The 45840-nt window shown below is 73.6% G+C and carries 31 protein-coding genes; 16 read left to right on the top strand and 15 right to left on the bottom strand.

From position 1 onward, the window contains the following. From ACFWZ2_RS38005 to ACFWZ2_RS37990, 4 genes are all read left to right on the top strand, one after another. The coding region (locus tag ACFWZ2_RS38005; protein WP_384553775.1) for a GTPase-associated protein 1-related protein at positions 1-1518 on the top strand (1518 nt) is incomplete at its 5' end. 130 nt (positions 1519-1648) lie between these two features. Beyond that, positions 1649-2308 carry a tellurium resistance protein gene (locus ACFWZ2_RS38000; protein WP_384553779.1) on the top strand — a complete coding sequence of 220 codons (660 nt, stop codon included), beginning with the start codon at positions 1649-1651 and terminating at the stop codon, positions 2306-2308. A gap of 38 nt (positions 2309-2346) precedes the next feature. Then, complete coding sequence (locus tag ACFWZ2_RS37995) at positions 2347-3225, top strand: protein phosphatase 2C domain-containing protein (RefSeq protein WP_384553773.1); 879 nt, start codon at positions 2347-2349, stop codon at positions 3223-3225. 25 nt (positions 3226-3250) lie between these two features. After that, entirely contained in the window at positions 3251-4600 is a 1350-nt protein-coding gene (locus ACFWZ2_RS37990) for a protein kinase (RefSeq protein ID WP_384553771.1), read from the top strand. 22 nt (positions 4601-4622) lie between these two features. Here the strand turns inward: ACFWZ2_RS37990 and ACFWZ2_RS37985 are convergent, their stop codons facing one another. Genes ACFWZ2_RS37985 through ACFWZ2_RS37940 form a run of 10 tightly spaced genes read right to left on the bottom strand, consistent with a single transcriptional unit; the run spans position 4623 to position 21866 of the window. Further along, entirely contained in the window at positions 4623-6722 is a 2100-nt protein-coding gene (locus tag ACFWZ2_RS37985; RefSeq protein ID WP_384553770.1) for a hypothetical protein, read from the bottom strand. A 3-nt stretch (positions 6723-6725) separates the two neighbouring features. Beyond that, positions 6726-7217, bottom strand: coding sequence for a hypothetical protein (locus tag ACFWZ2_RS37980; RefSeq protein WP_384553768.1), 492 nt, complete (start codon positions 7215-7217; stop codon positions 6726-6728). Next, positions 7214-8485 (bottom strand): hypothetical protein, encoded by a 1272-nt coding sequence (locus ACFWZ2_RS37975; protein ID WP_384553767.1) that lies wholly within the window; start codon positions 8483-8485, stop codon positions 7214-7216. The genes ACFWZ2_RS37980 and ACFWZ2_RS37975 overlap by 4 nt, the downstream gene beginning before the upstream one ends. Before the next feature lie 42 nt (positions 8486-8527). Then, on the bottom strand, positions 8528-10426 hold the full coding sequence (locus tag ACFWZ2_RS37970; protein ID WP_384553766.1) for an Hsp70 family protein: 1899 nt from the start codon (positions 10424-10426) through the stop codon (positions 8528-8530). Next, on the bottom strand, positions 10423-12564 hold the full coding sequence (locus ACFWZ2_RS37965; protein ID WP_384553764.1) for an Hsp70 family protein: 2142 nt from the start codon (positions 12562-12564) through the stop codon (positions 10423-10425). The genes ACFWZ2_RS37970 and ACFWZ2_RS37965 overlap by 4 nt, the downstream gene beginning before the upstream one ends. Next, the gene (locus ACFWZ2_RS37960; RefSeq protein ID WP_384553762.1) at positions 12561-13001 is read right to left on the bottom strand and encodes a nucleotide exchange factor GrpE; all 441 of its coding nucleotides are present in this window, start codon (positions 12999-13001) and stop codon (positions 12561-12563) included. The genes ACFWZ2_RS37965 and ACFWZ2_RS37960 overlap by 4 nt, the downstream gene beginning before the upstream one ends. Beyond that, positions 12994-13353, bottom strand: coding sequence for a hypothetical protein (locus ACFWZ2_RS37955; RefSeq protein WP_384553760.1), 360 nt, complete (start codon positions 13351-13353; stop codon positions 12994-12996). Before ACFWZ2_RS37955 ends, ACFWZ2_RS37960 begins: the two co-directional genes overlap by 8 nt. After that, positions 13350-19154 carry a CHAT domain-containing protein gene (locus tag ACFWZ2_RS37950; protein ID WP_384553758.1) on the bottom strand — a complete coding sequence of 1935 codons (5805 nt, stop codon included), beginning with the start codon at positions 19152-19154 and terminating at the stop codon, positions 13350-13352. The genes ACFWZ2_RS37955 and ACFWZ2_RS37950 overlap by 4 nt, the downstream gene beginning before the upstream one ends. Then, positions 19151-21325, bottom strand: a complete 2175-nt coding sequence (locus tag ACFWZ2_RS37945) for a hypothetical protein (protein WP_384553756.1) — start codon at positions 21323-21325, stop codon at positions 19151-19153. The genes ACFWZ2_RS37950 and ACFWZ2_RS37945 overlap by 4 nt, the downstream gene beginning before the upstream one ends. 52 nt (positions 21326-21377) lie before the next feature. Next, on the bottom strand, positions 21378-21866 hold the full coding sequence (locus ACFWZ2_RS37940; RefSeq protein WP_384553754.1) for a hypothetical protein: 489 nt from the start codon (positions 21864-21866) through the stop codon (positions 21378-21380). A gap of 228 nt (positions 21867-22094) precedes the next feature. On the opposite strand from ACFWZ2_RS37940, the gene cyc2 reads away from it, so the two are divergent. The 4 genes from cyc2 to ACFWZ2_RS37920 all read left to right on the top strand — a co-directional run bounded on the left by cyc2 (position 22095) and on the right by ACFWZ2_RS37920 (position 28453). Continuing rightward, entirely contained in the window at positions 22095-24260 is a 2166-nt protein-coding gene (gene cyc2 / locus ACFWZ2_RS37935) for a germacradienol/geosmin synthase Cyc2 (RefSeq protein WP_384553752.1), read from the top strand. A gap of 211 nt (positions 24261-24471) precedes the next feature. Then, on the top strand, positions 24472-26367 hold the full coding sequence (gene phsA, locus ACFWZ2_RS37930; protein ID WP_384553750.1) for an O-aminophenol oxidase PhsA: 1896 nt from the start codon (positions 24472-24474) through the stop codon (positions 26365-26367). 116 nt (positions 26368-26483) lie between these two features. After that, the gene (locus tag ACFWZ2_RS37925; protein ID WP_384553748.1) at positions 26484-27239 is read left to right on the top strand and encodes a PDZ domain-containing protein; all 756 of its coding nucleotides are present in this window, start codon (positions 26484-26486) and stop codon (positions 27237-27239) included. A 65-nt stretch (positions 27240-27304) separates the two neighbouring features. Next, positions 27305-28453, top strand: a complete 1149-nt coding sequence (locus ACFWZ2_RS37920) for an aminopeptidase P family protein (RefSeq protein ID WP_384553746.1) — start codon at positions 27305-27307, stop codon at positions 28451-28453. A 39-nt stretch (positions 28454-28492) separates the two neighbouring features. On the opposite strand, the gene ACFWZ2_RS37915 is transcribed toward ACFWZ2_RS37920, so the two are convergent. Next, positions 28493-29506 carry an aldo/keto reductase gene (locus ACFWZ2_RS37915; protein WP_384553744.1) on the bottom strand — a complete coding sequence of 338 codons (1014 nt, stop codon included), beginning with the start codon at positions 29504-29506 and terminating at the stop codon, positions 28493-28495. 58 nt (positions 29507-29564) lie between these two features. Further along, the gene (gene treZ / locus ACFWZ2_RS37910; RefSeq protein ID WP_384553742.1) at positions 29565-31310 is read right to left on the bottom strand and encodes a malto-oligosyltrehalose trehalohydrolase; all 1746 of its coding nucleotides are present in this window, start codon (positions 31308-31310) and stop codon (positions 29565-29567) included. A 144-nt stretch (positions 31311-31454) separates the two neighbouring features. Between treZ and ACFWZ2_RS37905 the strand changes: the two genes are divergently transcribed. Then, entirely contained in the window at positions 31455-32006 is a 552-nt protein-coding gene (locus ACFWZ2_RS37905) for an FHA domain-containing protein (RefSeq protein WP_384553740.1), read from the top strand. A 105-nt stretch (positions 32007-32111) separates the two neighbouring features. Next, the gene (locus tag ACFWZ2_RS37900) at positions 32112-32531 is read left to right on the top strand and encodes an SSI family serine proteinase inhibitor (RefSeq protein ID WP_384553738.1); all 420 of its coding nucleotides are present in this window, start codon (positions 32112-32114) and stop codon (positions 32529-32531) included. Between the two features lie 55 nt (positions 32532-32586). Here the strand turns inward: ACFWZ2_RS37900 and ACFWZ2_RS37895 are convergent, their stop codons facing one another. Beyond that, a complete protein-coding gene (locus ACFWZ2_RS37895; RefSeq protein ID WP_384553777.1) occupies positions 32587-33831 on the bottom strand; it encodes a M14 family zinc carboxypeptidase in 1245 nt (414 codons plus the stop codon). A 364-nt stretch (positions 33832-34195) separates the two neighbouring features. On the opposite strand from ACFWZ2_RS37895, the gene ACFWZ2_RS37890 reads away from it, so the two are divergent. After that, positions 34196-35425 carry a cytochrome P450 gene (locus tag ACFWZ2_RS37890; protein ID WP_384553737.1) on the top strand — a complete coding sequence of 410 codons (1230 nt, stop codon included), beginning with the start codon at positions 34196-34198 and terminating at the stop codon, positions 35423-35425. A gap of 3 nt (positions 35426-35428) precedes the next feature. Here ACFWZ2_RS37890 and treY read toward each other — a convergent pair whose 3' ends face one another. Then, positions 35429-37870, bottom strand: a complete 2442-nt coding sequence (gene treY, locus ACFWZ2_RS37885; RefSeq protein ID WP_384553735.1) for a malto-oligosyltrehalose synthase — start codon at positions 37868-37870, stop codon at positions 35429-35431. An 81-nt stretch (positions 37871-37951) separates the two neighbouring features. Here treY and ACFWZ2_RS37880 point away from each other — a divergent pair, with 81 nt between their 5' ends. Beyond that, positions 37952-39235: an MFS transporter gene (locus ACFWZ2_RS37880; RefSeq protein ID WP_384553733.1), complete on the top strand. Its 1284-nt coding sequence runs from the start codon at positions 37952-37954 to the stop codon at positions 39233-39235. Here ACFWZ2_RS37880 and glgX read toward each other — a convergent pair. Then, entirely contained in the window at positions 39189-41297 is a 2109-nt protein-coding gene (glgX, locus tag ACFWZ2_RS37875) for a glycogen debranching protein GlgX (RefSeq protein ID WP_384553731.1), read from the bottom strand. The two genes, ACFWZ2_RS37880 and glgX, sit on opposite strands and share 47 nt — an antisense overlap. Before the next feature lie 158 nt (positions 41298-41455). Between glgX and ACFWZ2_RS37870 the strand changes: the two genes are divergently transcribed. The 4 genes from ACFWZ2_RS37870 to ACFWZ2_RS37855 all read left to right on the top strand — a co-directional run bounded on the left by ACFWZ2_RS37870 (position 41456) and on the right by ACFWZ2_RS37855 (position 45781). Next, complete coding sequence (locus ACFWZ2_RS37870) at positions 41456-42241, top strand: Tat pathway signal sequence domain protein (protein WP_384553729.1); 786 nt, start codon at positions 41456-41458, stop codon at positions 42239-42241. 64 nt (positions 42242-42305) lie between these two features. Further along, positions 42306-43625: a copper amine oxidase gene (locus ACFWZ2_RS37865; RefSeq protein ID WP_384553728.1), complete on the top strand. Its 1320-nt coding sequence runs from the start codon at positions 42306-42308 to the stop codon at positions 43623-43625. Between the two features lie 103 nt (positions 43626-43728). Beyond that, positions 43729-44970 (top strand): SAV2148 family HEPN domain-containing protein, encoded by a 1242-nt coding sequence (locus ACFWZ2_RS37860; protein WP_384553727.1) that lies wholly within the window; start codon positions 43729-43731, stop codon positions 44968-44970. Between the two features lie 100 nt (positions 44971-45070). Beyond that, positions 45071-45781: a 3'-5' exonuclease gene (locus ACFWZ2_RS37855; RefSeq protein ID WP_384553725.1), complete on the top strand. Its 711-nt coding sequence runs from the start codon at positions 45071-45073 to the stop codon at positions 45779-45781. The last annotated feature ends 59 nt before the right edge of the window (positions 45782-45840 follow it).

Genomic DNA, 45840 nt, shown 5'->3' with positions numbered 1-45840 from the left:
CGCGAAGGTGTCCCTGGCGATCTCCACCTGCTGGGTGAGCCGGGACACCGCGGCGACTCTCTGCGCGCGGTCGTCGAGGCCTTCACCAGGGCCGTGCGGCGGGGGGAGGCCGATCCGCGGACCCTCGACGAACTCGACCGGCTCTGCCGGGGGCTCGACGGCGAGCACGCCGTCGCTGCGCGGCCCCTCGCGCTCGCCCTGGTCCGGCACCGGCTCGACGGCGCGGGCCGGGACGAGCTGCCCGACCTGGCGGCCTTCGAAGGGCTGCCGTTGGGGCAGGAGGCCTGGCGGGAGCTGCGCGAGACGTACGGCGCCCGCGCCGACGACGCCCTGTGCCGCAGGCTGCGCGGCCCCATGACCGGCTGGACGGAGCCGCTGCGGCTCGCCCTCGCCGTGGGGGCGGACGGCGGCCCCGGCCTCGCGGAGGCGATGGACAGGATCGCCGCCGCCCTGCTGCACCCCGAGAAGCGCGACTGCGCGCACGCCGTGCGGGTCCTGGAGGACCTCGACAACACGGCGTTGACCCGGCGGGTGCTCCGGCTGCTCATCGTGGGTTTCACGGAGCACAAGCTGGACCGCCTGCGCGACCTCGCCCGCTCGCCGCAGGGCGACTGGCTGCGGCGGAACATCGAGGACGCGCCGCTCACGGTGCGGCTCGCCGCGGCCGCCGCGTACTGGAGCGGGCCACCCGACCATCTGCACGGCGCCGCACTTTTCGGGCGGCTCACCGAACTCCTCGCGGGACAGCGGGTCGAGGACGTCAAGACGCTGAAACTGCTGTGGCGCATGGTGTGGCGCAACGGCCTGCCGGACCACGCCGAACAGCCCTGGGTCGCCCGCACCTGCACGCCGCGCCTGCTGGTGGAGGCCGATCTCGGCCGCCGCGTCATGGGCTGGGTCAAGGAGCCGGACCACTGCGACCGGGAGCTGGTCGAGTTCGCCAGGGTCATGGTCGACGACCGCCAGCTCGGCGCCACCGAACGCGACACGGCGGAGCTGCTCGTCATCGCCCAGGACCTCGCCGACGGGCGGCTCGCCCTCAGCAAGATCGCCGTACGGCGGCTGCGCGAACTGGGCCGCAAGGTGTCACCGCTCGGCGCGGTCCTGCGGCAGGGCGTCGACGAGCGGGTGGGCAGCGCCCTCGCCCGGGCGAACCCCCTCGACCTGTGCGAGGCGCACGGACTGCAGATCCTCGTCGCCGCGGGCCCCGACCTGCTGCGCACCTACCGCGCCCAGCTCCTCGACGACACGGTCTGCGAACGCCTCGTCCACGAACTGCCGGGCAGACCCGCGGAGTTGGCCGCGTACTACCACATCTGGCGGCCCCGGCGACGGCACGGCGTCAGCGCGGAATGGCGCACGGTGGCGGCGGAACTGCTCGACCAGGTGCTCGCACCCGTCCTCGCCCACCTCGACCACCACCATCTCGGCCAGGTCGCCACCGTCCTGCAGCGCGAGGGCCAGGACGTACAGGAATGGACCGCATGGCGGCACCGGGTGGCCCAAGGGCCGCACTGACCTGCTTCTCCCTCTCCCCGGCGAGCCCGGGGCGCACCGGCCGCGGCTCCCCGCGCCGCACCACCCTCCCCACGAAAGGACCAGCGTGAGCGACACCGGCGAGGCAGCCGACAACTTCCCCGGCGGCAGCATGGCGAGCCGCCCCGTGCACTTCATCTGGATGCTCGACTGCTCGGGTTCCATGGGCGTGAACGGCAAGATCGGCGAACTGAACTTCGCCATCCGCGAGGCCATCCCCGAGATGCAGCAGGCCGCCCAGTCCAATCCCGCGGCGTCGCTGCTCGTGCGCGCCGTCACCTTCGCGAGCGGCGCGAGCTGGCATGTCAGCGAGCCGACCCCGGTGGACACGTTCGCCTGGGAGGACGTGCACATCTACGGCGCCACCGACATGGGCGCCGCCTTCAAGCTGGCGGCCGGCGCGCTGCAGACCCCGCCGATGCCGCAGCGGGCCCTGCCGCCCGTCCTCGCGCTCGCCTCCGACGGGCAGCCCACCGACGACTGGCGTGCCGGGCTCCGCGCCATCGACGCCACCCCGTGGGGCAAGCGCGCCGTGCGCGTCGCCGTGGCCATCGGGGACGACGCGGACAAGAGCATGCTCAAGGAGTTCCTCGGCAACCCCGAACTGGAGCCGCTCCAGGCGAAGAACCCGCGCCAGCTGGCCGCCGCCATCCGCTGGATGTCCACCGCGGTCGTCAAGGACGCGTCGACGCCCAAGGTCGACGACGGCGGCAAGCCCGCGACGCCGATCGACGTCCCGTCGATGACCAAGGGCGAAGACGACATCTGGTGAACGGCCCTGGGACAACGACCGGACCGCGGACCGCGCCGGTGCCGGAGCCGGTGGCCGGACCCTGGGCGCTGCTCGGCGGCGCCGTCAAGGGCGTGGCGAAGAAGTACAGCCAGGACAGGGCCGCCGCGCTGCCCGTCGCCGGGGGCCGCGCCGTGGTCCTCGCGGTCGCCGACGGGCACGGCAGCGGCGCGCACTTCCGCAGCGAGATGGGGGCGCGCTGGGCGGTCGAGGAGTTCACGGCGTGCGCGCGGGCCTTCGCCCTCGAGGTGGCGCGCGTCGGCGACGACGCGTCGACCTGGCCCGGCCTGCGCGCGGAGGCCCGCAGGCTGCCCCGGCAGGTGGGGCACCGCTGGCACGAGCGCGCCCTGTGGCACGACGCCAACTCGCCCGCGCACGGCTCCCGTTCGCCGGGCTTCGGCGCCGTGTCGGCCCGTTCCGGCGCGTCCGGGCGCAAGGAGCCGCCGGACCTCGCCGCCTACGGCAGCACCCTCATCGGCGCCGTACTGACCGAAGACATGGTGTTCTGCTGGCAGTTGGGCGACGGCGACATCGTCTTCGTCGACCGGGACGGCGCCCCGCACACCCCGCTCTCCACCGGACCGGACATGGGCGACGAGACGGACTCGCTCTGCGAGCCCGAACCCTGGCGCAAGATGCGCGCGCACTGGCAGCCCTTCACGGGCGGCGTCCCGCCGTGCCTGCTGATCTCCACCGACGGGCTCTCCAAGAGCTTCGCCGACCACCAGGGATTCCTGGACTTCGCCACGGGGCTGCACGACCGCGCCGCCGAACAGGGCGTGGCCGCGGTGCAGGCCCAGCTCCCCGACTGGCTGGCGCGGGCCGCCAGGTTCTCCGGGGACGACACCACCCTCGTGGGCGCCATAGCGGCGCCCCCGGAGCGCAGCGACGCACCGTAAGAGCAGAAAGGCAGAGAGGAACAGCATGGTGAACGGCATGCTCGCCGCCGGAAAGACCCTGGTGGCCGAGTCGGGGGAGAAGCTCAAGGTCGCCGAGCTCTTCGGGTCCGGCGGTCAGGGCGAGGTCTACCGCGTCCGGACGTCCACCGGCGACCGCGCGGTCAAGTGGTACTACCCCCAACTGGCCGACGCGCGCCAGCGGGAGATCCTCGAAGGGCTCATCGCCAAGGGGTGGGACGACGACCGCTTCCTGTGGCCGCGCTCCATCGTGATGGACCCCGAGGGCAAGCAGCCGGGCTTCGGCTACCTCATGGACGTACGGCCCGCCCGGTTCTGCGACCTGCCTGCGCTCTTCCGCCGCGACCCCTCGGTGTCCGCCGCGACGATGCGCACCCTGGTGACCGTGGCGCTGCACACCGTCGAGGCGTACCGCGCCCTGCACTCCCGGGGCATCGCCTACCGCGACATCAACTGGGGCAACATCTTCTTCGACCCGCGCACCGGCGACGTCCTCGTCTGCGACAACGACAACGCCGTCGTGGAGGGCGCCGAGGCGGCCGTCGCGGGCACCATGGACTTCATGGCGCCCGAGCTGGTGCGCGGCGACAAGGGCGTCCAGCCCGGCACCCAGAGCGACCTGCACTCCCTCGCGGTCCTCCTCTTCTACCTCCTGATGAACGATCACCCCCTCAACGGCGCCCTGGAGTTGAACATCCGCTGCCTCGACATGGCGGCCAAGCGCAAGCTGTACGGCACCGACCCGGTCTTCGTGTACGACCCGAACGACACCCGCAACCGTCCCGTGCCCGGCGAGCAGCCCACCGTCGTGGCCAGCTGGAACGCGCTGCCGCAGATCCTGCGCGACCTGTTCGTGCGCACCTTCACGGACGGTCTGAAGAGCCCCTCCCTCAGGGTGCGCGAATCGCAGTGGCGCGAGGCCCTCAGTCAGGTCCTCGACGCCATCACGCAGTGCGGCTCCTGCGGCAAGCAGAACCTCACCCAGCCGGACGGCGCGCCGCCCGAGTGCTGGAAGTGCCGCACCACCCTGACGCTGCCGCCCCGCCTCGAACTGGTCACCGGTACGGGCACGTTGCGCACCCGGCGCGGCATCCGGCTCGCCCCCAGCGCCCGCGTCTACGCCCACCATCTGCGCGACGACCCGGAGCGGCACGACTTCACCGCCGTGGTCGGCGAGGTCACCGAACACCCGCAGCAGCGCGGCAGGTTCGGGCTCACCAACCGCACCAGGTCGGTGTGGACGGCCCGCAAGGACGACGGGACGGTGCGGGACGTCGAGCCGGGCAAGACGATCGCGCTCCGGTCGGGTCTGCTGATCGAGTTCGGGGGCGGCACGGAGGCGGTCGTGAAGGAATAACTGCCCTGGACCGACCGGCAGTTCAGGGACGCGGGTGCCGCCATCGGTGCCACCACGACATCCACCACGGAGGCGCGGGCGGCACCGGAGGCGGTGGTGGCGAGGGCGGTGGCGCCGCGGGCAGGACCGCGCTGGCCGGTGCCGCCTCGATCGCCACGGCGTCGGGGCGGGCCAGCGGCGTCACGGTGACCACGCACTCGTCGGCCGACACCGGGAGCTCGACCGCGTTCCCGGACCGGTGCGCGCTGCGCGGCACCCGCCGCTGCCCGCCGAGCCGCCCGTCGCTCCAGGACGCGAGCACCAGGACCGCGGGCTCCGGCCAGTCGAAGAGCAGCTCGGCCCGGTCCCGCGCGACACGTCGTACGGACAACTCCGCTATGGCATCCGGGTGTTCGATGACGACGCTCGGGCCGGACACCGCCCGCTCGCCGAGCACGCTCACCGCTGTCATGCGGACCCACTGCCGGGGCGCGGGCGCCAGATCCAGGTGGGACGCGCCGTCAGGCCCTGCGGCAGGCAGCCGCCCCACGAGGTCCGAGACGTCCGTGCCCGGCGCGAGCGGGCCCTTCGGCCACGGCACGAGCACCCCTTCGCCCCGGTCGGGCGGCTGCCATGCGATGGTCACGCGCCCGCCGTCGCCGTCCCGCCGCACGGTGAGCTCCTGCACCGGCGAGGGCCACGCCTCGGCGCGGGCGGTGACGGTGACACCGGGGGACCACACCAGGTCGCCGTCCGGATCGCGGTAGCCGCAGCACACTTCGTACGTGTACGTCCCCGGGGCGAGCGGCACGTCGAGCAGCCCGTCGTGCCCGCACTCCACCCGCACCAGCGAGCCCGCCCCCCAGCCCGCCGCGTCGGCTGCCGTGCCCGAGCGCGTCACACGGACCTCGGCCGCCGCCTCGTCGGGCCGCCAGCGCAGCCGAAGCCCGTCCGGCACGGCGTCGGCGCGCAGGTCGCCCACGTCCGGGGTGAGCAGCACCGGCGCCGAGACGCGCGGCACCCCGGCGAGCCTGTCGCGGCGCAGCGGGAACACCGCGTACCGCAGCGGGCGGCCCACCGGAGCGTCGGCGTCGACGGCCCGCGGGCCGCTCTCCCGCGCCGACGTCTCCACCGCCAACTGCGGGGCGCCGTCCGGGAAGCGCAGCACGCGGTACGCCACCTTGGCGGTCACCCGTGGCGGCTCGCACCAGGACAGCCGTACGGTCCGGTCGTCGAGGCCGGCCGTCACCGCCGCGTCGGCCGGGGCGCACGGATCGTCGGCGAGCAGCGCGGCCACGCGCAGCAGGCCCGTCTGCGCGTGCGCGTCGTCCCTGGCCTGCCGCAGCGCGCCGAGCCAGGCGTCGGCCGCGGCCCGGAGCGCGCCGGCCGACTCCAGGGCCGCGGCGTCGGCGGTCAGCCGGTCGACGTCGGCGGACCGCGCGCGGACGGCGTCGACGAGCGCGGTCAGCCGGTGGTCCTCCGGTCCGTCGGGATGCGCGGAGCCGCGGGGCAGATGGGCCACGAGCCGCTCCGCCTCCCGCAGCCGTACCCCCGGCCATACGTCGTTGAGGGTCTCGGCGGCGTGCCGCGCGGGCCCCGCCGCGGGAAATCCCGTCGCCACCGCGGCGGCGAGCGGACCCGCCTCACTGCGGTGCACGCCGAGGGCGACGGCCTCCTCGGCGCCGGGCGTACCGCCGCCGTCGGCGAGCGTGCGGCACAGCTCCCACAGGACGAGCCTGCGCAGGCCCATCGGGTCGTCCCGCACCACGGTCTCCAGGACGTCGACCAGGGCGGCCGCCGTGTCGGAGCGCGGATCCGACGAGGACAGCCACCGGCCGCGCGCCCGCTGGACGTACCGCAGGTCGACGCGCTGCCAGCTGCCGCCGCGGCCGGGGAACCACAGGCCGTCGAGGACACGGAAGCCGTCGTCCGTCTCGGCCTTGGGGAGCGTGCCGAAGAGCGCGTTGGTCGCGGCCGCGGGGGCCGGGGCGCGCAGCGCGTCCGCCGCGTGCCGGAACCCCGCGTCGCGCAGGGCGTCCCGCAGCGGGAGATAGCCGCGCATCGCGGGGAAGCGCGGCAGCGCGGGCGGTGGAAGCCGGGCGCCGCTCGCCTTCGGGTGCTCGCCGGGGCGCAGGACCGCCATGCCTCAGCCGCCCGGCGCCGTGTAGAAGTACACGCGGACCTCGGCGGTTTCGGGGCGCTTGCCGAGGTTGTGGAAGTCGTCCGTCGCGGTCTTCTTGGTGAACATGTCCGGACGGCCCTTGCCGAGCACGGAGTTGACCCGGTGGGCGTAGTCCGTGCCGTTCGAGCCGCCGCCGAAGGTCAGCACCAGCGCCGCCGTGCGGCCCGACCATCTGCGGGTGCTCCGGGAGATCTGCGCGGCGAGGTCCCCCTTGTCGGTGCCCGACACCTGGAACTCCTGCGGCCTGCGGTCCACCGAGCGGGGGCCCGTGGGCGTGGGAGTGGGGGTGGCGCCCTTGGAGGGCCCGGACGCGGGCCGGTCGTCGGCCTGCGGGTCGGGCCGGTCGGCCATCGACACCAGCGCGAGCACGAGCAGCAGGTCCGCGAAGAGCCACCCCGCGAGCACGACGGTCCCGCTCCGCCTCCCGCGCCGCCCCCGCAGCCGCCCTCGGCTCACGCGCCGCCTCCGTCCGGCGGTGACGCGGGCCGCGGGGCGGAGGCGTCCGAACCGCCTTGGTACGGCGTTCCGTTGGCGGTGTGCGACGCACCTGCGTGCCGGACAGGGGGGAGCCCGGCATTCAGTGCGGGCAGCGCCCCCGCCAGGGTGTCCATCCGGGCGTCGAGGCGGGCCGCCGCGTCCTGCCAGTGGGCCGCCGCCGCGTCCCAGCGCTCCGTGGCCTCGCGCATGCCGTCCACCGCGTCGCCGGTGCGGCCGGTGCTCGACACCAGTGCCTGCGAGGCCCGTTCGGTCGCCTTCGCCACCGACTCGGACTTCATGACGAGCGACTGCTGCGCGGCGACCAGGGCCTTGAGGGACGCCTCGACGGTGTCGCCCGCCGTCTTGACGTGGTCGGCGATCCCGCGGGCCGCGCGCGCGTTGGCCTGTCCTGCCTGGGTGGTCGCGGCCGTGCCGTCGCGCAGGGTGGTCTCGATGCGGTGCGCCGCGTCGCCGAGCCTGGGCACTTCCTTCGTGAGGGCCTCGGCCGCCTGTTTCAGCGTGTCGGTGGCCTGCGCCACGGAGGCCGTCGCGCCGGTGAGGGCCCGGTGGCTGAGCCCCGCCTTCGTGGCCACCTCGTTCATCTCCGCGGCGGCCTTGGTCAGTTCCGCGGTGAACTGCTGCGGCGACGCGCTGCGGTGCGGCGCGAGCAGCATCTGCGTGCGGGTGAGCACCGAGGCGAGCTGGGCGAGGAGCTGGTCCCTGACCGCCTCCTGCGCGGCCTCGTCGCGCTCCGCGTGCTGCCGCACGCGCGCGTGCCACACCGAGAGCGCCACTAAGAGGGCGATCAGGATGACGGCCATCAGGGCCACGTTCTCGAAGCGGCCGTACGAGGAGAGGTGCCCGCCGAAGCCCGACTGCCACAGCTGCAGGAAGGGGCGCGTCGACTGCTTGGGGTCCTCCTTGCTGAGCTCCCCGTACGCGCGCACGGCCTCCCGCAGGCCGAACCAGGTGATCAGGAGCGGGATGAAGACGAGCACCCCGAGGGCGGCCTCCAGGATCCGGTCGCGCCGCCCCGCCGTCGGCTCGGGCGGCGTCCGTACGCTCTCCGGGCGCACGAAGGCGTGCACGAGGTCCAGCTCGGCCCACCGGTCAAGCCGGGTGTTCGAGCCCATGTCCCGGTGCAGCGCGGTCAGTTCGGCGCCGCGCGGCTCCAGCGCGGGCAGGGCCGCGAGACGCTTCAACTCCTTGATGATCAAGGCTTGGTCGAGCAGCTGTGCGGGCGTCAAGCGGTTCCCTCCCTGGGCTACCGTGGCCTCTCCAGGGGGCCTCTATCCGAGGACGTCACCCCTGCCGCGCCGGTTCCTTCCGTCACGGTTCAACCGCCGCAACAACGCCTCGGCGTCGGCGTGTTCAGGATCCCACGTCAGACACTTCCCGAGGGCCTCGATCGCCTCATCCCGTTCCTGGCGCCTGTCCAGTTCCACCGCGTGCCGGTAGGTGCGCTCGGCGAGCAGGCCCCGCACCCGTACGTTCGTCGGATCGTGGTTGTACGCGCACTGGAGCCACTGCTCGGCATCGGCGAAGTGCTCCGGCGCCATGTCGGCCATCGCGGCCGCGCAGTGCACGTCGATCATCGCGTCCAGCATGTCCGCCCCGGTGGGCCTGGTCGCCGCGTCCTGCCAGGCGATGTGCGCGGCCTGCACCGCGTGGTCGTACTGGCCGAGCGACAACAGAGCCTGGGCGCGGGCCAGTTGACGGCGCGACGTGTAGTCGAGGGCCACCGCGGCGACCGGCGGCGGCTGGCCGGGCCCGGTCGGGACGGCCGGGGGAGCGGCATCGGGTACGGCCTGCGGCCTGGTCAGGTCGTCGAGCAGCTCCTGGGCCTCCGCGATGATCTCCCTGAGCAGTCGGCCGGCCTCGTCCGCGCGCCCCTGCCGTACGAGCAGCCTGGCCCGCGCCACGTCGCGGACCTGCCGGGGATCGTGGCCCGCGCCCGCCGCCCGGACGACTTCCGTGCCGTGCCGGGACCCCGCATCGCGCACGTCACCGGGCACGCGCACGGCGCCGGACTCGCGCTCCGCGTCGGCGCCCACCAGCGTCGCCGTGAGCGGCGGGGCGTCGGAGAGGGTGTCCTGACCGGCGGCCGCAGGTTCCAGCGGGCCCTCCTCCAGGGCGGCGGGCCCGGCCGACGCCGCGCCGCCCGCGAGCCGCACCGCGTGCTTCAGGGCGCCGAGGGCGAGCAGTTCCTGCGACGCCTGCACGCTCTGCCTGCCGAGCCCCGCGACCCGTGAACGCACCTGCTCCATCTGGGTGTTGCCGCCCACCAGAAGCAGCGTGTCGACGTCCGACGCGGTCATCCCCGACTGGTCGAGCAGCGCCTGCGCCCGGTCCAGGGTGCGCCGCACATGCCGGTCCAGATACGTGTCCAGGTCGTGCCGGGCGATCCGCACCCACAGCGGGGGGCCTGCGCCCAGCTCCAGATCGAGCACCGCGGCCTGCGGGCCGCCCGGCCTGCCGAGCGCCTCCCGCGCCTGCTGCCCCCGCGCGCGCAGCCCCTGCCACACGGCGGCGTCCACGCCGAGGACCGAGCCCGCGCCGCGGTGCCTGCGAAGCAGCCGGACCGCCGACGCCAGCGTCTCCGCGTCGAACGCGCGGCCCCCCGACGTCGCACCGCCCTCGTAGCCGAGCGAGCGGAAGTGACCGCGCACGCTGCGGATCAGACCGAGTTCGAAGCCTTCGTAGCCCATGCCGTAGACCAGGCAGGTGCCGCTGTCCCGGTCCGTCATGTGGCCGATCACCGCGGCCATCGAGTCGCTGATGAGCCGCGCCGGTTCGAGCCCCGCCTCGCGCGCCGCGTCCCGCAGCGCCGCCCGCTGCGCCGAGCCGAACCGCGCGGGCACGCTGATCACGGTCTGCGCCACCCGCCCCTGCGCCGCCGCCTCCACGCGCTCGCGCAGCGACCGCAGGACGCGCACCACGAGGCCGTCCGCGTCGAACGGCCTGCCGTCCACCTGGACCGGACGCCCGCTGCCGATACGGCTCTTCAGGCTCGGGAAGGTGACGGGCAGCTCGCCCGTCTCGGCGGGCTCGCACAGCAGCCACGGCCCGTCGTCGGGCCCCGGTTCGACGCGCCGACCCGGCCGGTCCGGCAGCGCGAAGAGCGCCCGCAGGCCCGTGCCGCCGAAGTCGATGCCGAGACTGACGGGGGCCGCCGCGTCCTGTGTCATCCGCCCGCCGTCTCTTCCGCGAAGCGCAGGATGCCCTCGTAGTCCGGCTTGTCGGGAAGCGTCGGCACGGCCCGCTCGGACTGCGCCACCGCGACCAGGTTGACGAGGTTGCGGGCCGTCTGGGCGGTCTGCACGCGGTTGCCCTGCCGGTGCGCCTGCTTCACGTACTCGACCGCTTCGTTGATCTGCCGCACCGTGTCCGGCGGCGCGCCCTCGGAGGCGAGTTCGGCCTGCCGGAACTGGCTCGCGAGGCCGCACTGGCGGTACATGTCGTCGAGCAGCAGCTCGGTCAGGCGCTTGTACTCGCCGCTGTCGCCCATGGCCACCGCCCGCTGCGCCTGCTCGATGTCCCTGCGCACCTTCATCGCCTGCACCGGCTCGATGTAGGGCCCGTACCGCTTGAGGAAGTGCTCGGCCTCCCGCTCGGCGAAGCCCAGCTGCTCGCGCAGGACCGCGCTGTCCAGCTCGCCGACGGGCTCGGGCGGCGGGGTGCGCGGCTTCTCCCGGTTGGGCGTGGCCTCCAGGACCATGTCCGTGCCGCGCACCGCGATCTTCACCGTGATGATGCGGTCCGCCGAGTAGTTGAAGGAGACGTCCACCTGGCGGTTGATCTCGATCTCCTGCGGCAGCTCGAACTCGACCACGCCCTGCTCGTGGTTCTCGCTCGCCACCTTGCTGTCGCCCTCGTAGACCGGCACCCGGATGCGGCGGCTGTCCGTCGCGTGGAACGTGCGCTGGCGCGGCTCGGAGAGCGGATAGGGCGAGCCCGCCTCGATGATCTCCACGAACACGTCCCGCTGGCTGCCCTTGATCGCGGCGATGCCCATCGCCATCGGCGTCGACTCGTACAGGCCCGTGTCGCCCTTGGACCGCCCGTCGGCCAGGCTCCGGCCGCAGGCCGCGCAGGTCTCCGCGCCGTACTCGTTGACCTTCGCGCACCGCGCGTCCGAGCACTCGACGCCCCGCAGCGTCTCCGCGAGCACCCCCGCGCCGAACGCCACGCACTCCATCGGATTGATGTTCCTGCGCACCTTGTCCGCGCCGAAGAACGCCTCGACCGCCTCGTACACGGGCCTGGTGAGCGTGCCGCCGCCCACCAGGAGCACGTCCGAGATGTCGTCCGTGGACAGCTCGTAGCGCGCCAGGGTCTCCTGGACCAGGTCCATCGTCCGGGTCACGAGCGGCGCGATCATCTCCTGGAACTCGCCGCGGGTCAGCTTCATCTCGACGTCGATGACGCCGTTCTCGCTGCGGTACGCCGCCGGGATCACGATGTACGTCTCCGGCAGGTCGTTGAGCTCCCGCTTGGCGCGCTCCGCGGCCTTCTTCGCCTGGAACAGGAACGCCTTGTCCCCGGCCGGATCCACATGGTGCTCCGTCCGCATCCAGTGGATGATCCGCTCGACGACGGCCAGGTCGAAGTCGTCGCCGCCCAGCCAGATGTCGCCCGCGGACCGCAGGACCTGGAACTGGCTCCTGCCCTCCTGGTCCTTGACGGCGTTCAGGACCGAGATGTCGAACGTGCCGCCGCCCAGGTCGTACACGAGCACCCGGCTGCGTGCCCCGCCCGGCTTGTGCAGGCCGAACGCGACCGCCGCGGCCGTCGGCTCGTCGACGATCTTCTTCACCACCAGACCCGCCTTCTCCGCGGCCTCACGGGTGGCGGCGCGCTGCGCGTCGCGGAAGTAGGCGGGCACCGTGATCACGGCGTGCGTCACCGGCTCGCCCAGTGTCCGCGCGGCGTCCCTGACCAGCTTGTCCAGGATCACGCTGGAGATCTCCGCGGGCGTACGGGTGCGCCCGCCGAGCATCACGTGCGCCCGCGGATCCTCGTCGGGGCCCGCCACGATCTCGTAGCTCATCCGGTCGCGCGCGCGGGCCACCGAGTCGTCGGCGAAGTCCCGGCCCATCAGCCGCTTCACCGAGACGACGGTCTCCTTGGGCTGTCTGATCGCCCAGTTCAGCGCGTCCTCGCCGACGAGCAGCTGGTCCTTGCCCTCGCGGCGGACGACGCCGACCACGGACGGCGTGAGCCGCTCGCCCTTGCTGTTGGTGAGCACCGCGATGTCCGCGCGGTGCGGATCGTGGGCGGCCACCGCGCTGTTGGTGGTGCCGAGGTCGATGCCGATGGCCTTCATTCCCGCTCCGTCCCTTGCTCGGCGCCGCCGTCCACGGCGACGACCACCCGGGCGGCGCGCAGCACGTGCCCCCGGTATCGATACCCGCGCTGCACGATCTCAAGGACCTCGTCCGCACCGGCCCCCGCCGGCGCGGGCCTGGCCTCGGCCACGTGGTGCGTGGCCGGTTCCGCGCGCTCGCCGACCCGGCCGAGCCGCTCCATCCCCTCGTCGGCGAGCGCGGTCTCCAACTGCCCCGCGATCAGCCCCAGGCTGCGCCGGTACGCCGCCACGTCGTCCGCCGCGCCGTCGGCGAGCAGCCGGTCGAAGGAGTCGAGCACGTCGGCGCAGCGCAGCAACAGCCGTTCGGTGAGCGCCTGGTGGGCGGCGTCGCGGGCGGCCAGGTCGCGGGAGTACTCGAAGGCGAGGCGCGCGGCGGCCGCGGACGGCTCAGACATCGAAGCGCACCAGGTCGTCCAGGAGATGCACGGTGTCCTCGGGGAGCGGGTCGGGCGGCGGGTCCCCCGGGTCGGTCATGGCCGACGTGAGCCGCTCGATCTCCGCGGCGGCCAGCGGGAGTTCGGCCGCGAGGTCCACGTCGTACAGGAGCAGGTCGACGAGCAGCCTGCGGCGCACGGTGCGCAGCTCGTCCCACGCCTGCTGGGTGACCGGGGTCATCAGATGCCGGGCGAGCAGCTCGAAGGAGACGTCCTGCATGTCGGCGTGGCTGGTCCAGGGCGTCACTCCCGCCGGGGCGAGCGCGTCGTAGGGGAAGGGTCCGTCCCCGCTCGCGGAAGGGTCCTTGATCACGCGACTGTGTCTCCTTCGTGTGTTCCTGGCGCCACGGGGCGCCCTGCTGCTTCGTGGTCCGGGGCCAGTTCGCCGAGCCAGCGGTGCACGGCGTCGAGGAAGGCCCGCCTGATCCGTCGCTCGGTGGGCTCCGCGCGGGTGGCGCGGATCAGATGGTGCAGGGCCCACAGGATCTCGCCGCGGCCCAGCGCGTCCTCCGCCTTGTCCGTCAACTCCGCCGCCCAGGACGGCAGATCGTCGTCGTCGGGCGGGGTCTCCCGGGCGTCGCTGCGGATCAGCCGCCCCATGCCCGCGACGCCGAGATGCCGGGTGAGCAGCTTCTCCATCTCGTCGAGGGCCTCGCCGAGCGTCTCGCGGTAGCGGTGCGTCAGGGCCTGCCCGAGCCCGACGTCGAGCAGGCCGAGCGCCTCGTGGAGCAGCCGGAGCCGCGCCGGTACCTCGTGCGTCCGGTCGTCGAGGGTGAAGACGAGGGCCCGCGCGAGATTGTCCCTCGCGTGGTTCGACTCCGGGTTCAGGGCGAGTGCCCGGCGCAGATCGGCCTCCGCGCCGTACACGTCGGAGCGCATGCCGTGCTTGGTGCGGGTGTAGCCGCGCCACACGCCCCGCATGGAGAGCAACGTCGAGAGTTTCGCGTGCAGTTGGACGAGCAGGTCGCGGTCGAGGGGGTGCAGCACCCTGGTCGCCGACTCCACCAGCGTGACGGCCTCGTCCAGGCAGGGGCCGAGCTGGGCGCCGTCCTCGTCGGAGAGCGCCTCGACACGGCCGAGGACCGTACGGATCACGGCCTTCTTGGAGCGGGCCTGCATACCGGCGTTCCGTGACACCCGCACCAGCTCCGTCCACTGGTGCAGCGCCTCGTCGAGTCCGCCGTCGCCGCGCGTCAGGGCCGCCTTGGCGAGCGCGAGACGGATGTGCACGGCCAGTTCGACGCCGTCCTGGAGCAGCCGGGCGTAGCGGCGCGGCAGCCGTACGTACGCCGGGTTGCGCCGCAGGAAGTCCGCGCAGTGCGGGCACCCGTCCGGATGCCCGGGCCCGGCGGGTCCCGCGCAGTCCTCGGGCAGCGTGGTCAGCGTGCGGAACGCGGGCAGGGCACGCAGCGCGGGCTCGAACTTGCGGACCTCCGAGAGGACGAAGCCCTGCGCCAACTCCGAGAACGCCCAGCGCAGTTCACGCACCGCGTACTCGCCGGGGTCCCTGCCCTCCTGCGCCGCCGCGTCCAGGCCCGCGGCGAGCCTGCCGAGCGGCGCCTCGAGGCCCAGCAGCCGCAGATAGCGCGGCCCGCACGCCAGCGTGCCGCCCGCGCCCGGCACGTCCGGCAGGCCGCCCACGTCCTTCAGCACCCGGGCGCCGCCCAGCTCGGCCTCCAGGAGCCCCGCCAACACCTGGTAGGCGGCGGCCTGTTCGGGCCTGTCCTGCTCGGTGTGCCGCTGCTCGTACGCCGAGAGCTGGCCGAACAGATGCTGGCTGAGCTCCCAGCGCAGCGACGCCATGTCCTCGTGCGTCAGATCCCGCTCGTAACAGGCGGCCCGCTCGGCGCGCCAGCCGTCCCAGTAGCCGTCGTCGCTCAGCAGCGTCGCCCAGTACGCGAGCGCCGACTCCCAGGCGGCCACGGCGTGTTCCCACGCACCGCTCTGCTCCAGCTCCTGCGCCTGCCAGAGCCGGGCGGCGGCGAGCCCGTGCACCACGGCCATGTCGCCGGGCGCCGCCCGCAGCCGCCGCTCCCACTCCGCGGCGGCCGCCTCCCGGTCCCTGGCCAGGAGCAGCAGCAACGGCGCGTCCCTCGGGAACCGTTCGCACAGGGCGTCGAGCAGCCCGGGCCCCTCGTCGGGGGAGAGCCCCGCGAGGGCGTCGCGCAGCGCGTCGGGTGAGTGCCACCGGTACAGCAGCGCGTCCAGACGAAGACGGCGGCCCGGCAGCCGCAGCCGCTCCAGGGCGACCCGCTCGTCCCACGACATCGAGCCGCGCTCCAGGAGGGCGTACGAGGCGTTCTTCACGACGTCCATGGAGGCGCCCGGGTCGACACCGGCGTCCCGCAGGGCGAGATACGGGAACGTCGGATCCTTCACCGCGAAAGGATCGGCGACAAGGGGAGTGCCGGTAAGGCCGTCCGCCCAGGGCAGCAGCCCGATGAGCCGCCGCAGCCTCCGGCAGCGCACATCGGCCCGCTCCAGCGCGCCGCCCGCCCGCTCGTACGCGGCGACGGCGCCGCTCCACCGGCCCGCCGCCTCCAGCAACCGCCCCTCCGCGTACGCCAGATGGGCATCCGCGTCCCGGTGCCCCGGGCACTGCCGAAAGGCGTCGGCGGCGCGCCCCCACTCCTGGTGCGCGTCCGCGAGCCGCCCCCGCGCATACGCCACGGCATCCCGCCGCTCCCCGACCGCGTCGGCCTCGGCGACCACTCCGGCCCAGTCCCCGGCGGCCTCGGCGAGCCGCACGCGCGCGTACCGCCCCCGAGCCGCGACATCCACCCCGCCCACGCCCTCAAGCCCGTCATAGGCCCGGATCACCTCCCGCCACTCCTCGACGCCCACAGCCGCCTCTTCACGCACCCGCGCCTCGGCATAGCGCTGCCGTACGACGACGTCCGCCCAGTCGCGGTCCATGCACCGGTACACACCCAGGGCTTCGCCCCAGCGGGAGTCGCGTTCATGGGTGCGGGCCAGGGCGTAGTGGTAGAGGTGGACGGCTTCGGAGTCCTCGTCGTCCTCGTCGTCCTCGTCGGCATGGCTGGGCGACGCGCCGCCCGGGAGCGGCGGAACCCCCTCGGGAAACGCCCGCCCGTAGATGGCGCACGCCGCGTCCCAGTCGTCCGTCTCCTCCGCCCTGCGCCCCTCGGCCTTGCGGCGCAGGGCGGCCACCGCGCCCGCGCGGGCCCCGTCCGGTACGCCGGTGAGGAGACTGAGGACCGCCGCCCAGTCGGCGCGCAGATCGGCGGCCACGCGCGCGCGTGCGTACAGCCGCCGGACGCCGACCTCCCCGTCGGCATAGGCGTCGGGCAGCCGCCCGAACCCGTCGATGACACCGGCCCATTCACCCCGCGCGTCCGCGGCCCGCCCCCGCGAGTACAGCACCCTGTCGGGCACATCGAGCACATCAGAAGGCAGCCCCCCGAACCACCCCACCGCGTCCCCCCACCGCCCCTCCTCCTGACACACCCGCCCACGGGCATACAGACAGAGCCACCAGGCGTCATCGGGAACGCGATCGTCGCCGGCAACCTCACCCTGGGCGCTATCGGCGCAGGCGCCGCCCGAGCCCCCCGCGTCCGCAGACGCGGCCCGCCCGACCCCCGCCTCGGCAGGCCGGTGCTGCTTGCCCCGCACCGTGCCCGAGGCGGCGCCCTCGCCCCCGCAGTCCCCGAACGCCTCCGCCGCCTCGGCCCACTTGCCCGCGGCGGTGGCCAGTTGGCCCTCTGCGTAGCGGCGGCGGGCGCGGGTCGCGCGGTAGTCGGTGGGGAGGGTCGTGAGGTGGGTGAGGGCCGTGGGCCAGTCGGCCGTGTCGGAGGCCGTCACTGCCGCCTCGTACACGCGGTGGCGCAGGTCGCTCAGCCACGGTTCGGTCGGCCGGCCGTGCGCGGCCGCCGCGGTGAGGTCGGTCAGGGCGGCCGCCCAGTCGCCGTTGTCCGAGGCGTCGCGTCCCCGCGCGTACAGGAGGCGTACGTCGCTGTCCTGGAAGCCGTGCGCGGCCGCGTACCCCGCCGTGGCCGCGGCCCACGCCCCGGCCGCCTCGGCCGCGCGGCCGGTGCAGTAGGCGTGCCAGGAGGGGGAGTCGGGGCAGGAGGGTCCCGCACCGCCGAAGGCGTCACGGGCCTTGGCCCAGAGCCCGTGCGCCGCGGCGCCCCGCCCGCGCGCGTACGCCGCCCGGTCCGCGGCGTCGCCGAGCCCCCCGCACGCGCCGTACGCCGCCCCGGCCGTCCGCCAGTCCCCGGCCTCCTCCGCGGCCCGCCCGCCCACGTACGCGGCGCACGCCGCGGCCGCCGCGTGGCCGGGCCGCAGCGCGAGGACCGCGGCGTACGACCGGGCCGCCTCGGCCCAGTCGCCCGCGTCCCGCGCCCGCCCGGCGGTCTCGAAGGCGCGGGCGACGTCCAGTTCGTCGCGGGCGGCGGCAAGGCGCGCCACGGTGTCCCGCGGCCCGTCGGGGCGGACCGCGAGCACCTCCTCGTACCGGCTGATCGCAAGGACCCAGTCCGCCTCGGCCTCCGCGGCGACGGCCTCGTCGACGAGTGCGGCCACCCGCCCGAGCGCGTCGACCTCCGCCGCGAGGCAGCCGGGCAGCGGCCCGGGCAGCGCGTCGCGCACCACGGCGAGCTGCGCGGCCGCGCCCGCCGCGTCCCGTTCCGCGGCGAGCAGCGCGCACAGCTTCTCCAGTTCGGGCCAGGCCAGTTCGAAGGCGGCCTCCGCCCGCATCCGCCGCTGCTCGTCCTCGTAACTCCGGGTCGGCGTCCGCAGCGTCCGCTGCACCTGCGCCCACTGCCCGAGGTCCCGCTGGAAGCGCGCGGCGCCGATCAGGACGGTCGAGTCGACGTGCCCGACGGGGCTCTTGAAGGTGCGCAGCGCCTCCGCGCCCTCGCGCAGCGGATCGGCCGCGGCGCCGTCCTCGTCGCGCACCTCGCGGGCCTTGAAGAGCCAGCCCTGCCGGCACTCCTCGTGCAGGAACAGCGCGGGTGTCGCCCACTCCACGGCGGTGTGCTCGGGCTGGTGCGAGATGCGCAGCCGCGCCGCGGCCATGGACTCGTCGACGGTCCTGTTGGCGGCGATGCCCTTGAGCAGTTCGGGCCCGAACGCGCCCGCGGCCACGTCGCTGACCCGCCCCCGCATCGCCACCACGGCGGGCACACCCCCGCCGATCAGCGCCTGCGCGAGCCCGGAGAACGGCTCCATGCTCGAACTGTCCGCCCCGGAACAGAGGTTGAGCGCGACGAGCCGGAGCCGCTGCGCCTTGAGGAGCAGCCCGCTGAGCAGGTCGGCGGGCACCCGGTCGACGCCGCCGCCGTCCGTCTCCAGGGACACCACGCCCTTGCCGAGCTCGTGGTCGTACGCGCCGTGCGCGATCAGCAGGACGGCCGTGGGCAGTTCGGTGTGCGCGCCGAGCGCCGACTCCAGGCTCGCGCGGGTGGCGCGTTCGACGACCTTGGTCTGTACGGCCACTTCGGAAAGACCCTGCTGGAGCGCGGCCACCTCGGCGGCCGCGCGCAGCGGCGGAAGCCCGCCGGGCGATGCCCAGGCCACCACGAGCCGGATGACGCTCGGCTGGTCCGCGGGGTCGGGCAGCCGCTGCCCCAGGGGGCCGCCCGGCAGCGAACGCACAAGGGAATAGCCGTGGTTGAGCGCGAGGGACTGCTGCGGGCTGCCGGGCGGCGCGCACAGCGACTCCAGGGGGAGGTCGCGCAGTTCGGGCGGCAGGTCGAAGCGGAGCCGGAGCCCGCGCGGCGGCCGCATCCGCTGGGCGCGGTCGAGCGCGGTGTCGACACAGGCGCCGACGTGGCCCCCGACGCCCTCGCAGGACCCGTCCCCCGGGGCCTGGGGCCCGTCACCGGCGCTTCCCCCGCCGCCGAAGAGCAGCCGGAACACCCCGCGCCCGAGCACCCGCAGCTGCTCCACCGTGTGCTGCCCGCCCATCGGCGCGAGGCCGAGCTCCGCCGCGACGAGCCGGTCCCACTGCTCGCGGAACGCCGCGGGCTCGCCGCCCACGGCGATCACCTCGGCCGCGGCGGCGGGCCCGTTGGCCGTGACGAGATAGCGGCCCGCGCCGACGCGGCGGACCCGGATGCGCAGTTCCTCGTACGCGAACACGGCCGTCACGCCCCGCTCTCGTCGGGCTGCCACATGACGTGATCGAGGTCGGCGACCGCGGCCTCCCGCTGTTCTTCGAGGTCGGGGTCGTCAGGGAAGTGGACGAGCGCGGCGGTGAGTTGGTCGATCGCCTCGCGCAGCGTGTCGCGCGCCCCGGACAGGCTTCCCGAGCTCCAGCGGGCCGCGGCGAGCCCGCGCAGCACGATGCCGAGGCTCACCTGGGCGCGCAGGAGGTGCGGGTTGAAGGCCACGGAGCGCCGCAGGTCGGCGGCGGGCTCGTCGAGGAGCGCGGTCTCGTCGTTGGCGACGGAGATGCCCCGGTCGGCGAGCACCCGGGCCAACTGCCCCTCCAGGCGCCCGCGTTCATTGGCGCCGATCACGGAGCGGGTCGTCTCGAGGGTGGCCACCGCGAGGCTCAGACGCCCCGCGCGGTGCGCGTCCCTGGCGGCGCCGAGCGCCATGTCGACGATGGCGGTCTGCGTCTCGCGGTACCGCTCCAGCTCCCTGCTGTGCACCAGGGCGCGCCGCCAGCACGCCGCGGCCGCCCCGAAGTCGGGCCGCTGCGCGCCGAGTTCGGAGCGGCCCATGCTCAGCCGCGCCTCCAGGGCGAGCCCGCGCGCGTCGAGGGCGAGCCTGCGGTGCCGGTCGGGCAGCCCGGCGTACCCGGGGTTCAGCTCGTCGAACCGCGCACACCCTGGCTCGCACACGGCCGCGGTCCCCGGCCCGCCGCCGCGCGTGCGGCAGTCGGGGCAGCGCAGCTCGGTGAGCGCCGCGAGCGCGTCGGCGGCCTTGTCCTGCCCCAACAGGAGCTGGGCGAAGCCGAGTTCGGAGAAGGCGTAGGTCAGTGAGGTGTACGTCATGGAGGTGTACGTCGATGAGGTGGGCGCCGTCGCGGTGGCGGGAGTCCCTGCGTCGGCCACCGGGACGCCCTCCTGGAGCGCCCGGGCCTCCCGCGCGGCGGCGAACGCGCCGAACTCCGCGGTCCTGCCCAACTCGGCGACGCGCAGCGGCCCGCAGAACAGCGGCGCCCCGCCGCGACCGTCGGACGGCAGGCCCCCGGCGCCCGCGAGCAGCTTCGCGGCGTCCGCCTCGCGCCGCAGCAGCGGTCCCGGCGCGACCCGGGTGCCGGAGTCCTCCTCGGGCATGCGCCGCTCCAGGAGCTCGCGCAGTCCGGAGCGGACGCCGGGGAGCAGCGCGTGCTCCACGACCACGCCGTACCGCCGCGCGGCGGAGGCCCGTACCCGCTCCCAGAACCCGTCGTCGTACAACAGGGCGGCCCAGGCGGCGACGCACGACTCCCACGATGAACGACCATCACCGCCAAGGGAGTTCAGCAGAACCAAGGCGAGGGTGTGCGTCACCCGATGATCGGCGGGCTCGCGCCGCGCGGCATCCCGCAACAACGCGACGGCGTCCTCCCGCCGCCCGCCCAGCACGAGCAGCACGGCGTACAACGGACCGAACCCGCTCAGATCCGCCCCGAACCCCCGGGCGGCCCCGGCCAACGCCCCGACCCGCTCATCGACACCGTCCCGGCCCTCCGCCCTCGCCACGGCCGCCGCGAGCAACCGCAGGCCCACCTCGCGCGCGGGCCTGCCCGACAGCGCGGCAAGCACCCAGCGGGCCTCCTCGTCCAGGGGCCCGGTGCGGGCCGCGGCCCGCAGATCGGTGCGGGCGGCCGCGGGGCGTCCCGCGCGCACGTGCACATAGGCGCGCTGGACCAGGCTGCGGGGGTGCGGCACGGGGCAGGCGAGTGCCTCGGTCAGACAGCGCTCGGCGGCGTCGAGATCACCGCGATGCGCGGCGGCGCACCCCAGCCAGTGCAACGGCCCCGCAGCCCCCGGCCGCACCTCCCGAGCCCGCTCGAACTCCCCGACGGCCTCCGCGACTTCCCCACCCGCCAACCGGACCCGCCCCACCCCGGTCCGAGCCCGCGCCACGACACGCGCAACGGCTTCGTCGCTGCCTGGGTTCTCGCTGTCCGGTTTCGCGTTCTCCGGGTTCCCGTCGACCGGCGCCTCGCCCTCGCCCGCCAGGCCCTCGTCCACAGGACCCTCGCCCGCCAATGCGAGCGCCACGCGGAAGTGCCGCTCGGCCGTCTCCCGGTCGCCGCGCGTCAGCGCCGACTCGCCCTCGGCGCAGGCCTGTTCGGCGCGGATCCGGTCCGTGTGCGCAGTCACTGTCAGCCCCCGATCCGCGGCGGATGTGCCGCCGCGTCCTCAGGCCGGCGGGTCAGCCGGCGGCCTCGTCAAGGATCGAGCGCCAGCGGCCCTGGGCGCGGTCGTAGTGCAGGGGGCCGGCGCCGAAGGAGGCCAGGTCGAGCCCGACGAGGCGGTCGTACGCCTCGGCGGGCAGGTCCGGTTCGAGGACGACGTCGAGCCCGGTGGTCTGGTCGCGCAGCACCAGCGGCCGGGCGGGGCGGGCCTCGCCGAGGGCGCCGGGGGCGGGCGCGGAGGGGCGCGCGACCTTGCGTACGACACCCTTGAACGCCTCGTACGCGTCCTTGACCGCCTCCGCGCCGAGGCCGGTCAGGAACGCCTGCAGGGGCAGGGCCGCGAGGACGATCCAGGGAATGTCGGCCGCGCCGCGGTGGTCGAGGGTGCGGCGGACGCGGACCGGCGGTGCGCCCAGCGCACCGAGCGCGGCGACCAGCTCCTGGCGCAGGTCTTCGGGGACCTCTTGGTCCAGGAGCAGCTCCGCTCGCGGCGGCGCATCGGTCATGGAGGTGGTTCCTTCCGGGGACTTGAACGGCAGCCTAGAGGCGCCGGTCCTCCGCACGCCGGGAAACCGGTGATTCAGTGGGGCAAGGGAGAGAGGGGAGGGGGAGGGGGCGCCGCCCCGTGCCCGTGCGTGCCCCTCGCGCGCCCCCTCGCGCGCCCGATTCACGCGATGGTGCGATCATGTGCCGCCGCCCGGATGCCGATCGAGAGCCCCGGGTAGGGCCGGGCCATGACTCAGCCGTTCGAACTCCCGCACTTCTATCTGCCGCACCCCCCGCGGCTCAACCCGCACCTCGAAGAGGCACGCGCGCACTCCAAGCGGTGGGCGCGCGACATGGGCATGCTGGAGGGCTCCGGCGTCTGGGAGCAGAGCGACCTGGAGGCGCACGACTACGGCCTGTTGTGCGCGTACACGCATCCGGAATGCGACGGGCCGACCCTCTCGCTGATCACGGACTGGTACGTGTGGGTCTTCTTCTTCGACGACCACTTCCTGGACATGTTCAAACGCACCCAGGACCGCGCGGCGGGCAAGGCCCACCTGGACCGGCTGCCCCTCTTCATGCCGATGGACCTCGCCACCCCGATGCCGGAGCCGCGCAACCCGGTCGAGGCGGGCCTCGCCGACCTGTGGCGGCGCACGGTCCCCGCGATGTCCGTGGACTGGCGCCGCCGCTTCGCACGGTCCACGGAGAACCTCCTGAACGAGTCCCTGTGGGAGCTGTCCAACATCAACGAGGGGCGGATCGCCAACCCCGTCGAGTACATCGAGATGCGCCGCAAGGTGGGCGGCGCGCCCTGGTCGGCGGGCCTCATCGAGTTCGCGACCGCCGAAGTGCCCGCGTCGGTCGCGGATTCCAGGCCGCTGCGGGTGCTGATGGAGACGTTCTCCGACAGCGTCCATCTGCGCAACGACCTCTTCTCGTACCAGCGCGAGGTCCAGGACGAGGGCGAGCTCAGCAATGGAGTGCTCGTCCTGGAGACCTTCTTCGACTGCACGACCCAGGAGGCGGCCGACACCGTCAACGACGTCCTGACGTCGCGCCTGCACCAGTTCGAGCACACGGCCTTCACCGAAGTGCCCGCCCTCGCCCTGGAGAAGGGCCTTTCCGGGCCGGAGGCCACCGCGATCGCCGTGTACACGCGGGGACTTCAGGACTGGCAGTCCGGCGGCCACGAGTGGCACCTGCGCTCCAGCCGGTACATGAACGAGGGCGCGCTCCCCACCTCGCCGCTCGCCGGACTCACCGGCATGGGCACGTCCGCGGCCGACATGGGCGCCCTGCTCGCGGCGGCAGCGGCGGACCGGCTGCGGCCCTACACGCATGTGCCGTTCCAGAAGGTGGGGCCTTCCCGGATCCCCGACATCCCCATGCCGTTCGGGCTGCGGCTCAACCCGGAGCTCGAGGGCGCGCGGCACCGGCTCGTCGGCTGGGCGCACGCGATGGGCATCCTGGCGGAGGGCGTGTGGGACGAGGACAAGCTCACCGCGTACGACTTTCCGCTGTGCTCGGCGGGGATCGACCCGGACGGCACCGCGGAGGCCATGGACCTCAGCTCGCAGTGGCTGGCCTGGGGCACCTACGGAGACGACTACTACCCCCTCGTGTTCGGCCGCCGCCACGACATGGCCGCCGCCAAGCTCTGCACCGAGCGCCTCTCCGCCTGCATGCCCGTCGACGGCGAACCGGCCCTGGTGCCCGCGAACGCCATGGAGCGCGGCCTCACCGACCTGTGGCGGTCCACGACCCGCGCCATGACCACCGACCAGCGGCGGTCACTGCGGGACGCCGTGGACACCATGACGGAGGGCTGGCTGTGGGAGCTCTCCAATCAGCTGCAGAATCGCATCCCCGACCCGGTCGACTATCTGGAGATGCGCCGCGCCACCTTCGGCGCCGACCTGACCATGGGCCTGTGCCGGACGGACCACGGCCCGGTGGTGCCGCCCGAGGTCTACCGCAGCGGCCCGGTGCGCTCCCTGGAGAACGCCGCCGTCGACTACGCCATGCTCGTCAACGACGTCTTCTCGTACCAGAAGGAGATCGAGTACGAGGGCGAGATCCACAACGGCATCCTGGTCGTGCAGAACTTCTTCGGCTGTGACTATCCGAGGGCGCTGCGCATCGTCCACGACCTCCTGTCGCAGCGCATGCAGCAGTTCCAGCACGTCGCCGCGCATGAATTCCCGGTCCTGTACGAGGACTTCGGACTGTCGAAGGAGGCGCGCGCGGTCATGGACGGCTACGTCGTCGGGCTGCAGAACTGGATGGCGGCCATCCTGAACTGGCACCGCGACTGCCGCCGTTACGGCGCGGAGGACCTGGCGAGGCGCGCGCACGGCTTCGTGCCCGACCGGATGCCGAGGGTCCCGTCGATCGCGGGACTGCGCTGACCGACCGCCCGATCGGGCGCGGCGCCGGGTCGATCGGGCACATCACCAGGCATGTCGAGGGCCCCACCGGCCGTACCGGTGGGGCCCGTTCGGATGGTTTCATCCGGAATGGTGGATTCGCGGAACTTCGCTGATGCGTCAGGAGTCTTCTGAAGTGAAGGCGGCCTTCGACCGGCCGCGACATGGGGGATGAACACGGGGGTGTTCGATCTTGACCGACATCATTGAGCGCATCACTGACCGACTGCTCGGCGACGAGCCCGGGGCGGCAGCGACGGCGGATGGCGAACTGGTTCCGTACGTGGCGCCGTTGCCCGTCCCGCCGGTGCTGCGTCCCGACAGCGTGGACGTACGCGAAGAGACGGAGATCGCGCTGCGTCCCACCTGGGTCCGGCTGCACCCGCAGCTTCCGCCGACCCTGATGTGGGGGTACGACGGCTCGGTGCCGGGCCCCACCATCGAGGTGCGGCGCGGCCAGCGCATCCGCATCGCCTGGACCAACCGCATCCCGAAGGGCGCCGAATATCCCGTCACGGCCGTCGAGGTCCCGCGCGGCGACCCGCAGAAGGACCCCTCGCCGGGCACCCTGCCCGGCCGCGCGGGCGTGGCGCCGAACAAGGACGTGGCGGCGCTGCCCGCCTGGTCGGTGACCCATCTGCACGGCGCACAGACGGGCGGCGGGAACGACGGCTGGGCGGACAACGCCGTGGGGTACGGCGACGCACAGCTCTCCGAGTACCCGAACGACCACCAGGCGGTGCAGTGGTGGTATCACGACCACGCCATGAACATCACCCGGTGGAACGTGCACACCGGTCTGTACGGCACGTATCTCGTCAGGGACGACGAGGAGGACGCGCTGCAACTCCCCTCCGGTGACCGGGAGATCCCTCTCCTGCTCGCCGACAGGAACCTGGACACGGACGCCGACGGCCGGCTGAACGGCCGCCTGCTGCACAAGACCGTCATCATCGACCCGAAGAACGCCGAGACGGGCAAGCCGGTCTCCCTGCCGTTCACCGGGCCGTACAGCACGGTCAACGGCCGCATCTGGCCGTACGCGGACGTGGACGCGGCCTGGTACCGCTTCCGCCTGGTCAACGCGTCGAACGCGCGCATCTACGACCTCGTCCTCATCGACGAGGACGACCAGCCGGTGACCGGCGTCCTGCACCAGATCGGCAGCGACGGCGGGCTCCTGCCGCGCCCCGTGCCGGTCGACTTCGACGACGCGCTGCCGACGCTCACGGTCGCGCCCGCCGAGCGCATGGACCTGCTCGTCGACTTCCGCGAGCTCGCGGGGCGGCGGCTGCGTCTGGTCAACAAGGGCCGCGCCCAGGCCCCCGGAGTGCCCGACGTGGCGAACGACGTGCGCTATCCGCAGGTCATGGAGTTCCGGGTGAACGAGTGCGGCGAGCCGGACGGCTTCGAGCTGCCGGAGGTCCTCTCGGGCTCGTTCCGCCCGCTCACGCACGACATCGAGCACGGCCACCGCCTCGTCGTGCTGACCCCGCCCGCGACGAAGGGCGGCGGCGGCCACCCGGAGATCTGGGAGATGACCGAGGTCGCGGAGCCGGGCGACATCCAGGTCCCGACCGAGGGAATCATCCAACTGCGCGGTGCGGACGGCAAGGTCAAGACGTATCGGCGCACGGCCCGTACGTTCAACGACGGCCTCGGCTTCACCATCGCCGAGGGCAGCCACGAGCAGTGGAGCTTCCTGAACCTCGCGGTGGACCCGCCGGTGACCCACCCGATGCACATCCACATGGCGGACTTCCAGCTGCTCGGCCGTGACGCGTACGACGTCTCGGGTTTCGACGCCACCATCGGCGGCACCCGCGCGCCGATCGCCTTCGACCCCGACAGGACCATCCCGCTGGCTCCCAACGAGCGCGGCTTGAAGGACGTGTTCCTGGTCCCCGGCGGTCAACAGCTGCGCGTCATGGGCAAGTTCGACGGGGCGTACGGCCGCTTCATGTACCACTGCCATCTGCTCGAACATGAGGACATGGGCATGATGCGGCCCTTCGTGGTCATGCCGAAGGAGGCACTGAAGTTCGACCACGGCGCGGGCCACGGCGGGCACGACGGACACACGGGGTAGGCACCCGGGTCCATCGGCCGCTCCGGCCGCGGCACCGGCCGCACAGCTGGACGTCACCCGTTCGTGAGGCGTCGGCGGCGGGTCACGCCGGGTAGGGCTGTGGCCGGAGGCGAGCCATGGATCAGACCGCGTTGCGTCCCAAGCCGATGCCGGGTGGGCAGTCCGCCACCGGCCGCACGGAATCCCCCCGCAGGACCGCCAGGTGGCGCCTGCGGGGCCCGGGCAGGAACTCCGGGGGCCCGGGGAGCCCAGGGAACCCCGGGAGCCCGGGGAACCTGGGCGGTCCCGGGGCTCCCGGCAAGCCCGGTGCAAGGGGAAAGGGCCACCGCCCGCACGCCCTGCGGCGGCGCGGCAGGCGCCTGACGACCCTGCTGTTCGGCCTGCTCTGCGCGGCGGTCCTGGTGCTCTCCGGCATCGGCATCGGCACGGTGAGCGCCACCGTCATCGGCATGAGCAAACTCGCCGAGATACAGAAGGCGGCGCCACCCGGTGCGCCGGGTGCGTCCGGCGGTCCGGCCGCCAAGCCCCCCGTCGCGGGCACGGCACAGCGCCCGCCCGCGTCCATCGCGCCGGGCGGCCCGCACCGGCCCACCGGCCCCGCCAGGTCCGCCACCCTCGGCGTCGAGGCCGTCGACGCCCCCAGGGGCGCGGGCGCCCTGCTCGTCGGCGTGCACATCCCGGGCCCCGGCTACACCGCGGGCCTGGTGCGCGGCGACACCCTGCTCGCGTTCGGCAGGACCCGCGTCCACTCCGCGGCCGAGCTGGCCGCCGCGGTCGCCGCCGCGCGCCCGGGCAGGCCGGTGACCCTGACGGTCCGCCACGAGGGCGGCGGCCGCCAGGCCCTCTCGGTGCGGCCGGGCATCGTGACATGAGCAGGCGGGTTCGCACTCGCGTGCGGCTGCGGGCAGGATGCTGACGTAGACACTTGGAGGTCCTCATGAGCAGCGCGCCCGCGCCCCGCACCGCCGACGAGCCCGCCCCCTTCACGGCCGACGACTACCAGGCCCGCATGGCGCGCGCCGCCGACGCGGCCGCCGAAGCGGGCCTCGCGGGCCTCGTCGTCGCCCCGGGGCCCGACCTGGTGTGGCTCACCGGCTACCGGCCGACCGCGGCCACCGAGCGGCTCACCGCCCTCGTGCTCGCCGCGGGCCAGGACCCCGTCCTCGTGGTGCCCACCCTGGAGGCCCCGGACGCCGAGCGCGCCGCGGGCGCCCCCGCGCTCACCCTGCGCGACTGGACCGACGGCAAGGACCCGTACGCCGTCACCGCCCCGCTCCTTGCCGCGGACGGCCGCTTCGCGGTGAGCGACAACGCCTGGGCGATGCACCTCCTCGGCTTCCAGAAGGCGCTGCCCGGCACCTCCTACGTCTCCCTCACGGAGGCCCTCCCGATGCTCCGCGCGGTCAAGGACGCCGCGGAGCTCGAGCGCATCGCCGCGGCGGGCGCGGCGGCCGACGCGACGTACGAGGAGATCAAGAAGGTGCCCTTCGCGGGCCGCAGGGAGACGGACGTCGCCGCCGATCTCGCGGACCTGCTGCGCGGGTTCGGGCACTCCCAGGTCGACTTCACCGTCGTCGGCTCGGGCCCGAACGGCGCCAACCCCCACCACGAGGCGGGCGACCGCGTCATCGAGCAGGGCGACATGGTCGTCCTCGACTTCGGCGGCCTGCTGCACGGCTACGGCTCGGACACCTCGCGCACGGTCCACGTCGGCGAGCCGACCGCGGAGGAGCGGCGCGTGCACGACGTGGTGCGCGAGGCGCAGGCCGCGGGCTGCGCGGCGGTCCGGCCCGGCGCGGCCTGCCAGGACGTCGACCGCGCCGCCCGCGCCGTGATCACCGAGTTCGGCTACGGCGAGCGCTTCATCCACCGCACGGGCCACGGCATCGGCGTCACCACCCACGAACCGCCCTACATGATCGAGGGCGAGGAACAGCCGCTCGTACCGGGAATGTGCTTCTCCGTAGAGCCCGGCATCTATCTGCCGGGCCGCTTCGGAGTGCGCATCGAGGACATCGTGACCGTCACGGAGGACGGCGGGCGTCGCCTCAACAGCACCGACCGGGAGATGGCGATCGTCGGCTGAGCCGGGCGGGCAGGCAAGCAGGCGGATACCGGCAGGGCTTCAACTGAAGTCGGTGCGGGGGCCGGTGCGCGGCTCGCGGCCCGGGTAGTACGCGAGCACGTCGTACGGATGGGGCAGCGGCCGCGCGCTCGCCGACGTGAGCCGTTCCTGCTGCTCGGCCGTCAACTCCCAGCCCACGGAGCCGAGATTGTCGGTCAGCTGCGCCACGGACCGCGCCCCGACGATGGGCGCGGTCACCCCCGGCTGCTGGAGGAGCCAGCGCAGGGCGACCTGCGCGGGGGTGCGCCCGGTGTCGTCGGCGATCCCGACGAGCGCGTCGACGACCCGCCAGGTCTCCTCGGTGTCCCGCTGCCGCCAGGCGTGCGAGCCCCGCGCGCCCTTCGGCGGTTCGGCCATGCCGCGCCGGAACTTGCCGGAAAGCCAGCCGCCTTGGAGCGGGCTGTACGGGATGACGCCGACGCCCTCGGCCGCGCTCAGCGGCAGCAGCTCCCACTCGATCTCGCGCGCCAGCAGGTTGTACAGCGGCTGCAGACAGGAGTACGGCTCCCAGTCGTGCGCCCGCGCCACGTCGAGGGCCTTCTGCAGCTGCGCCCCGGAGAGGTTGCTCGCCCCCAGGTAGCGCACCTTGCCCGCCTTCACGAGGGTGTCCAGGGTGGACAGGGTCTCCTCGATCGGCGTCGTCGCGTCCCAGACGTGCGTCTGGTAGACGTCGATGTGGTCGGTGCCAAGGCGCCGCAGGCTCGCGTCCACGGCCGACACGATGTGCTTGCGGCTCAGGCCGCCCGCGTTCGGTGCCTCGCCCATGGTCGCGAACACCTTGGTGGCGACGACGAGTTCGTCCCTGCGGCGGCCCTTGAGCCAGCGGCCGAGGATCTCCTCCGACACGCCGCGCCCGTACATGTCGGCCGTGTCGATGAAGGTGCCGCCCGCCTCCGTGAACGCGTCCAGCATGCGGTGCGAGGTCGCCTCGTCGGCGCCGCTGCCGAACATCATGGCGCCGAAGCACAGTTCACTGACGCGCAGTCCCGTCCGGCCGAGGAATCGCTGCTTCATGTTCCGCCCTCCCCTTGGGTAGGCCCTCAAGATAGGTGCTCGGCGCGGCGGGCAGGCGCTACGAGGCGGCCAGGATCACGCACGACTCGGCGGGCAGCCGCACCGTCCCGTCCGCGTCGGGGGCGTCGACCGGCTCCCACGCGGCGAGCACGCGCGCGTGGCGCCCGCCCAGCGGCACGGCGACCTCTTCCTTGCCGAGGTTCACGGCGATCCGCAGGTCCCCGCGCCGGAACGCGAACCAGCGCGCCTCCTCGTCGTACGCGACCCGCACCGCAGCGAGATCGGGATCCATCAGGTCGCCCCGGGTGCGCCGCAGCGCGATCAGCTCCTTGTGCCAGGCGAGCACGCGCGCGTGGTGGCCGGTCCCCGGCTCGGACCAGTCGAGGCAGGACCGCTCACGGGTGCCGTGGTCCTGCGGATCAGGGATCTCACCCTCGGCCCACCCGTGCGCCGCGAACTCCCGCCGCCTGCCCTGTCGTACGGCCTCGGCGAGTTCGGGATCGGTGTGGTCGGTGAAGAACTGCCAGGGCGTCGTGGCGCCCCACTCCTCGCCCATGAACAGCATCGGCGTGAAGGGACCCGTGAGGGTCAGCGCGGCGGCGCAGGCGAGCAGGCCGGGGGAGAGGGATGCCGCGAGCCGGTCGCCCTGCGCGCGGTTGCCGATCTGGTCGTGGGTCTGCGCAGAGCCGACGAACCGGTGCGCGGGGGTGCGCGCGAGGTCGACGGGGCGGCCGTGCGCGCGGCCGCGGAACGTCGAGTACGTGCCGTCGTGGAAGAAGCCGTGCGTCATCGTCTTGCCGAGCGCGGCCAGCGGGGCCCGCGCGAAGTCCTCGTAGTAGCCCTGCGATTCGCCGGTGAGCGCGGTGTGCAGGGCGTGGTGGAAGTCGTCGTTCCACTGCGCGTGCAGGCCGAGGCCGCCTGCCGCGCGCGGCGTGACGACCCGTGGATCGCCGAGGTCCGACTCGGCGATCAGGGACAGTGGCCTGCCAAGGTCCTCGGACAAGGAGTCGACGGCGGCGGAGAGTTCCTCCAGGAAGTGGCACGCGCGCGTGTCGCGCAGCGCGTGCACCGCGTCGAGCCTGAGGCCGTCGACGCGGTAGTCGCGCAGCCAGGCGAGGGAGCTGCCGATCAGATACGCCCGCACCTCGTCCGAGCCCGGCGCGTCCAGGTTGACTGCCGCGCCCCAGGGCGTGTGGTGCGTCTCGGTGAAGTACGGCCCGAAAGCGGGCAGATGGTTCCCGGACGGGCCGAGGTGGTTGTGGACGACGTCGAGGACGACGCCGATTCCGTGCGCGTGCGCCGCGTCGACAAATCGTTTCAGCGCCTCCGGGCCGCCGTAGGGCTCGTGGACCGCCCACAGCGAAACCCCCTCGTACCCCCAGCCGTACCGGCCGGGAAAGGGGCACAGCGGCATCAGCTCCACATGCGTGACGCCCAGCTCCGCGAGGTGTCCGAGCCGGTCGGCCGCCGCGTCGAGCGTGCCCTCGCGCGTGTACGTCCCCACGTGCAGCTCGTACAGGACCGCGTCCCGCACCCCGCGCCCCGCCCAGGGCGCGCGCCACGCGTACCGGTCGTGGTCGACGACGGCGCTGAGCCCGTCGGGCCCGTCCGGCTGGCGCCGCGAGCGCGGGTCGGGCAGGACGGGTCCGCCGTCGAGCGAGAAGCCGTAGCGCGTCCCGTCCTGGGCCTCCGCGTCCGCCGTCCACCAGCCCGCGCGGTCCGCGTCACGCTCCATCGCACGCGTGCCGCCCGCGCACTCCAGTGCGACCCGCTCGGCCTCCGGAGCCCACACCTCGAACCTCACCGACGGTTCCCCCTCGTCCGCAGTCCGTCACGTCGTCCGTCCCATGGTGCGTCAGGGGCGTGCGGCCCGTGGGGAGAAGCGGCCGATCGGCGTCCGCCCCGGCCATTCTGGACACCCGGGGCGGGATTGGCCGACAATCGCCAAGTGACATCCTCCTTTGAGTTCTCCACATACCCGGCGCGCGTGACGGACGCCGAGCGCGACCGGGCGCTGGACGCACTCAAGGAGGGCGCGGCCGTCGGCAGGCTCTCCCACGACACCTTCCTGCGCCGCATGGAGCTCGTGCTCGCCGCCCGCAAGCCCGACGAACTGGCCGCCCTCACCGCCGACCTGCGCACCGAGGGCCGCTGGCAGCGGATGGTGCTCGGCGGCGTCGAAGCGGTCTCCGGGTTCACGATGAAGCTGCGCAGGGCCTGGCAGGCCGAGCGCCTCCCGAAGCTGATGCTGCCGTCGCCGGACAGCCCCTACCCGCTGCGGATCGGCCGCGATCCGGCCAATGGACTCCGGCTCAGCCACGACACGGTCTCCCGGGTCCACGCCGAGCTGCGCCGGCAGGGCGGCATGTGGGTGCTGCGCGACCTCGGCTCGACCAACGGCACGTCCGTGAACGGCCGCAGGGTGGTCGGCGCCGCCGTCGTCCAGGACGGCGACCTGGTGAGCTTCGGCCGGATGGCCTTCCGTCTCGCCGTGAGCTGATCCCGTTCGAGTGAGTCCGGGTGGGCAAGTGCCCCCGCCGTGTCGATGGATGCAGCGGCGCGGGTGACCGCCCGCGCACCCCCGAGCTCAAGGAACGGTGACGTCATGGCCAGGACGGTACGGAACGCTCTGCTCGCGACGGCGACGGCGGGCGCCCTGCTCGCGGCGGGCACGGCGACGGCGACGGCGCGGTCCGCCCCCGAGCAGTCGCTGCCCGGCAACTGGATGTACGTGGCGGTCATGCAGGGCGACGGCGCCCTCGGCGACCTGGAGGGCACGCTGCTGAACTGCGGCCGGGTGGGCAGCAGTCACCCGGAGGCCGGGAAAGCCTGTCGCCAACTGCGGGCGGCCAAGGGCGACATCAACGAGATCCCGCATCGGGACACGCCCTGCACCATGATCTACAAGCCGGTGACGGCGGCCGCGTACGGCATGTGGGACGGCCGTCGCATGGCGTACGTGAAGAACTTCCCCAACGCGTGCGTGATGGCGTCCGAGACGGGCTCGGTGTTCAAGCTCTCCTGACGGGCTCGGTGTCCAAGCTCTCCTAGTGGGTCACCTGTCCACGCGCGCGTGCCGGTCAGTCGCCCGGTGTGCGCGCGTGCCGGGCGGCGGCGAGCGTGGTCCGCGACTGGTGCTCCACCTGATCCTCCAACGGCACCCAACGCGCCCTGAACCGCTCGGCGAAGGCATTGCTCCAGAGCGTCACGAGCCGCTCCAGGCGGGGCGCCGCCCGGTCGCCCGTCTCCTCCAGGACCCGCAGCAGCATCGCGGCGGCGCGCAGCGGCAGACGGCGGCCGAAGGCGTCGACGCTCCCGATGTACGCCATGGTGGTCCCGGCCGGCGGCAGCCGCCCCCAGTCGTCCGCGAGACCGGGCACCAGGGCGAGCGCCCAGCGCGCGGCCCGCAGCAGCGGCCCCTCGGCACCCGGTGGCAGCCGGGGCAGCGCCTCGCCGAGGATCTCCTCGACAAGACCCGCGTCCCGCCGCAGCCGCCGCGCGAGGCCCCGCATCGCCCGCACCGGGGACGGGTGCGCCGCGTCGTCGTCGACCAGGTCGCTCGCCCACATCGGCACTTCGACGATCGCGGTGCGCCCGCCGTACAGATGCGCGTGGTGCCAGGTGGTGAGCCGGGCGTCCTCGGGCAGGCTCGGGTAGGCGGCGTCCGTGCCCGGGCCGGGCAGCACGTGCACGCCGGGCCCCGACACCGGCCAGCCCGCGGCGTCCGACGCCCCCGCCTCGACCGGGATGTGCAGCTCTGCGGCCGACTTGGCGAACGGCACCGCGAGCCCGGGGATGTCCTTCGTCAACTGCACCCAGCTGCCGCCCAGATCGGTGCCGTGCAGGGACACCTGCAAGTAGGGCCGCAGTTCGTCGATGACGGCCGTCAGGGCGCGCGTCTCGGGTGGCAGCCGATGGGGCGGAAGCACGGAGGGCGACCACTCGGGCTGCTCGGGACCCGCGGGGCGGAAGAAGTTCCGGTGGTAGTCCAGGAGCGTGCGCGGGGCGGGCGTGCGGTGCAGGTCCGCGCCGTCCGGGTCCGCGCAGAGCAGGAAGTGCCAGGAGGTGTCCGCGCGCAGCCGCCAATCGCGCAGTGTCCACTCGGCGAGGTGCAGCAGCGTCGAGCCGCCGGTGGGTTCGTTGGCGTGCGCCCCCGCGACGACGAGGACCGCGCGGGCCGCGCGTCCCACGGAGAGCAGGTGCAGCGGCCTGCCCGCGCGCGAGGCACCGACCTGCCGCAGGGTGCCCAGGTCGGGCCGGTGGGCTACCAACTGGCGTGCGGAGGAGGTGAGTTCAGGAACACTGGGATAGCGCTGCACCGCCAGTTTGACTCACCCCCGTCTGGTCCGTCACTGACGCAATCCGCAGTACGCCACGTGCCGGGGGCGGTGTCAAGGACGCCTGCGCGTGCTCCTCGGCCCCGGCCGCCGTCACCCGTACGGACGTACGGAACCTGCGCGTCGAAGCCCTCGGTGGTCGTCTTGGACACACCCGCGCGGCCGCATGCCGCGCCGACGCACAGGTGGGAGCCCTGCGGTGCGTTGCTTCCCCGGCCCGATAGCCACGCCGCCCCCTGTTCCGCCGACGGAGAAGCGGAATGCCCCGACGCGGCACGCCCCGGAGCCACCCCCACCCGTCCCTGACGCCACGGAACCGGTGCCCGCCCCCGAGTGTCAGCAGCCACCGGCCGTGACGGAGGCGCGGGCGAACGCCCCCTCCGGCGCCCCGGAGGGCCTGTCCGCCGCCCGGGGCGCCCGCTGCCCGGCCGGTGGACGCACGGCGCCGTACCGGGCCGCTGAGGCCCCGCACGGGCGCCGCACGGAGCCGCCCAGTCTGCTGACGCCCGATGCCGGACGCGACCCGCACCCGCTGTACCGGATGCTCCGTGCGGACTTTCCCCTCGTCCGGGACGAGGCCGCCGGGGCGTGGCTGGTCAGCCGGTACCGGGACGTGCGTGCCGCGCTCGCGCGGCCGCGGCTCGTGGCGCTGCCGCCGGGGCGGACCCTCGCGCACCTGGAGGGCGCCTCGCACCTGGCGCACCGGTCGCTGGTCTCGCCCGCGCTGCGCGGCCCCGCCCTGGACGCGCTGGCCGCCGCCACCCACCGCACCGCCTACGTCCTCGCCCGCCGCATCGCCGCCCGCGAGGAGGCCGATCTGGTCGCCGAGTTCTGCCGGTGGCTGCCGACCGCCGCGGCCGTCGCCGCGCTCGGGCTGCCCTACGAAGACACCGCCCGCGTCCAGGAGTTGTGCCGCGGCGGGCTCACGCACCTCGGCGGCGGGCACCCCGGCCTCGACGCCTTTCTCCGCCCCCACCTCGCGCGCCGCAGAAGCCACCCCGGCGACGACCTGCTCTCCGTCCTGTGCACCGCCGAGGTCGAGGGGCGCCCGCTGTCCGACGAGACCGTGACGGGCATCGCGGGGACGCTGCTCGGTGGCGGCGGCGATGCCACGGCGCTCGCGCTCGCCTCGTTCCTCGCCGATCTCCTCGACCATCCGCGCCAGTTGGCCCTCGTCAGGGAGCGGCCGGGCCTCATCCCCGGGGCGTGGGCGGAGTCCCTGCGCCGCGACCCGCCCGCCCCCGTGGTGCTGCGCCGCGCGGTCCGCCCGGTCGCCGTGGCGGGCGTCCCGCTGCCCGCGGGGGCCGTCGTGGCGTGCCTGGTGGGCTCCGCGGGCCGCGACCCCGCGCGGTTCGCCGACCCCGACCGCTACGACATCTTCCGCGCGGATCCCGGCCGCGTCGCGCTCGGCGCGGGCCGCCACTCCTGCCCGGGCGCCGCCCTCGCGGGGCTCGTCGCCGAGTACGGCCTGCGGGCCCTGCTCGACGCGCTGCCGGGGCTGCGCTGGGCGCCGGGGTTCAGACCGGCGCCGGAGGGACTCCTGACCCGCGGGCCGCGCATGCTCCTCGTACGCCCTGGGTGACTGCTACTGCTCGGGCTCCTCGCCGGTCCGGGTGAGAAGCACCACGGGCGAGTCCGCGAAAAGCTCCGCCACGCGCGTGTGCCCCTCGAACTCCCGCTCCGGAGCCAGCACATCGGCCCACCGTCCCGCGGGCAGCGCGAGGTCCGTCCCGCGCCAGCCCCCGGCCTCCGCGAGGCGCAGCGAGAGCCGCGTCACGGCGACCACGACCTCTCCGGAGCGGGCGTAGGCCACGCAGTGCGCCGCGCCGGGACCTTCGGCGGTCAGCGGCTCGTACGTCGCGGTGCCCCCGAAGAGTTCGGGCCGCCGCCCGCGCAGCCGCAGCGCCGCGGCGGTGAGCGCGAGCTTCTCCTCCGAGAGGTCCCAGCGTTCCGGCCGCGTGTCGAGCCGCTCCAGGACGTGCGGCTGGAAGCGCACGGGCCTGCGGTTGTCCGGGTCGACCAGGGCGCGGTACTCGCCCTCCGTGCCCTGGTACAGGTCGGGCACCCCGGGCATCGTCAGATGCAGCAGCGCGGCCCCGAGGACGTTCGCTCGCACATGGGGGCCCAGTTCGCGCGCGAACGACGCGACCGCGTACAGCGGGGGACCGCAGGGACCGGCCTCGGCGAACGCGGTGACCGCCTTCTCGTACGCCTCGTTGGGCTCGGTCCAGCTGGTGTGCAGGCCCGCCTCGCGCACATGCTTCAGGAGGGCGTTCTGCAGCCGCATGTCGTACGGGAAGCCGAAGCCGACCGCGGTCTGCCAGGCCGCCCACGCCAGTTGGGGATCGGGCGCGCACGTGCCGCCCACGCGCGCGGTCTGCTCGGTCACCTCCGCAAGGAGGTCCGCCCACCGCTCCGGGCACTGCGTCAGGACGGCGATGCCCGCGCGCACATCGGCGCTGCGCTTGGTGTCGTGCGTCGTCAAGGCCGTGCCCGAGTAGGGCCAGTCGCGCTGCACGCGCGCGCAGTACGCGTGGAACGTCTCCGCGGAGACCGCGGGCCGCTCGGGCGCGCCGCCCACCTCCGCGGCCGAGAGCAGCGGCGCGTGCCGGTAGAACGCGGTGTCCTCCACCGCCTTGGCGCGCAGCGCGGACGCCGTCTGCGCGAACCGCGTGCGGAACTCCTCCACCGCGCCCCTGGAACGCCCGTCGGCGGCCCCGTGCCGCCCCAGCGCCAACTCCCGTACGACATCGACCGCCGCGGCCTCCTCGGGCACCCCGAAGACCGTCCTGGCCTCCTGCGCGGCCCGGGCGGTGAGGACCGTTTCGGGGGCGGCGCCCCCGGAGGCGTACGGCCGGTAGACGGGGAGCCGCACGAGCAGTTCCCTGAGGGCGGTGCGCAGCGCCCACGGCGCGTGGTCGCGCAGGGCGGGGTCCGTGGCGCAGATCGCGGCGGCCGCGCGCGTGAGACGGTCCACCTCGGCGGCCAGCTCGTGCGTGACGACCTTGTACGCGGCGCGGCGCACGGTCGCCGCCCAGTCGCCGCCCCGGTCGGCGGGCGGCGCGGCGAACCGCCGGTACTGGCCGAGGAGTTCGCCCGCGCCCGCCGGGTCGGTGAAGACGCCGTCGATGTGGTGCAGCGCGTCGTACCCGGTGGTGCCCGCCACCGGCCAGGCGGCGGGCAGCTGTTCGCCGTCGGCGAGGATCTTCTCGACGACCGTCCAGCGCCCCTCGGTCGCCTCGTGCAGCCTCTGGAGGTACGCCCCGGGGTCCGCGAGCCCGTCGGGGTGGTCGATCCGCAGCCCGTCGACGACCCCTTCGCGCAGCAGCCGCAGCACCGTGGCATGGGTCGCATCGAACACCTCGGGGTCCTCGACCCGCACCCCTATGAGGTCCGAAATGGTGAAGAAGCGCCGGTAGTTGAGCTCCGTACGGGCAAGGCGCCACCAGGCGAGGCGGTACCACTGCGCGTCGAGGAGTTCCGGCAGCGGCAGTTCCTCGGTGCCCTCGCGGACCGGGAACGCGTGCTCGTAGTAGCGCAGGACGTGCCCGTCGACCCGCAGCCGGGGGAGTTCGTCGCCGAGTCTGCCGCCGAGGAAGGGCAGCAGGACGCGGCCCTCGTGCGCGTCCCAGTCGATGTCGAACCAGCGCGCGTACGGCGACGTGGGGCCCTCGCGCAGCACCTCCCACAGGGCGTGGTTGTGGCGCGGCACGGCCGCCATGTGGTTCGGCACGATGTCCACGATCAGCCCGAGCCCGGCCGCCGCGGCGGTGCGCGACAGGGCCCGCAGCCCTTCCTCGCCGCCGAGTTCGTCCCGTACGCGCGCGTGGTCGGTCACGTCGTAGCCGTGCGTGGACCCGGGGACCGCGTCGAGCACCGGCGACAGATGCAGATGCGAGACGCCGAGCGAGGCCAGATAAGGGACGGCCGCCTCGGCCGCGTCGAAGGGGAAGTCGGGCTGCAGCTGGAGCCGGTACGTGGCGGTCGGTGCGGGCGGCACCGCGGGCCGTGGGCGCTCAGGCGTCATGCGAACGTACGTACCCGCCTGGACGGCTTTCGTGCCATCGACTCATGCGTGTCTCCGCTACGGCGTCGTTAGCGTCGGACGATGGCTCGGAGCACGCTGGACGCGTATCGCAAGGTGGTCGGGATGACCGGGGTGCCGCTCCCCGTGGTCTCGTTCCTCGGCAGGCTCCCGGTGGCCATGATCCAGTTCGGCAGCGTGCTCCTGGTGACGGAGACCAGCGGGTCGCTGGCCACCGGCGGCATCGTCGCCTGCGCGCTCGCCCTCGGCCAGGTGTCCCTGGGGCCGTTCGTCGGGCGGCTCGCGGACCGGCACGGGCAGCGCACCGTCGTGCTCGCCTTCTCGCTCACCAACGCCGTGGCCATCGCGGCGTACACCCTGGGCGCCCTCGCGGATCTGCCGACCCCGGTGCTGGCGGCCCTGGGCGTGCTCGCGGGCGCGACGGTCCCCGGGATCGGCCCGCTCGCCAGGGCCCGCGTCGTTCCCCTGGTCCGCGCCAAGGGCGGCGACGACCGGCTCGCGGGCGCCGTGCTGTCCCTGGAGAGCACCATGGACGAGCTGTCCTTCGTGCTCGGGCCCGCCCTGGTGGGCCTCGCGTCCGTGGCGGGCCACCCGGCGTACGCCTTCGGCCTCGCCGCGCTCCTTGTCGCCGTCTGCGGGACGGGCTTCGCGCTGCACCCCACCGGGCGCACCACCAGGGCGGCCCCGCAGGGACCGGCACGCGCGCGTGCCCCGCGTCCGCGCCTGCCGCGCTCGGTGTACGTGGTGCGGATCGGACTCGTCTTCCTGGGCGTGCTGCTCGGCGCCTGCGGGGCCGGGATCACCGCGCTCACCGAGGAGTTGGGGCGGCCGGGCCAGGCCGGGCTCGTCTATGCCGCGATGGGCGTGATGAGCGCCGTCGTGGGCCTCTCGATGGCGGCGCTGCCCGAGCGCTTCGGGCTGCTCGCGCGCTGGCGCGTGGCGACGGCCGCCGCGGCGCTCCTCTCGGTGCCCCTGGTGTGGACGGACAGCCTGGCGGGCCTCTACGTAGTGGTCACTTTCTTCGGCGCGATCTATGCGCCGAACCTCATCACGGGCTTCGCCCTGACCGAGCGCGCCATGCCCCCGCAGCGGCTCGCCGAAGGCATGACGTTCGCGGCGAGCGCCTTCGTCGGCGGCCAGGCGGTCACGCTCGCCGTGGCGGGGCGCCTGGCGGAATCCCACGGCGCGGGCGCGGCGTTCGCGCTCGGCAGCGCGGCCGCGGCGGTCGCGTTCGCCATCGCCCTGATCGCCCGAGAGGAGCGGCCCCGGACGTCCCGCGAGCCGCTCAGGTCCTTCGCCGTCACGCCGGACGCTGCAGCACCGTCAGACTCCGGTCGGCCAGCGTGACCCGGTCGCCCGCCCGCACCTTGGGGCCCGGCTCGGGCGGCACCCCGTCCTCCTGCGCCGTGTCGACCACGACCTGCCACTGACGGCCGTGGTTGACCGGCACCACGAACTCCAGTGGTTCCGGGGAGGCGTTGAACATCAGCAGGAACGAATCGTCGGTGATCCGCTCGTCGCGCGGACCCGGTTCCGAGATGGCGTTGCCGTTCAGGAACACGCTCAGGGCCCGCGCCTGCGACGCGCCCCAGTCGCGCTCCGTCATCTCCTCGCCCTCCGGCGTGAACCAGGCGATGTCCGACAGCTCGTCATGGGTGCCCTGGACGGGCCGGCCGTGGAAGAACCGCCGCCTGCGGAAGACCGGATGGTCGCGCCGGAGCATCGCCATCGCGCGCGTGAAGGCCAGGACGGAGCTCTCGCCCTGTGGCCAGTGCACCCACGCCACTTCGTTGTCCTGGCAGTAGGCGTTGTTGTTGCCGCCCTGCGTGCGCGCGAACTCGTCGCCGTGGCTGAGCATCGGCACGCCCTGGGAGAGCATCAGCGTGGCGATGAAGTTCCGCATCTGCCGCGCGCGCAGCGCGAGGACGCCGGGATCGTCCGTCGCGCCCTCGGCGCCGCAGTTCCAGGAGCGGTTGTGGCTCTCGCCGTCCTGATTGTCCTCGCCGTTGGCTTCGTTGTGCTTGTCGTTGTACGAGACGAGGTCGTGCAGCGTGAAACCGTCGTGGCAGGTGGTGAAGTTGATGGAAGCCAACGGGCGCCGCCCGTCGTCCTGGTAGAGGTCGGACGAGCCGGTGAGCCGCGAGGCGAACTCCGCGAGCGTGCGCTGCTCGCCCCGCCACAGGTCGCGGACCGTGTCGCGGTACATGCCGTTCCACTCCGTCCACAACGGCGGGAAGTTGCCGACCTGATAGCCGCCCTCGCCGACGTCCCAGGGCTCGGCGATCAGCTTCACCTGGCTCACCACCGGGTCCTGCTGCACCAGGTCGAAGAACGACGAGAGCCGGTCCACCTCGTGGAACTGCCGGGCAAGGGTGGCCGCGAGGTCGAAGCGGAAGCCGTCGACGCGCATGTCCGTGACCCAGTGCCGCAGCGAATCCATGATCATCTGGAGGACGTGCGGCGAGCGCATCAGCAGCGAATTGCCCGTCCCCGTGGTGTCCATGTAGTACCGGGGATCGTCCATCAGGCGGTAGTACGAGGCGTTGTCCAGGCCCTTGTAGGAGAGCGTGGGGCCCAGGTGGTTGCCCTCGGCCGTGTGGTTGTAGACGACGTCGAGGATCACCTCGATGTCCGCCTCGTGCAGCGCCTTCACGGCCTGCTTGAACTCCAGGACCTGCTCGCCCCGGTCGCCCCAGGAGGCGTACGCGTTGTGCGGGGCGAAGAAGCCGATGGTGTTGTAGCCCCAGTAGTTGTTGAGGCCCATGTCCACCAGGCGGTGGTCGTTCACGAACTGGTGGACCGGCATCAACTCCAGGGCGGTGACGCCCAGTTCGGTGAGGTGCTCGATGATCGCCGGATGCCCGAGCGCCGCGTACGAACCGCGCAGGTCGTCCGGGAGATCGGGATGCAGCATGGTCAGGCCCTTCACATGGGCCTCGTAGATCACGGTCTCGTGGTACGGCGTGCGCGGCGGGCGGTCGTCGCCCCAGTCGAAGTACGGGTTGACCACGACCGACGTCATCATGTGCGGCGCCGAGTCCAGGTCATTGCGTTTTCGGGGGTCTTCGAAGTGATAGCCGTAGACCTCCTCGCCCCACTCGATGCGCCCGCTGACCGCGCGGGCGTACGGATCGAGCAGCAGCTTCGCGGAGTTGCAGCGGTGCCCCTGCTCGGGCGCGTAGGGGCCGTGCACCCGGAAGCCGTACCGCTGGCCCGGCATGATGCCGGGCAGATACGCGTGCCGTACGAAGGCGTCGGACTCGCGCAGTTCGATGGCTGTCTCCGAGCCGTCGTCGTGCAGAAGGCACAACTCCACGCGCTCTGCGGCCTCGGAGAAGACCGCGAAGTTTGTACCGGCTCCGTCATATGTGGCACCTAACGGGTACGCCTGCCCAGGCCAGACCTGCATGACGACGACTCTTCCACTAACGCCCCATCGAGTTGGGGCCACTTCGGCCAGAGTCTCCCCGAAAGTGGGGCAACCACCCAGGAGTTGAGCCCGTCTAACCGTCTGACCACATACTCGGTATGCCCCTTCTTGGGGCTCGTGGGGGAAAAGGGGAGTAAGTGCGAGAGCTAGTCAGACACCACTTGGGGAAGGTGGTGGCGGGCGCGGCAGTAGCGGTGGCCGCCGCCGCGGTGCTGGTGGGCGTCACGCTGCCGGAGTCGGGCGAGTCGGGGGACCGCCAGACCAACGCGGCAGCCGCGAAGCAGGACGCGATCGCGAAGGACGGCGTCGTCGAGGCCGCACCGGACGAGGGCAAGAAGGGCATAGGCAGCGACCCGCTGACCGACGCCGAGACAGCGCTCGCCGAGAAGGCATCGGTGACGGGCGCCATGCGCTCCAGCGCCAGGGACGTCGAGGGCGACCGCGGCCCGCAGCTTCTTTCGACGAACCTCAGCGAGCCCGAGCCCACCGACTCGGGTGCCGCGGCCCCGCGCAGGGCAGAGGTCGTCTACTACGACTACAAGAAGGACGCGGTCATCACCAAGACGGTCAACGTGGAGACCGGCAAGGTGGAGAACACGAACACCACGCTGAACGTCCAGCCGCCGCCCAGCCAGGAAGAGCTCGCCGAGGGTGCCAGGCTGCTGATCGCCGACCCGCTCGGCAAGGGCCTGAAGCAGGACTACAAGCACGCCACGGGCAAGGCGCTGACGGGCCCGGGACAGCTGCAGCTGAGCGGCATGGTCTTCCGCAAGGAGACCGTCGAGCGCGTGCCGTCCGACCTCACCGAGTGCGGCAAGCACCGGTGCCTCCAGGTCGTCACCAAGGTCAAGAACGGCCCGTGGATCGACACCAGGGCCCTCGTCGTCGACCTGAGCACCCGTTCCGTGGGCCGCCTCGGCTGATTCCGGCCGCTCGCGCACGACACCACACTTCTGCTTCTCCTCGTACGAGGGAGTTCACACCGCAATGCACGTCAACAGACTTTCGCGCGCCCGCAGGAAGGCCACCATGGCCCTCGCGGTCTCCGCGCTGATCGGTGGCGCCGCCAACGTCGCCTCGCCCGCTTCTGCCGCCCCTCAGGCGCCGCCGAGCGCCCCCGCGGCGGCCGCCGACTGCAGTGACGCCTACAAGATCGAGCAGACCGTCGACGGCGGCACGACCTGGCGCATGTGCTGGCACTACAACACCCTTTCCGGCCTGATCCTCGACAAGATCAGCTACCAGCCCAAGGGCGAACCGAAGCCGATACCCGTCCTGACCAGCGCCCGGCTCGCCCAGGTCCACGTCCCCTACGACGACGGCCAGGCCGAGTACGACGACGTCACCGGCACCGACTTCGGCCAGGCCCTGCAGAACCTCAACCCCGGCGAGTGTCCCGGCGGCACCATCAAGACCGTGAAGGTTCCGCAGCGCGGCAACGTGAAGGGCCTGTGCGCCACCACGCGCGCGCGGGGGCACGCTTACCGCCTCAACGACGACGAGTCCACCGGCGGCACCGGCAAGGTCTACACCGGCCAGGGCAAGGACCTGCTCGTCTACACCGTGAACAAGGCGTCCTGGTACGAGTACATCACCGAGTGGCGCTTCTCCTCGGACGGCACCATCACCTCCCAGGTCGGCGCGACCGGCAGCCTCTCGCCGTACGACTACGACGGCGGCGACAGCCGCGGCTGGCCCATCGGCAAGGGCGACCAGGCCAAGGCGGAGAGCCACGCGCACAACGTCTTCTGGCGGCTCAACTTCGGCCTCGACGGCTCCCCGAAGGCCAAGGTCGAGCAGTACGACTCCAAGGTCACCCCGCCCACCGGCGACGGCAGCCCCACCACGAAGACCACCCGCACCAAGGTCACCAAGGAACTCGCCGGTGACCGCAAGGACATGCGCTGGTGGCGCGTGGTCAGCGGGGCGGGCAAGAACAAGGACGGTCACCCGCGCTCGTACGAGATCGTGCCGGGCCCCAGCAACAAGCACGCGGGACGCCCCTACACCAAGCACGACGTGTACTTCACCGAGTACAAGAAGTGCGAGCAGTACGCGAGCCAGAACCCCGGGTGTGCCAACGGCGTGCCGACGAGCGTCGACAAGTGGGTGAACGGCCAGACCCTCACCCACCCGGTCACCTGGGTCCACATCGGCTTCCACCACATCGCCCGTGACGAGGACCAGCAGCCGATGCCGGTCCACTGGCAGGGCTTCTCGCTGGCCGCGCGCGATGTCACCGCTATGAGCCCGCTCACTCCGCAGGACCTGGCGAACCAGAACGGCCAGCCCCCGCTCGGTGGTTGAGAAACCACCCTTCCCATCCGGCTGCACCGCCCGCCGCTCCCGGAGTACCCTTCCTTGATCGTTGACTGGGGGAGTGCTCGGGGGAGCGGAAGGCGGTGCGCGGGTGAGCTCGGGTGGGCGGGAGCTGCCCCCTGGTGACGAGGGTCACGAGGGGAGCTCCGTCGACGTTCCCCCCGGAGCGGTGTCCCTGGCACGGCCGATGGAGATGGGATCTCAGATCGGACCCGAACTGGACTGGGGCGCCGACGCCTGGCGTGAGGTCCGCACCCGCGCCCAGCGGGCCGGACGGGCCTACATCTGGCTGAACCTGGTGGAGCAGCGGCTGCGCGCTGTCGTGGCCGCTGTTCTGCGTCCCGTCTACGAACCCGTCCACGCGGAGGACTGGGTGGTGGCCGCCGCGGGCCCGGCCGGGCAGGAGTGGGTGCAGCGGGCCGTCGCCGTGCGCGAGGTGAGCCGCCGCAAGGGCTATCTGCTCGACCCGGCCGACGACAACGTCCTCAGCTTCCTCACCCTGCCCCAGCTGCGCGAGCTGATGGTGCAGCACTGGCCGTGCTTCGAGCCGTACTTCGACGACCGGCGCGACGTCGAACTGGCCCTGGACGAGCTGGAAGTCACCCGGAACGTCGTCTCCCGCAACCGCGCCCTGTCCGAGGCGGTCCTCGCCCAGGCCGAGCGCGCATCCGCCAGGCTCCTGGACATACTCGGCACGGGCACCGACACGCCCTCCGCGCGGCGGCTGCCCGTCGACGCGGTCGAGGACCTGGTCGGCGACCGGTACGCGGACGTGGTGGCGGTGCACCCGGACCGGGTGCGGCTGCTCCGGCAGTTCCCCGCCGAGGACATCTTCGGCGGCGCGCGCCGCCTCGACGCGATCGGCATAGGGCTCAACCTCCTCGTGCAGAACTTCTCCGGGCGCCGCCTGGTCAGGCTCGCCGAGTCGGGCTGCCGGGTGCGGCTGCTCTTCCTGAACCCGGCGAGCAGCGCGGTCAAGCGCAGGGAGCGCGAACTGGGCCTGAAGAAGGGGGAGTTGAGCCGTTCCGTCGAGATGAACATCCTGCACTCGCGCCGGGTGCGGGCGCGGCTGCGCGATCCGGACGCCTTCGAGATCCAGGTCTTCGACGAGACGCCGCGGTTCACGGCCTATCTGGTCGACGGCGACGGCGCGGACGGCATCGCGGTCGTCCAGACGTATCTGCGCAGGACCCGCGGGATGGAGGCGCCGGTGCTCGTCCTGCGCGGCGGCGGCCGGGTGGTCAGGCCGGGCGACGCCGGTGAGGGCGGGCTCTTCTCGACCTACCGCGAGGAGTTCGAGCTGGCGTGGGCGGACTCGCGGCCGGTGTCGTGAGCACGGGGACGGGCGAAGCGGAACGCGGCCCTCGGATTGTCAGTGGCGCATGGGATCGTGGTGGTCACTGGGGGAAAGCACCACGAAGAAGGGGGCGGCCATGGGCTGGCACCGGGAGCTGCTGATCGGTTTCGACCTGGAGACGACAGGGACGGACCCGGCCGAGGCGCGCATCGTCACGGGCGCGGTGATCGAGGTCAAGGCCGGCGAGACGCTCGGCCGCCGCGAGTGGCTCGCGGATCCGGGAGTCCCGATCCCGGCGGACGCGGTGGCGGTGCACGGCATCACGAACGAACGCGCGACGGCCGAAGGACGGCCCGCCGCCGAAGTGGCGGACGCGCTCGCGGACGTCCTCACGACCTACTGGCAGTCGGGCGTCCCGGTCGTCGCGTACAACGCGGTCTTCGACCTGAGCCTGCTCTCCGCGGAGCTGCGGCGGCACGGCCTGCCGTCCCTGCGCGACCGCCTCGGCGGCGTCGACCCGGGACCCGTCATCGACCCGTACACCATCGACCGCTCCGTGGACCGCTACCGCAAGGGCAAGCGCAACCTGGAAGCGGTCTGCACGGAGTACGGCGTGGTGCTCGAATCCGCGCACAACGCCTCCGCCGACGCGCGCGCCGCGGCGGGGCTCGCCTGCGCGATAGCCGAGCGCCATCCCAAGGTCGCCGCCCTCGGCCCGGCGGAGCTGCATCGCCGCCAGGTCGCGTGGTACGCGGAGTGGGCGGCGGACTTCCAGAACTTCCTCCGGAAGAGGGGGGACGCCGACGCGGTCGTGGAGGGGGACTGGCCTCTCCGGGCGGAGGGCTAGCGCTCCCCCCCCCATTACTTTCTACGTAGCCCCGCAACGGGGTTACCGGCCTTCGGAGT

Source organism: Streptomyces sp. NPDC059002, assembly GCF_042740435.1.
Lineage (GTDB): Bacteria > Actinomycetota > Actinomycetes > Streptomycetales > Streptomycetaceae > Streptomyces.
The sequence above is the reverse complement of the archived record's forward strand: the minus strand, read 5'-3'. Positions and strand labels throughout refer to the sequence as shown.

Excerpts from the sequence above, each read along its gene's own strand:
- ACFWZ2_RS38000 (WP_384553779.1), top strand. The coding sequence starts at position 1,649 with ATGGCGAGCCGCCCCGTGCACTTCATCTGGATGCTCGACTGCTCGGGT.
- ACFWZ2_RS37990 (WP_384553771.1), top strand. The coding sequence starts at position 3,251 with ATGGTGAACGGCATGCTCGCCGCCGGAAAGACCCTGGTGGCCGAGTCG.
- ACFWZ2_RS37985 (WP_384553770.1), bottom strand. The coding sequence starts at position 6,722 with ATGGCGGTCCTGCGCCCCGGCGAGCACCCGAAGGCGAGCGGCGCCCGG.
- ACFWZ2_RS37970 (WP_384553766.1), bottom strand. The coding sequence starts at position 10,426 with ATGACACAGGACGCGGCGGCCCCCGTCAGTCTCGGCATCGACTTCGGC.
- ACFWZ2_RS37965 (WP_384553764.1), bottom strand. The coding sequence starts at position 12,564 with ATGAAGGCCATCGGCATCGACCTCGGCACCACCAACAGCGCGGTGGCC.
- ACFWZ2_RS37960 (WP_384553762.1), bottom strand. The coding sequence starts at position 13,001 with ATGTCTGAGCCGTCCGCGGCCGCCGCGCGCCTCGCCTTCGAGTACTCC.
- ACFWZ2_RS37940 (WP_384553754.1), bottom strand. The coding sequence starts at position 21,866 with ATGACCGATGCGCCGCCGCGAGCGGAGCTGCTCCTGGACCAAGAGGTC.
- cyc2 (WP_384553752.1), top strand. The coding sequence starts at position 22,095 with ATGACTCAGCCGTTCGAACTCCCGCACTTCTATCTGCCGCACCCCCCG.
- ACFWZ2_RS37925 (WP_384553748.1), top strand. The coding sequence starts at position 26,484 with ATGGATCAGACCGCGTTGCGTCCCAAGCCGATGCCGGGTGGGCAGTCC.
- ACFWZ2_RS37920 (WP_384553746.1), top strand. The coding sequence starts at position 27,305 with ATGAGCAGCGCGCCCGCGCCCCGCACCGCCGACGAGCCCGCCCCCTTC.
- ACFWZ2_RS37915 (WP_384553744.1), bottom strand. The coding sequence starts at position 29,506 with ATGAAGCAGCGATTCCTCGGCCGGACGGGACTGCGCGTCAGTGAACTG.
- ACFWZ2_RS37900 (WP_384553738.1), top strand. The coding sequence starts at position 32,112 with ATGGCCAGGACGGTACGGAACGCTCTGCTCGCGACGGCGACGGCGGGC.
- treY (WP_384553735.1), bottom strand. The coding sequence starts at position 37,870 with ATGACGCCTGAGCGCCCACGGCCCGCGGTGCCGCCCGCACCGACCGCC.
- ACFWZ2_RS37880 (WP_384553733.1), top strand. The coding sequence starts at position 37,952 with ATGGCTCGGAGCACGCTGGACGCGTATCGCAAGGTGGTCGGGATGACC.
- glgX (WP_384553731.1), bottom strand. The coding sequence starts at position 41,297 with ATGCAGGTCTGGCCTGGGCAGGCGTACCCGTTAGGTGCCACATATGAC.
- ACFWZ2_RS37865 (WP_384553728.1), top strand. The coding sequence starts at position 42,306 with ATGCACGTCAACAGACTTTCGCGCGCCCGCAGGAAGGCCACCATGGCC.
- ACFWZ2_RS37855 (WP_384553725.1), top strand. The coding sequence starts at position 45,071 with ATGGGCTGGCACCGGGAGCTGCTGATCGGTTTCGACCTGGAGACGACA.